The sequence below is a fragment of the Cronobacter turicensis genome, from assembly GCF_041222865.1.
Lineage (GTDB): Bacteria > Pseudomonadota > Gammaproteobacteria > Enterobacterales > Enterobacteriaceae > Cronobacter > Cronobacter turicensis.
This window is the reverse complement of record NZ_CP165997.1, coordinates 2,921,585-2,977,848: the sequence shown is the minus strand read 5'-3', so window position 1 is coordinate 2,977,848 and position 56,264 is coordinate 2,921,585. Positions and strand designations below refer to the sequence as shown.

Genomic DNA, 56,264 nt, shown 5'->3' with positions numbered 1-56,264 from the left:
AGCCGGTCTGGATGGCGCAGGCTGAACAAACCGCCTGCTATTTTTACTGATTCATACCACACCCTGAAAAACCGCTCACGCCGAGCGGTTTTTTTATGCCTGCGAATACGGCGCGCCGCTGCGTTTTTCGCTGTCATCAGGCTGGTGTTAACAGGCCGCCTCTGGCTACACTGAGAGTGTATAAAAATGAGGATGGCCGAATGACTATAAAAATCCCTGTTGGCATTAGCGCCTGTCTTTTAGGGGAAAACGTGCGTTTCGACGGCGGCCATAAACGGCTCGCCTTTGCGGTGGAGGAGCTGGCGCCCTGGGTGAAGTATGAGCCCGTCTGCCCGGAAATGGCCGTCGGCCTGCCGGTGCCGCGCCCGGCGTTGCGTCTGGTGAAAACCGATGAAGGCCTGGCGCTGCGTTTTAGCGATAAGCGCGAGGGCGATTTAACCGGCGAGATGGAAACCTTTTCGCGCGAGCGCGTCAGCCGTCTGGATCACCTGTGCGGCTATATCGTCTGCGCTAAATCGCCAAGCTGCGGCATGGAGCGCGTGCGCGTCTACGATGCGGACGGCAAAAACAACCGTAAAGCCGGTCGCGGCATCTTCACCGAGATCCTGATGAACGCGCTGCCGTGGCTGCCGGTGGAAGAGGACGGACGTTTGTATGATCCGGGCATTCGCGAAAACTTCGTCGAGCGCATCTATACCCTACATGAGCTCCACGCGCTGCGCGCCGAAGGGCTGACGCGCGGCAATCTGATCGCCTTTCACAGCCGCTATAAGCTTCTGCTGCTGGCGCACTCGCAGCCGCTCTACCGTGAGCTGGGGCGCTTCGTGGCGGCTATCGACCAGTGGGACTCGCTGGAGGCGTATTTTGAAGAGTATCGCCTGCGTCTGATGGCGCTGCTTTCCATTCAGGCGACCCGCCGTAACCACACCAACGTACTGATGCACGTGCAGGGCTATTTCCGCAACCAGCTCAACGGGCGTCAGCGTCAGGAGCTTTCCACGCTTATCGACCGTTACCGTCAGGGCACGCAACCGCTGCTGGCGCCGGTGACGCTGCTCAAGCACTACATGGCGGAATACCCTGACCCTTACCTTGATCAACAACGCTACTTCGAGCCCTACCCGGAAGCGCTGCGCCTGCGCTACGGTCGTTAAACAAGGAGTGTTATGACCACGCATCTGGTCTGGTTTCGCGCGGATTTGCGCGTTAACGACAACCTGGCGCTCGCCGCCGCCTGCCGGGACCCCGACGCGCGGGTTATCGGCCTGTTTATCGCCACCCCGCAGCAGTGGCGCGATCACACCCTCGCGCCGCGTCAGGCGGCATTTATTCACCAAAACCTGGAAGCGCTGCAACAGGCGCTGGCGACGCGGGGGATTGCGCTGTTTACGCGCGAGGCGCCCGATTTCGCCGCCGCCGTTGACGCGCTGGCCGCGTTTTGCGACGAGCAGCAGGTTGCGGCGCTCTTTTACAACTATCAGTATGAGCTGAACGAAGCGCGACGCGACGCCGCCGTGGCGCGCAGGCTGGAGGGCCGCGTCGCCTGTCAGGGCTTTGACGACAGCGTGATGCTGCCGCCCGGAAGCGCCGTGACCGGCAACGGCGAGATGTATAAAGTGTTCACCCCTTACAGCCGGGCGTTTATACGCCGTCTCGGCGAGGGGTTGCCGCCGTGCGTCAGCGCGCCGAAGCCACGCGCGGGCGGGGCGCTAACCGATGCGCCTGCGCTTGCGCCGTTTGATTATCCGTGTGAGACGCCGGACGGCATGCTCTTCCCGGCAGGTGAAGAGGCCGCGCTCAAACGCCTGCGCGACTTTTGCCGGCATGACGCAGGCGACTACCCGGAAAAACGCGATTTCCCGGCCATTCGCGGCACCAGTTTGCTGTCGCCCTATCTCGCCATTGGGGTGCTTTCCCCACGCCAGTGCCTGCATCGTCTGTTAACCGAACACCCGCGCGCGCTGGAAGGCGGCAGCGGGGCGGTATGGCTGAATGAGCTTATCTGGCGCGAATTCTACCGGCATTTGATCGTCGCCTGGCCGCACCTGTGCCGCCATCAGCCGTTTATCGACTGGACGGCGCGGGTGGCGTGGCAGCGCAACGACGCGCATTTTCAGGCATGGTGCGAAGGCAACACGGGGTATCCGATTGTCGACGCCGCGATGCGCCAGATGAACGCCACCGGCTGGATGCACAACCGGCTGCGGATGATCACTGCGAGCTTTCTGGTCAAAGACTTACTGGTCGACTGGCGGCGCGGCGAACGCTATTTTATGTCGCAACTGATTGATGGCGACTTTGCCGCCAATAACGGCGGCTGGCAGTGGGCCGCGTCTACCGGCACCGACGCCGCGCCCTATTTCCGCATCTTTAACCCCACGACACAGGGGCAGCGGTTTGACGCCGAGGGCGAGTTTATCCGCCGCTGGGTGCCGGAGCTTAGCCATATTCCCGGCAAGGCCGTGCATGAGCCGCATGTCTGGGCGAAGAAAAACGGTAAGGCGCTGCGTTACCCGCAGCCCATCGTCGACCATAAACAGGCGCGCGTTGCGACGCTCGCGGCGTATGAAGCGGCCCGCAAAGAATAAGAGAGAAACCATGAAAAACAGCGAACTGGAACAACTGATTAACGACAAACTCAACAGCGCCACGTTCAGCGACTACGCCCCGAACGGCTTACAGGTTGAGGGCCGCGACGAGGTGCGCAGAATCGTCACCGGCGTCACCGCAAGCCAGGCGCTGCTGGATGAAGCGGTGCGCCTGGAAGCGGACGCGGTGATTGTGCATCACGGTTATTTCTGGAAAGGGGAATCGCCGGTCGTACGCGGCATGAAGCGCAACCGCCTGAAAACGCTGCTGACTAACGACATAAACCTCTACGGCTGGCATCTGCCGCTCGATGCGCACCCGCAGCTTGGCAATAACGTCCAGCTGGCGCAGTTGCTCGGCATTGAAGTGAAGGGCGAGATCGAGCCGCTGGTGCCGTGGGGCGAGCTGGCGATGGCGGTGTCAGGCCCGGAGTTCGCCTCCTGGCTTGAAGCGCGTCTCGGCCGTCGTCCGCTGTGGTGCGGCGATACCGGGCCGGATCTGATTAAGCGCGTCGCCTGGTGTACCGGCGGCGGACAGAGCTTTATCGACAGCGCGGCGCGTTTCGGCGTCGACGCTTTTATCACTGGCGAAGTCTCCGAACAGACCATCCACTCGGCGCGCGAGCAGTCGCTGCATTTCTACGCGGCAGGCCACCACGCCACCGAGCGCGGCGGCATTCGCGCGCTCAGCGAATGGCTGAACGAAACCACCGATCTGGACGTGACCTTTATCGACATCCCGAATCCGGCTTAATCAATACAAGAGAGGAAAACGTGCAGCGAGCCCGTTGTTATCTGTTAGGCGAAAGCGCCGTGGTACTGGAGCTGGAGCCGCCCGTAACACTTGCCAGCCAGCAGCGCATCTGGGGGCTGGTGCAGCGCCTCGCAGAGGTCCCCGCCGTGGTGGAAGTCATTCCCGGCATGAATAACATTACCGTGATGCTGCGCGAGCCGGAAACGATGGCGCTGGACGCTATCGAGCGGCTGCAACGCTGGTGGGAGGAGAGCGAAGCCATCATCCCCGACGCGCGGCGCATCGAGATTCCGGTGGTGTACGGCAAAGACGCCGGGCCGGATTTGGCGGTTGTGGCGAACCACGCCGGGCTCAGTGAAAAGCAGGTGGTCGAGATGCACGCGCAGGTCGATTACGTGGTCTATTTTATCGGCTTTCAACCGGGCTTCCCGTATCTCGGCGGGCTGGCGCCGGCGCTTGCCACGCCGCGTCGCGCCGAGCCGCGTCTTCAGGTGCCCGCAGGCTCGGTCGGCATCGGCGGCAGCCAGACCGGCATCTATCCGCTGCCCACGCCTGGCGGCTGGCAGATTATTGGCCATACGCCGCTTGCGCTGTTTAACCCGCACAATAACCCGCCGGGCCTGCTCGCGCCGGGCGATACCGTGCGCTTCGTGCCGCAAAAGGAGGGCGTATGCTGAAGATTATTCGCGCGGGCATCCACGCCACTCTTCAGGACAGCGGTCGTTTCGGGCTGCGCCAGTATGGCGTGAGCCAGTGCGGCGCGCTGGATGGCCCGTCGCTGCAAATCGCCAATCTGCTGGTAGGCAACGATCCGCACGCGGCGGCGCTGGAGATAACGCTCGGTCAGTGCGTGGTGGAGTTCACCGAAGATACCTGGTTTGCGCTTACCGGCGCGGGCTGCGACGCGACGCTTGACGAACGCGCCGTCTGGACCGGCTGGCGGCTGCTCGCCCGCGCGGGCCAGCGCCTGAGCCTGAAGCTGCCGCGCCGCGGCATGCGCAGCTATCTGGCCCTGGCGGGCGGTTTCGACGTGCCGGAAGTCATGGGCTCGCGCAGTACCGATGTGAAAGCGGGCGTCGGCGGTTTTGAAGGGCGGCTCCTGTGCGACGGTGATGAACTGCCCGTCAATCCGCCGACGCGTCATTTCCGCGAGGCGCGCGGCGTGAAGCAACTGCTGTGGGGCAACCGCATTCGCGCGCTGCCGGGGCCGGAGTATCACGAATTCAGCCACGAGGCGAAAGAAGCCTTCTGGCGCACGCCGTGGCAGTTAAGCCCGCAGAGTAACCGCATGGGTTACCGGCTGCACGGTCATGTGCTGGAGCGCACCACCGAACGCGACCTGGTGTCTCACGGCCTGCTGCCGGGCGTGGTGCAGGTGCCGCACGGCGGGCAGCCCATCGTGCTGATGAACGACGCCCAGACTACTGGCGGCTATCCGCGCATCGCGTGCGTGATCGACGCCGATCGCTATAACCTGGCGCAACTGCGCCTGGGCGAGCCGATTCACTTCGTGCAGTGCTCCATCGAAGAGGCGCTACAGGCGCGCAGCGACCGGGCGCGTTACCTTGAACAACTGGCATGGCGGCTTAACGATGAAGATTGATCTTAACGCCGATCTCGGCGAAGGCTGCGGCAACGATGCGCTGCTGATGCCGTTGATTAGCTCCGCCAACATCGCCTGCGGCTTCCACGCGGGCGATGCGCAGACGATGCGCGAGAGCGTGCGGCTGGCGCTGGCGCACGGCGTGGCGATTGGCGCGCATCCGGGGTTTGCGGATCGTGAAAACTTCGGCCGCACGGCGATGCAGCTGCCGCCGGAGACGATTTACGCCGAGACGCTCTATCAGGTCGGCGCGCTCGCCGCCATCGCTCGCGCCGAGGGCGGCAGGCTGGCGCACGTGAAACCGCACGGGATGCTCTATAACCAGGCGGCGAAAGACGCAGCGCTTGCCGACGCCATCGCGCAGGCGGTGAAGGATGTTGATGCGACGCTGATTCTGGTGGGGCTGGCGGGCAGTGAGCTGATTCGCGCAGGCGCGCGTTATCAGCTCGCCACGCGCGAAGAAGTCTTCGCCGATCGCGGTTATCTGGCCGACGGCGCGCTGGTGCCGCGCAGCGAGCCGGGCGCGTTGATTGAGGATGACGACGAGGCGGTGTCGCGCACGCTGATGATGGTGCAGGAAGGGCGGGTGCGCAGCCGTGACGGCGCATGGGCGGCGGTGAATGCCCAGACGGTCTGCCTGCATGGCGACGGCGCGCACGCGCTGGCGTTCGCGCGCCGGTTACGCGAGGCGTTCGACGCGCGCCAGATTCAGGTCAGCGCGTGATTCACAGCGATGCCGCCGCCCGCGCGGCGGTGTCGTAAAGCGAGGCGATGGTGCGCAGCAGTTGCGCCGTTTCGCCAATCGCCGCGCCCGGTATCCCGCTCTCGACCTGAATCGCGATAAGACACGTTTCGCGCACGTCGCGGTATTTCATACACAGCGCTTTGCCTTCATCCGTCGTCGAGAAATAGAGCTCTTTACCCACCTTTTCACTGGTCACATAGCCCGCTTTCACCAGCTTTTTCAGCGCGTAGGTCACCACGTGCGTGTCTTCCACGTTGAGCACAAAGCAGATATCCGCGAGCTTTTTCTTGCGGTTGCGGTGGTTAACGTGATGCAACAGCGAGACGTCAAACGCGCCCATATCCGGCTCGCCCGCCGCCGTCATGCAGCGCACCATCCATTTGTTAAACGCGTTGCTGGTCATGATCAGCGCGTATTCCAGCTCCGATAACTCCGCGCAGCGCGCCGACACCAGGTGGCGGGACGAGACAATGCGCCCGTCAGTAATATCGTCGTTATCACTTGATACAACCGGTTTTTTACGGCTCATGGCGTCCCTTTCTCTCCTGTGGGTATTGGCAAAAACTATAAAACGACACCGACAAAATAAAAACATTTTATTGATAAATTGTTTACATACTATAACCGTTCAGATATAGATTTTTGGTCAGGTTCTGCACGTTCTCAGCACCTCTCGCACAACAACGTTCGCCGCAATGCCCACGCTTCGCCACCCCGGCGAAGGAGCAGAATAGCCTTCGGCGTGCAACGCTCACTTTGGAAAGGGTAACAATGTATGGACGGTTCCTCTCTGTTGCCGCTCATCGGTATTCCGGTGGTGGTTATCGGTTTCGCGCTGCGCTTTAACCCGCTGCTGGTGGTCGTCGTCGCCGGGCTGACGACCGGGCTCACGGTCGGCATGGATTTCGGCATGCTGCTGGAAACCTTCGGCGAAAAGTTTGTTAACAGCCGCTCGCTCGCGACCTTCATTCTGATCCTGCCGGTCATCGGCCTGCTGGAGTATTACGGCCTGAAAGAGCGCGCCCAGGCGTGGGTGGCGAAAATCGCCAGCGCCACCTCGGCGCGTATTCTGATGCTCTATTTCGTGGTGCGCGAAGGCACCGCGGCGCTGGGGCTGATGTCGCTTGGCGGCCACGCCCAGACCGTGCGCCCGCTGCTGGCGCCGATGGCTGAAGGCGCGGCGCTCAATGAATATGGCGAGTTGCCTCAGCATATCCGCGACAAAATCAAAGCCCACGCCGCCGCCTGCGACAATATCGCGGTGTTTTTTGGCGAAGATATTTTTATCGCCTTCGGCGCGGTGCTGCTGATTGACGCGTTCCTGAAAGAGAACGGCATTCCCGGCATTGAGCCGCTGCATATCGGCCTGTGGGCCATTCCGACCGCGATTGCGGCGCTGATTATCCATATGGCGCGTCTGCTGCGCCTTGACGCCAGCATTCGCCGCGAGGTTCTGGCCTGGCGCGCAGAGCAGGGCAACCAGGAGGCCGCGCAATGAGCACATTGCTGACTATCAACCGTGTCTACTACCTGATTGGCTTTATCGTCATGTTGCTGGTGGTGATGACGCTTCGCGATCGCGGTAATCCTAAGCGCTTTACCACCGCGCTGTTCTGGTTCCTGTTCGGCGGGATTTTTCTCTTCGGCGATCTGCTGGTGCAGGAGCTGGGCCGCTCGCTGGCCTACCGTATTATCGGCGGCGCGGTGATTGTCATCGCGCTGCTGGCGGGCTTCGGGCTGGTCGGGAAGGGGCACTATAAAATGTCCACCGAGGAGGAGCGCGAGGCGTCCTCTCAGCGTCTGCGCAACTGGTTGTTTCTGCCTGCGCTGCTGATCCCGGTGGTGACGGTGACAGGCACGCTGTTTATGAAAGGCGTCTCGGTGGGCGGCGTGTTCCTGCTGGATCAAAAACAGCTGACGCTCGCGGCGCTGTGCGTGGCGTGTATTGCGGCGCTGTTGGTCGGCTGGTGGCTGACGCGCGGCACGCCGCTGCATGCTATCCGTCAGTCGCGCCGCCTGGTGGATACCATCGGCTGGGCGGTGATTTTGCCGCAGATGCTGGCGATGCTCGGCGGGGTGTTTGTGGCCGCCGATACCGGCACCGCCGTGCAGCGCGTGGTGAGTCTGTTTGTCGACCCGGAAAACCGTTTCATGCTGGTGGTTATTTACTGTATCGGCATGGCGCTCTTTACGATGATTATGGGCAACGCGTTTGCGGCGTTTCCGGTGCTGAGCGCGGGCATCGCGCTGCCGCTGCTGATTAATCATCACCATGGCGACCCGGCGCCGCTTTTAGCTATCGGCATGTATGCGGGTTACTGCGGCACGCTGATGACGCCGATGGCGGCGAATTTCAATATCGTTCCCGCCGCGCTGCTGGAGCTGAAAGACAAATATCAGGTGATAAAAATTCAGATCCCGACGGCGCTGACGCTGCTGGTGGTGAACGTTTTCCTGATGTATTTCATCGTATTTCGCTAAGGCCCTTTAAGGAGCTGTTATGACGCTGACACAACCCCAGGCCGACGCCTTTGCCCGGATGCCCCTGACCTATCTGCGCCAGGAGTACCCGAACCACATTATGCATCTGCTGAATGATGACGCCGACGCGCTGCCGCCCCGCGAGTTGCACCCGATCTTCTACGGTTGCTTTGACTGGCATTCGGCGGTACACGGCTACTGGCTGCTGCTGCGCTGTTTGCGTCTCTACCCGACGCTGTCGTGCCGCGAAGAGATTATCGCCCTGTTTGATGAACACATCACGCCTGCGAATGTAGCGCGTGAAGTGGACTACTTTACCGCGCCGTTTCGCGCCTCGTTCGAGCGCCCATATGGCTACGGCTGGCTGCTGGCGCTCGCTCAGGAGCTGAAAGCGTCCGACCTGCCGCAGGCCGCGCGCTGGCACGAGACGCTGGCGCCGCTGACCCAGGATATCCGCGCGCGTCTTATCGATTACCTCAGCAAGCTGACGTACCCGATTCGCGTCGGCACCCATTACAACACGGCGTTTGCGCTCGCGCTCGGCCTGGATTACGCCCGCGCGCTGGGTGACGGCGCGCTTGAGCGCGCCATCACTGACGCAACGACGCGCTTTTATCAGGCCGACACCGACTACCCGGCGCACTACGAGCCGGGCGGCGATGAATATCTCTCCGGCGCGATGACCGAAGCGCTGCTGATGAGTAAAACGGCGGAGAATTTCCCGGCATGGTTTGACGCGTATCTGCCGGATATCGGCAACGTGGCGGCGCTGATGCACCCGGCGGTGGTAAGCGATCGCGCCGACCCGAAAATCGCCCATCTCGACGGGCTTAACTTAAGCCGCGCCTGGTGTATGAAGCATATCGCCGCGGCGCTCCCCAAAAATCACCGCGCGCAGACAGCGCTGCACGAGGCGGCGCAACGCCATCTGGCGGCAAGCGTCGAGCATGTAGTCGGCAGCCACTATAGCGGCGGGCACTGGCTGGCAAGCTTCGCGCTGCTGGCGCTGGAGTAACCTGTTAACCGCCGCTTTTTTGCGGCGGTTGTCTTTTTCTCCCGGCGCGCGCTGCTACAGTTTATCCTTACGTTTTAACGCGTACGTCATCTGAAAAGGATAAACGATGCCGGAAGGACCGGAGATCCGCCGCGCGGCGGACAAGCTTGAAGCGGCGGTGGCGGATAAACCGCTGACCCATGTCTGGTTTGCCTTTCCTGAATTAAAAGCGTTTGAGGCGCCGCTGACCGGCGCGCGGGTGGAGCGATTCGAAACCCGCGGCAAAGCGCTGCTGACGCATTTTTCGTGTGGGCTGACGCTCTACAGCCATAACCAGCTGTATGGCGTCTGGCGCGTGGTAAAAGCGGGCGAAACGCCGCAAACGACGCGAAGCCTGCGCGTGCGGCTTGAAACCGAAGACGCCGCGGTGCTGCTTTACAGCGCCTCGGAAATTGAGATGCTGGACGCCGACGGCGTGGCGGCGCACGCGTTTTTGCAGCGCGTCGGGCCGGATGTGCTGGATATGTCGCTGACGGTGGAGCAGGTGAAGGAGCGGCTGTTAAGCCCGCGTTTTCACCGCCGTCAGTTCAGCGGGCTGCTGCTGGATCAGGCGTTTCTCGCGGGGCTTGGTAATTATCTGCGTGTCGAGATCCTCTGGCAGGCGCAGCTTGCGCCGCGTCATAAAGCAATAGAGTTGAATAACATGCAGCTTGATGCGCTGGCCCGCGCGTGTCTTGAGATCCCGCGGCTTTCCTACCAGACGCGCGGCACGGTGGATGAGAATAAGCACCACGGCGCGCTGTTTCGCTTCGAGGTGTTTCACCGCGCCGGGAAAAAATGCCGCCGCTGCGGGGGGATTATCGAGAAAACGACGCTGTCGTCGCGGCCGTTTTACTGGTGTCCGGGGTGCCAGGCGTAGTTTTAGGGTGAATGGCGGGTGCGCGTTGCTTACCTTTGTGAAAACCCGGTGGGTGCGCTTCGCTTACCCACCCTACGGAAAAGACAAAAACGGGTGGTCGGTGTAGGGCGGGTAAGCGCAGCGCACCCGCCGCGGCGCAAAACGCCCATAAAAAAACGCGCCCGGAGGCGCGTTTTTCAGATTAACCGCAGCGTGGAATTAGCGCTTCGTCAGGTCAGACTGGAAATCACGCTGCTCGTAGCCGGTATACAGCTGACGCGGACGCGCGATCTTCATACCTTCGCTGTGCATCTCGTTCCAGTGTGCAATCCAGCCCACGGTACGCGCCATCGCGAAGATAACGGTAAACATGGACGACGGAATGCCCATCGCTTTCAGGATGATGCCGGAGTAGAAATCCACGTTCGGGTAGAGTTTCTTCTCGATGAAGTACGGGTCGTTCAGCGCGATGTTTTCCAGCTCCATCGCCACTTCCAGCAGATCGTCTTTGGTGCCCAGCTCTTTCAGCACTTCGTGGCAGGTTTCACGCATCACGGTGGCGCGCGGGTCATAGTTTTTATAAACACGATGACCGAAGCCCATCAGGCGGAAAGAGTCGTTTTTATCTTTCGCGCGACGCACGAATTCCGGAATGTGCTCAACGGAGCTGATCTCTTCCAGCATCTTGAGCGCCGCTTCGTTGGCGCCGCCGTGCGCCGGTCCCCACAGGGAGGCGATGCCCGCGGCGATACACGCGAACGGGTTCGCGCCGGAGGAGCCGGCGGTACGCACGGTAGACGTCGAGGCGTTCTGCTCATGATCCGCGTGCAGGATCAGAATGCGATCCATCGCGCGCTCAAGCACCGGGTTCACCTCGTAAGGCTCGCACGGCGTCGAGAACATCATATTCAGGAAGTTACCGGAGTAGGAGAGGTCGTTACGCGGATACACAAACGGCTGGCCGATCGAATATTTGTAACACATCGCCGCCACAGTCGGCATTTTGGAGAGCAGGCGGAAGGCCGCAATCTCACGGTGGCGCGGGTTATTGACGTCCAGCGAATCGTGGTAGAACGCCGCTAGCGCGCCGGTCACGCCGCACAGCACCGCCATCGGGTGTGAGTCGCGACGAAAACCGTGGAACAGACGCGTGATCTGCTCATGGATCATGGTGTGGCGGGTGACGGTGGTTCTGAATTCGTCATACTGCTCCTGGGTCGGCTTTTCGCCGTAGAGCAGGATGTAACATACTTCGAGATAGTTGGACTCAGTGGCTAACTGATCAATAGGGAAACCGCGGTGCAGCAGGATACCTTCGTCACCATCAATAAAGGTGATTTTGGACTCGCAGGATGCGGTAGAAGTAAAGCCGGGGTCAAACGTGAAAACACCTTTAGAACCAAGACTACGGATATCGATTACATCCTGACCGAGCGTGCCTTTTAGCACATCCAGTTCAATAGCACCATCACCGTTGTAGGTTAGGTTTGCTTTTATATCAGCCATTTACGGTCTCCTTAGCGCCTGTTGCTTGCGACGGTTAACCGCCGATTTACCTCCAGCCAGCAGGGGACAGTTGCCAGTTTGTTGTGTGGCGCGCAGCTCTGTTTCAGAGGGGAAACCAGGGTACAGAGCGATGGGCGGCTTGCAGGCAACCATTCAAACCTGGGTGAAACAACAGTAAATCAGGGTGTTAGCCGTCAGTATTTGTCAAACCTGTTTATCACTAATACCTGGCTAAATTACTGCGGTCAATACTGGCACACTGTTACATAACTTATTCTCAGGTGAAAGCATGACCCCATAACTTTTGCGAATTATATGCGTTTTCGGGTGATGTTTGTAACTAATTTGTTTAACATTTGTCAAATCAGATGATTAAAAATTAAAATAATGTTGTTATCGTGATCCTGGTCACTGTTCCGACCAAAAGCGGCCAAAGAATTTGTAGGTTAATTGTAATGATATTGTGAACATCCTATACTGCCGCCAGGTCTCCGGAACACCTTGCAACCGCGAGCCACCCAGCGTAGTAACGCGTTATGCAGCCTTTGGAAGCGGTGATTTTGCATGACGCGGAGTTATAGAAAGATGACGCTGCTTGACCCGCCTGCAGACCGGAGGAAGGACACAATAAGAACAGCATGTGGGCGCATTCATGATAAAAAAGGTGAATAAACAACGACCTGTCAACCTGGATCTGACAACGATCCGGTTTCCTGTCACCGCGATTGCTTCTATCCTCCACCGTGTTTCCGGCGTGATTACCTTTGTCGCCGTCGGCATTCTGCTGTGGTTGTTAGGGCTGTCCCTCTCGTCTCAAGAAGGCTTTCTGACTGCGTCCGACATCATGGACAGCTTCTTCGTTAAATTCATCATGTGGGGCATTCTGACGGCGCTGGCCTACCACGTTGTTGGCGGCATTCGCCACATGTTGATGGATTTTGGCTATCTTGAAGAAACCTTCGCAGCAGGCCAACGCTCCGCTAAGTTCGCTTTTATTATTACTGTCGTGCTTTCAATTCTCGCAGGAGTCCTCGTATGGTAAGCAACGCCTCCGCATTAGGACGCAACGGCGTACATGACTTCATCCTGGTTCGCGCCACCTCTATCGTAATGACGCTGTATATCATCTATATGATTGGCTTCTTCGCGATGAATGGCGACCTGACATATGAAGTCTGGACTGGTTTCTTCTCATCCACCTTCACCAAAGTATTCACCCTGCTGACCCTGGTTTCGATTCTCGTCCATACCTGGATTGGGATGTGGCAGGTGCTGACCGACTATGTAAAACATCTGGCGCTGCGCCTCTTTTTGCAGCTGGCGATTGTCGTCGCTCTGGTGGTTTACGTGATTTATGGCTTTGTTGTGGTGTGGGGTGTGTAAATGAATTTGCCAGTCAGAGAATTTGATGCCGTCGTTATTGGCGCAGGCGGCGCAGGTATGCGCGCGGCCCTGCAGATTTCCCAGAGCGGCCAGACCTGCGCGCTGCTCTCCAAGGTGTTCCCGACCCGTTCTCACACCGTCTCCGCCCAGGGCGGTATCACCGTTGCGCTTGGCAATTCCCATGAAGATAACTGGGAATGGCACATGTATGACACGGTAAAAGGTTCCGACTATATCGGCGACCAGGACGCGATTGAATATATGTGTAAAACCGGCCCGGAAGCGATTCTGGAGCTTGAGCACATGGGGCTGCCGTTCTCCCGTCTTGATGACGGCCGTATTTATCAGCGCCCGTTCGGCGGCCAGTCGAAAAACTTCGGCGGCGAGCAGGCGGCGCGCACCGCGGCAGCGGCGGACCGCACCGGTCACGCGCTGCTGCATACGCTGTATCAGCAGAACCTGAAAAACCACACCACTATTTTTTCTGAGTGGTATGCGCTGGATCTGGTGAAAAACCAGGATGGCGCGGTCGTGGGTTGCACCGCGCTGTGCATCGAAACCGGCGAAGTGGTCTACTTCAAAGCCCGCGCGACCGTGCTGGCGACCGGCGGCGCAGGCCGTATTTATCAGTCAACCACCAACGCCCACATTAATACCGGCGACGGTGTCGGCATGGCGCTGCGCGCTGGCGTGCCGGTACAGGACATGGAAATGTGGCAGTTCCACCCGACCGGCATCGCCGGCGCGGGCGTACTGGTCACCGAAGGGTGCCGCGGCGAAGGCGGTTACCTGCTGAACAAACACGGCGAGCGCTTTATGGAGCGTTACGCGCCGAATGCTAAAGATTTGGCGGGCCGCGACGTCGTTGCGCGCTCTATCATGATCGAAATCCGCGAAGGCCGCGGCTGCGACGGTCCGTGGGGCCCGCATGCCAAGCTGAAGCTCGACCATCTGGGTAAAGACGTCCTGGAATCCCGTCTGCCGGGCATTCTGGAGCTCTCCCGCACCTTTGCTCACGTCGACCCGGTAAAAGAGCCGATCCCGGTTATCCCGACCTGCCACTACATGATGGGCGGTATTCCGACCAAAGTGACCGGCCAGGCGCTGACCGTGAACGCGCAGGGCGAAGATGTCGTCATTCCAGGTCTGTTTGCGGTGGGCGAAATCGCCTGCGTATCCGTACACGGCGCCAACCGTCTGGGCGGCAACTCGCTGCTTGACCTGGTGGTATTTGGCCGCGCGGCGGGTCTGCATTTGCAGGAATCCATCGCCGAGCAGGGTCAGCTCCGCGACGCCAGCGACTCCGACGTGGAGCTCTCGCTGGAGCGCCTCAACCGCTGGAACAACAACCGCGACGGCGAAGATCCGGTCGAAATCCGCAAAGCGCTGCAGGAATGTATGCAGCATAACTTCTCGGTATTCCGCGAAGGCGACGCGATGGCCAAAGGTCTTGAGCAGCTGAAAGCGATCCGCGAGCGCCTGAAAAACGCCCGTCTGGACGACACGTCCAGCGAGTTCAACACCCAGCGCGTTGAGTGTCTGGAGCTGGATAACCTGATGGAAACCGCTTACGCCACCGCCGTATCGGCGAACTTCCGTACCGAGAGCCGTGGCGCGCACAGCCGCTTCGACTACCCGGACCGCGACGACGAAAACTGGCTGTGCCACAGCCTTTATTTGCCGCAAACCGAGAGCATGACGCGTCGCGAAGTGAATATGCAGCCTAAGCTGCGCCCGGCTTTCCCGCCGAAAGTGCGTACTTATTAAGAGCGGAGCAATGTGATGAAACTCGAGTTTTCCATTTATCGCTATAACCCGGATGTCGACGACGCGCCGCGCATGCAGGATTACACCCTGGAGCAGGAAGAAGGGCGCGACATGATGCTGCTCGACGCCCTGATGCTGCTGAAAGAGAAGGACCCGAGCCTCTCTTTCCGCCGCTCCTGCCGCGAAGGCGTGTGTGGCTCCGACGGTCTGAACATGAACGGTAAGAACGGCCTGGCGTGTATTACGCCGGTTTCTAACTTAGGCGCCGGTAAGCAGAAAATCGTTATCCGTCCGTTGCCTGGTCTGCCGGTTATCCGCGACCTCGTAGTGGACATGGGGCAGTTCTACGCCCAATATGAGAAGATTAAACCTTACTTGTTGAATAATGGGCACAATCCGCCGGCACGCGAACATTTGCAGATGCCGGAGCAGCGCGAGAAGCTCGACGGGCTGTATGAGTGCATTCTGTGCGCCTGCTGCTCCACGTCGTGCCCGTCGTTCTGGTGGAACCCGGACAAGTTCATCGGCCCGGCAGGCCTGCTGGCGGCGTACCGTTTCCTTATCGACAGCCGCGATACCGAAACCAACGAGCGCCTGGATGGCCTGAGCGATGCGTTCAGCGTGTTCCGCTGCCATAGCATCATGAACTGCGTGAGCGTTTGTCCGAAAGGGTTAAACCCGACGCGCGCCATCGGCCATATTAAGTCGATGTTGTTGCAGCGCAGCGCGTAAGTAAGCGTTGTAGTAGTGGCGGGCTTACCCGCCCTACAAAGACATGTCCCTCTCCCTGAGGGGAGAGGGAAAAGCAGGAAACCTTTAAAAACCGCTACAGAGTAGTACCAGTAATCGAGGCGTTCAGTGCGAGACAAGGCGGCAACTGAGCGCATCCCCAGGAGCATAGTGTCCTATGTGACTGGGGTAAGCGAAGGCAGCCAACGATGTCGCAGCCTGAACGAAGAAGATTAATGGCAGTTTTTAAAGGTTCCTTCGCGGGCCCCACTAAGAAGAGCTCGCAAGTGAACCCTGGTACGTGCGCGTAGCTGCGTACGTTGTAGTTATCCACGGCGAAATAAGCAGACATGCTTAAGGGATCACGATGCAGAACGGCGCAATGAAAGCCTGGCTGGACTCTTCTTACCTCTCTGGCTCTAACCAGACCTGGATAGAACAGCTCTATGAAGACTTCTTAACCGATCCTGATTCAGTGGACGCCCACTGGCGCTCTATGTTCCAGCAACTGCCTGGCACCGGCGCGAAACCGGATCAATTCCATTCAACAACGCGTGATTATTTCCGTCGTCTGGCGAAGGATGCCTCACGTTACTCTTCCTCGATTTCCGACCCTGACACGAATGCGAAGCAGGTTAAAGTCCTGCAGCTTATTAACGCCTATCGCTTCCGTGGCCACCAGCATGCGAATCTCGATCCGCTGGGCCTGTGGCAACAGGAGCACGTCGCGGATCTGGATCCTGCGTTCCACGATCTGACCGAAGCCGACTTCCAGGAAACCTTTAACGTAGGCTCTTTTGCGCTTGGCAAAGAGACCATGAAGCTCGGCGATCTCATCGAGGCGCTTAAGCAGACTTACTGCGGCTCCATCGGTGCGGAATACATGCATATCACCTCGACGGAAGAGAAACGCTGGATCCAGCAGCGTATCGAATCGGTCGCGGGCCACGCGGGCTTTAGCGTGGACGAGAAAAAACGCTTCTTAAGCGAGCTGACCGCCGCTGAAGGCCTGGAGCGTTATCTGGGCGCGAAATTCCCGGGCGCGAAACGCTTCTCGCTGGAAGGCGGCGATGCGTTAATCCCGATGCTCAAAGAGATGATCCGCCATGCCGGTAAGAGCGGCACGCGTGAAGTGGTGCTGGGTATGGCGCACCGCGGTCGTCTGAACGTTCTCATCAACGTGCTGGGTAAAAAACCGCAGGATCTGTTTGACGAATTCGCCGGCAAACATAAAGAACACCTCGGCACCGGCGACGTGAAATATCACATGGGCTTCTCTTCGGATATCGAAACCGAAGGCGGCCTGGTCCACCTGGCGCTGGCGTTTAACCCGTCGCACCTGGAGATTGTCAGCCCGGTGGTGATGGGCTCGGTGCGCGCGCGCCTCGACCGTCTGGACGAGCCGAGCAGCAACAAAGTGCTGCCGATCACCATTCATGGCGACGCGGCTGTCGCAGGGCAGGGCGTGGTTCAGGAAACCCTGAACATGTCCAAAGCGCGCGGTTACGAAGTGGGCGGTACGGTCCGTATCGTTATCAACAACCAGGTAGGCTTCACCACCTCCAACCCGCTTGATGCCCGTTCTACCCCGTACTGCACCGACATCGGCAAAATGGTGATGGCGCCGATTTTCCACGTCAATGCGGACGACCCGGAAGCGGTCGCGTTCGTGACCCGCCTGGCGCTTGATTTCCGTAATACGTTTAAACGCGACGTGTTCATCGACCTGGTGTGCTACCGCCGTCACGGCCATAACGAAGCCGACGAGCCGAGCGCGACCCAGCCGCTGATGTACCAGAAAATCAAAAAACATCCGACCCCGCGCAAACTCTACGCTGACAAGCTGGAGCAGGAAGGCGTGGCGAAGCTTGAAGACGCGACCGAAATGGTCAATCTCTACCGCGACGCGCTGGATGCCGGCGAGTGCGTGGTGAAAGAGTGGCGTCCGATGAATATGCACTCCTTTACCTGGTCGCCGTACCTCAACCACGAATGGGACGAAAGCTACCCCAATAAAGTGGAGATGAAGCGTCTGCAGGAGCTGGCGAAGCGCATCAGCAATGTGCCGGACGGCATCGAGATGCAGTCGCGCGTGGCGAAAATCTACGGCGACCGTCAGTTGATGGCGAACGGCGAGAAACCGTTCGACTGGGGCGGCGCGGAAACGCTGGCCTACGCAACGCTTGTCGATGAAGGCATTCCGGTGCGCCTGTCCGGCGAAGACTCCGGCCGTGGCACCTTCTTCCACCGTCACGCCGTAGTGCATAACCAGGCTAACGGTTCTACCTGGGTGCCGCTGCAACACATTCATAACGGTCAGGGCCCGTTCAAAGTCTGGGACTCCGTGCTTTCTGAAGAAGCGGTGCTGGCGTTCGAATATGGCTATGCGACCGCCGAGCCGCGCACGCTGACCATCTGGGAAGCGCAGTTCGGCGACTTCGCCAACGGCGCGCAGGTGGTTATCGACCAGTTCATCAGCTCCGGCGAGCAGAAATGGGGCCGTATGTGCGGTCTGGTGATGCTGCTGCCGCACGGCTACGAAGGCCAGGGCCCGGAGCACTCCTCCGCGCGTCTGGAGCGTTATCTGCAACTCTGCGCTGAGCAGAACATGCAGGTCTGCGTGCCGTCAACGCCTGCGCAGGTTTACCATATGCTGCGTCGTCAGGCGCTGCGCGGTATGCGCCGTCCGCTGGTGGTCATGTCGCCGAAATCGCTGCTGCGTCATCCGCTGGCGGTGTCTACGCTTGATGAACTGGCTAACGGCGCCTTCCAGCCTGCTATCGGCGAAGTCGATGAACTCGATCCGCAGGGCGTGAAACGCGTCGTGCTCTGTGCTGGCAAGGTGTATTACGACCTGCTGGAACAGCGTCGCAAGAATGATCAGAAGGATGTGGCGATTGTCCGTATCGAACAGCTCTACCCGTTCCCGCACCACGCGGTGCAGGAAGCGCTGAAGCCGTTCGCGCACGTGCATGATTTCGTCTGGTGCCAGGAAGAGCCGCTCAACCAGGGCGCCTGGTATTGCAGCCAGCACCACCTTCGTGAAGTGATTCCGTTTGGTTCTGCATTACGTTATGCAGGCCGCCCGGCCTCCGCCTCGCCGGCGGTAGGGTATATGTCCGTTCACCAGAAACAGCAACAAGATCTGGTTAATGACGCGCTGAACGTCAATTAATTAAAGGATAAATAATGAGTAGCGTAGATATTCTTGTTCCCGACCTGCCTGAATCCGTTGCTGACGCAACCGTCGCCACCTGGCGCAAAAAGCCGGGCGACGCGGTGAAACGTGATGAAGTGCTGGTAGAAATCGAAACTGACAAAGTGGTACTGGAAGTACCGGCGTCGGCTGACGGCGTGCTGGATGCGGTACTGGAAGACGAAGGCAGCACCGTAACGTCTCGCCAGATCCTGGGCCGTCTGCGCGAAGGCAACAGCGCGGGCAAAGAGAGCAGCGCCAAACCGGAAGCGAAAGAATCGACCCCGGCGCAGCGCCAGCAGGCGTCTCTGGAAGAACAAAATAACGACGCGCTGAGCCCGGCAATCCGCCGTCTGCTCGCCGAACACAACCTGGATGCGGCCGCCATCAAAGGCACCGGCGTCGGCGGTCGTCTGACCCGTGAAGATGTCGAAAAACATCTGGCGAAAGCGAACGGCAGCGAATCTGCCAAAGCCCCGGAACAAGCCGCCGCGCCGCAGCCGCAACTCGGCGCTCGCAGCGAAAAACGCGTGCCGATGACCCGCCTGCGCAAACGCGTGGCCGAGCGTCTGCTGGAAGCGAAAAACTCCACCGCGATGCTGACCACGTTCAACGAAGTGAACATGAAGCCGATCATGGATCTGCGTAAGCAGTACGGCGACGCCTTCGAAAAACGTCACGGCATCCGTCTGGGCTTTATGTCCTTCTACGTGAAAGCGGTCGTTGAAGCGCTCAAACGCTTCCCGGAAGTGAACGCGTCCATCGATGGCGATGACGTGGTTTATCACAACTATTTCGACGTCAGCATGGCGGTCTCCACGCCGCGCGGCCTGGTGACCCCGGTTCTGCGCGATGTCGACGTGCTTGGCATGGCGGATATCGAGAAGAAAATTAAAGAGCTGGCCGTGAAAGGCCGTGACGGCAAACTGACCGTTGAAGACCTGACCGGCGGTAACTTCACCATTACCAACGGCGGCGTTTTCGGCTCGCTGATGTCCACGCCTATCATCAACCCGCCGCAGAGCGCGATCCTTGGCATGCACGCCATTAAAGATCGCCCGATGGCGGTGGACGGCAAGGTTGAGATCCTGCCGATGATGTACCTGGCGCTCTCTTACGATCACCGTCTGATCGATGGCCGTGAATCGGTAGGTTTCCTGGTGACCATTAAAGAGTTGCTGGAAGATCCGACTCGTCTGCTGCTGGACGTGTAGTTTCACAAGGGCGGCCCGTCCGCCCTCAGGTAGTGTTTATGGTCGCGCCGCGAGGCGCGGCAATTTCGAACTCCGAGCGTGAATGCGCTTTTTCTTGATGGACTGAAGAGATGAACTTACACGAATATCAGGCGAAACAGCTGTTTGCCAGATCAGGCCTGCCGACGCCGGTAGGTTATGCCTGCTCGACTCCGCGTGAAGCAGAAGAAGCCGCCTCTAAAATCGGCTCCGGCCCGTGGGTGGTGAAATGCCAGGTGCACGCAGGCGGCCGCGGTAAAGCGGGCGGTGTAAAAGTCGTTAAGAGCAAAGAAGAGATTCGCGCCTTTGCCGAGCACTGGCTGGGCAAACGCCTGGTGACCTATCAAACGGACGCGAACGGCCAGCCGGTTAACCAGATTCTGGTAGAAGCCGCGACCGATATCGCCAAAGAACTCTACCTCGGCGCGGTCGTTGACCGCGGCTCCCGTCGCGTGGTGTTTATGGCCTCCACCGAAGGCGGCGTGGAAATCGAAAAAGTGGCGGAAGAAACCCCGCACCTGATCCACAAAGTCGCCATCGATCCGCTAACCGGCCCAATGCCGTATCAGGGACGCGAGCTGGCCTTTAAACTGGGCCTCGAAGGGAAACTGGTTCAGCAGTTCACCAAAGTCTTTATGGGGCTGGCCACTATTTTCCTGGAGCGCGACCTGGCGCTTATCGAAATCAACCCGCTGGTGATCACCTCTCAGGGCGACCTGATCTGCCTCGACGGTAAACTGGGCGCTGACGGCAACGCGCTGTTCCGCCAGCCGGATCTGCGTGAAATGCGCGACCAGTCTCAGGAAGACCCGCGCGAAGCGCAAGCGGCGCAGTGGGAACTGAACTACGTGGCGCTGGACGGCAACATCGGTTGCATGGTGAACGGCGCGGGCCTCGCGATGGGCACGATGGATATCGTGAAGCTGCACGGCGGCGAACCGGCGAACTTCCTGGACGTGGGCGGCGGCGCGACCAAAGAGCGCGTGACCGAAGCGTTCAAAATCATTCTGTCTGACGACAAAGTGAAAGCCGTACTGGTTAACATCTTCGGCGGCATCGTGCGCTGCGACCTGATTGCCGACGGCATCATCGGCGCGGTGGCGGAAGTCGGCGTGAACGTCCCGGTTGTCGTGCGTCTGGAAGGCAACAACGCCGAGCTGGGCGCGAAGAAACTGGCCGACAGCGGCCTGAATATTATTGCAGCGAAAAGTCTGACGGATGCAGCTCAGCAGGTTGTTGCTGCTGTGGAGGGGAAATAATGTCCATTCTGATCGATAAAAACACCAAAGTTATCTGCCAGGGCTTTACCGGCAGCCAGGGGACATTCCACTCCGAACAGGCAATCGCCTACGGCACCCAGATGGTTGGCGGCGTAACGCCAGGCAAAGGCGGCACCACGCACCTGGGCCTGCCGGTGTTTAACACCGTGCGCGAAGCGGTAGACGCGACTGGCGCGACCGCCTCGGTTATCTACGTTCCGGCGCCGTTCTGCAAAGACTCCATTCTGGAAGCGATCGATGCCGGCATTAAGCTCATCATCACCATTACCGAAGGCATCCCGACGCTGGATATGCTGACGGTGAAAGTGAAGCTGGATGAAGCGGGCGTGCGCATGATTGGTCCGAACTGCCCGGGCGTTATCACCCCAGGCGAGTGTAAAATCGGCATCATGCCGGGCCATATCCACCAGCCTGGTCGCGTGGGCATCGTTTCCCGCTCCGGCACCCTGACCTACGAAGCGGTTAAACAGACCACCGATTACGGTTTCGGTCAGTCGACCTGCGTGGGTATCGGCGGCGACCCGATCCCGGGTTCTAACTTCATCGATATCCTGAAACTGTTCCAGGAAGATCCGCAGACCGAAGCGATCGTCATGATCGGCGAGATCGGCGGCAGCGCGGAAGAAGAAGCGGCGGCGTATATTAAAGATCACGTCACCAAACCCGTCGTGGGCTACATCGCAGGCGTGACCGCGCCGAAAGGCAAGCGTATGGGCCACGCGGGCGCGATCATCGCAGGCGGCAAAGGCACGGCGGATGAGAAATTCGCGGCGCTGGAAGCGGCAGGCGTGAAAACCGTACGCAGCCTGGCTGACATCGGCGACGCGCTGAAAACCATTCTGAAGTAAACGTCTCGCCTCGTGGGTGTGAGGTAAAACCACCCGATAATAAGATTCGACATGGTTGGCTACCCGCGAGGGTAGCCTTTTTTATTGCCTGCGGCGCGCCACCAGCGTGAACTGATAGTCGTCGCTTTTAAAGACGTTGCGGCTGTATTCAAACACCTGGCCGTCGCGCAGATAACCTAATGAGCGCTTCTCAAGCGTCGGTTGCGCCGGGTCGAGACCGAGCGCCTGCACCACTTCAGCATCGGGCATGACCGGCAGGATCTCCTGTTCGCTGCGATCGATGACGCGTTTTTTCACCTGCTCGATATAGTGATATTTCGACTGTTCCATCACCTCCCAGGTGAGATCGGCAAAAAGCCGCACCGGCATCCAGGTTTCCTCCAGAATCACCGGCTTTTGCTTAATAAAGCGCACCCGTTTGACATGCCACACTTTATCGGCCGTGGAGAGCTGCAGCCGCGCGGCCAGCGCTTCGTCGGGCCTGATAACCTCAAACAGCAGCACTTCGCTTCGGGTTTCCACCTGTCTGTCCGCGAGCTTTTCCTGAAAGCCGGTGAGCTGATAGATGTCGTAGCGCACGCGTTCTTCTCTTACATAGGTGCCGCTGCCCTGAACGCTCTCCACGATCTGCTCGCCGGTGAGTTGTTTTAACGCCTGGCGCACCGTCACGCGGCTGACGCCGAACTGCGCCTGTAAAGCGGATTCCGTCGGCAGCGCGTCGCCGGGTTTCAGCACGCCTTCGCTAATTTGCTGGCGCAGGGTATCGGCTATCTGGCGGTATTTGGGTTTGGCGGCCACAACGTCTCCTGGGTTCACGGTCCTGGTGTTTTCTGATTATGCCCGTAATGTATTATCTGTAAATAAAACAAATTTAGTACAAATTATTGAGGATATGAAAATGATCTCATAAAAGTGTGGTTATCGCTGGCAGGATCCTGAGTCTCGCTGGCGGAGGCTGGCGTCATTTCATGGAGGTAATGATGAATCTCAGGACATTAACCGATCCGGCGCTGATCCAAATCCATGCGCCGTTTACCAGCCGCGATGAGGCGATCGCCGTACTCGCCGGGCGGCTGGAGGCGCAGGGCCAGCTTTATGACAAAAGCGCCTTTATTGACGAAGTACTGCGTCGCGACGCGCTGGGGCCGACGGCGCTCGGCGAAGGCCTGGCGGTGCCGCACGGCAAATGCGCGGCGGTCAGGGAGGCGGCGTTTGCCGTGGCGACGCTGCGTGAGCCTATTGCCTGGCAGGGTGTGGAGGGCGATGAGCCGGTACGGCTGATTTTCCTGTTGGCGATCCCGGCGGCGCAATCGGGCACGACGCATATTCAGCTGCTGACGGAGCTGACCACGCTGCTGGTGGACGACGCGGTGCGCGAAGCGGCGATAAACGCGGCATCGCCAGAAGCGCTACTGGCCATTCTCGAACAACGCCCGATGCCGCACCCGGCTGCGCCTGCGTCTGGCGATCAGCCCGTTGTGGTCTGTGTGACCGCGTGTCCGGCGGGGATCGCGCACACTTATATGGCGGCGGAGTATCTGGAGCGCGCAGGGCTACGGCTTGGCATCACCGTCTGTGTAGAAAAGCAGGGCGCGAACGGAATCGAAGGGCGGCTGACTGCGGCGCAAATCGCCGCGGCGCAGGGTGTGATTTTCGCGGCCGATGTCGCGGTGAAAGAGGCGGAGCGTTTCGCCGGGCTGCCGGTGCTCAGCGTGCCCGTCGCGACCCCCATTAAACAGGCGGAAAGCCTGCTGCGTCAGGCGCTGGCGCAACAATCCTCCGGCAACCCGCAAACCCTTGCGGCGGGCATCGGTACGCGGTGGAAAACCGCGATTAAGCAGGCGCTGCTGAACGGTATTTCGTTTGCGGTGCCGCTGATTGTCGCGGGCGGCACGTTGCTCGCGGTCGCGGTACTGCTGGCGCAACTACTGGATCTCCAGCCGCTGTTTGAACAGGAGAATTCCTGGCTGTGGCTGTGGCGCAAACTTGGCGGCGGGCTGCTCGGCACGCTGATGTTGCCGGTGCTGGCGGCGTACACCGCCTTTTCCCTTGCCGATAAACCCGCGCTGGCGCCGGGGTTCGCCGCGGGGCTTGCCGCCAATATGATTGGCGCCGGGTTTATCGGCGCAGTCGCAGGCGGTCTGCTCGCCGGTGGACTGATGCGCCTGATGAAAACGTATCTGCGGCTTAACAGCCGGTTTAACGGCTTTCTCACGTTTTACCTCTACCCGGTGCTGGGCACGCTTGCGACGGGCAGCCTGATGCTGTTTGTCATCGGCGAGCCGGTCGCCTGGGTTAACAACGCGCTGACCGCCTGGCTGAATGGCCTTTCCGGCTCTAACGCGCTGCTGCTCGGCGCCGTCATCGGCTTTATGTGTTCATTCGATTTGGGCGGCCCGGTGAACAAAGCCGCGTATGCGTTTTGTCTGGGCGCGATGGCGAACGGCGTGCTCGCGCCTTATGCGGTTTTCGCCTCGGTGAAGATGGTGTCCGCCTTTACCGTAACGGCATCCACGCTGCTGGCGCCTGGCCTCTTTAAAACCTTTGAGAAAGATCTCGGCAAATCCACCTGGCTGCTGGGCCTGGCGGGCATTACCGAAGGCGCTATCCCGATGGCGATTGAAGATCCGCTGCGGGTTATCGGCGCGTTTGTCACCGGTTCAGTGGTGACGGGCGCTATCGTCGGTAGCCTGCATATCGGGCTTGCCACGCCGGGCGCGGGAATTTTCTCGCTGTTTCTGCTTAGCGATGGCGGGCTGGGGCGCTTTATCGCCGCGGGCGGCTGGTTCGGCGCGGCGCTTATCGGTAGCGCCATCTCAACGCTCGTTTTGATCTTCTGGCGTCGCCACGCCATTAAGGCAGGCCGCTATGTTCCCGATGTCACCTTGCCGTAAGTATTCACTTCTCAGGACGCCATCATGAAAGCTGTATCACGAGTTCACATCACGCCCCATATGCACTGGGACCGCGAGTGGTATTTCACCACGGAAGCCTCACGGATTTTGCTGGTCAACAATATGGAAGAGATCCTGACGCGCCTTGAGCAGGACGCGGACTATCTCTGTTACGTCCTCGACGGCCAGACGGCGGTGCTGGAGGATTATTTCGCCGTGAAGCCGCAGCACCGCGAGCGCGTTCGGGCGCTGGTGGAGGCAGGCAAATTGATTATCGGCCCCTGGTATACCCAGACCGACACCACGATTGTGGCGGGGGAGTCGATTGCCCGCAATCTGCTTTACGGGCTGCGCGACTGTCGCCCGTTCGGCGAGCCGATGAAAATCGGCTATCTGCCTGATTCGTTCGGCATGTCGGGCCAGTTGCCGCACATCTATAACCAGTTTGGCATTACGCGCGCCATGTTCTGGCGCGGCTGCTCGGCGCGCCACGGCAGCGATAAAACAGAGTTCCTCTGGCAGAGCGCGGACGGCAGTAGCGTGACGGCGCAAGTGCTGCCGCTGGGCTACGCGATTGGTAAGTACTTACCTGAAGAGGAAGCGGCGCTGCGTAAGCGGCTCGACCCCTGTTTTGCGGCGCTCGAAAAGGCCTCGCTTACCCGCGAGATCCTGCTGCCGAATGGACACGACCAGATGCCGCTCCAGCAGAACATTTTCGCCGTGATGGAAAAACTGCGGGAAATCTACCCGCAGCGCGAATTTGTCATGAGCCGTTTTGAAACGGTTTTCGCGCATATCGAGGCCATGCGCGAGACGTTGCCGACGCTGAAAGGGGAGTTTATCGACGGCAGGTCGATGCGTGTGCACCGCACCATTGGCTCCACGCGTATGGACATTAAAATCGCCCATGCGCACATCGAAAATAAGATGGTTAACCTGCTTGAGCCGCTCGCCGCCATCGCCTGGTCGCTCGGTTTTGAGTATCACCACGGGCTGTTTGAAAAGATGTGGAAGGAGATCCTGAAAAACCACGCGCATGACAGCATCGGCTGTTGCTGTAGCGACGCGGTACACCGTGAAATAGCGAACCGCTTCAGCCTTGCCCATGATATGGCCGATAACCTCCTCACGTTTTATATGCGCAAAATCGTGGACAGCATGCCCGCCTGCGACGGCGATAAACTGACGCTGTTTAACCTGATGCCTTGTCCGCGTAATGAGGTGATTAACACGACCGTGCGGTTGCGCGGCCAGCGTTTTGCGCTGTGGGACGAACAGGGCGCGCCGGTGGCGTATTTCATCCGCGCGGCTCGTGCGCTCGATCCAGGGCTGGTGGACCGGCAACTGGTGCATTACGGCCATGACGAGCCGTTTATGGAGTATGACATTCAGCTCTTTCAACCGCTGCCCGCGATGGGTTACGCCACGCTGCGCCTTGAGCCTGGCGTGACGGGGAAACAATGCCAGGCGCCAGAGCAGGATGCGCCACGGCTGGAAAACCGCTTCTGGCGCATTACGGTTAACGCGAATGGCACGGTACGGCTGGAAGATAAGCAGAGCGGCCTGACGTATGACCAGGTGTTTGAGCTTGAGGAGAGTTCCGATGACGGCGACGAGTATGACTATTCGCCCGCCCGCGCGGAATGGGTGCTGCGCTCCGGTACGCAGACGGCGGAGCATCAGATAATCCACGAGGCCTGGCAGAGTCACGCCACGATACGTCTGGCGATGAATGTGCCGGTTAACCTGGCGGCGCGCGCCGCCCGACAGTGTAACGGATATCTGGAGGCGCAGCTGCGCGTTACGCTTTCGCATAACAGCCCGCGGATTGATGTGGCGGTGACGCTGAATAATCAGGCGGACGACCATCGTGTACGGCTGCGCATCCCGACGCCGTTCGCCTGCGAACAGGTGCTTACCGACACGCAGTTCGGCAGCGTGTATCGTCCGGTGGAAGATGACGCCATGGCCCGCTGGGAAGAAGAAGGGTGGGAGGAGGCGCCCGTGCCGGTATGGAATTTCCTGAACTATGCCGCGCTTGAGCAGCAGGGGCAGGGGATAGCGCTTTTTACCGAGGGACTGCGCGAAGTGGAGATTGTCGGCGAGCGGCACGACACCTTCGCGCTGACGCTGCTGCGTGGCGTGGGGGCGCTCGGCAAAGGCGGTCTTGCGCTGCGCCCCGGCCGTCCTTCCGGCATTCACCTGCCGACGCCGGACTCGCAAATGCGCGGCGAATTATCCTGCCGTCTGAGCCTGTGGCCGTATCAGGGGAATGCGCTCACGGCGGGCGTGGCGCAGCAGGCGCGCACCTGGCAGACGCCCGTGCAGTGCTATAACAAAATTGCCTGGGATGCGATGAAGCTCAATCCGTCAGGGATAACCACGCCACCATGCTACAGCCTGCTCCAGATGACTTCTGATGGGGCTCAACTGAGCGCGCTGAAAAAAGCCGAAGATCGCGAGGCGCTGATTGTGCGCGTTTATAACCCGTCCTGTGAAACCACGAGCGAGTCGCAGATAACATTCAGCGAGCCGCTTAAGGCGTGGCAACAAACGGGAATGGATGAAACGCCGCAAATGAGGAGTATTTCCCCTGACGGGCATACCGGCGAGCTAAAACCCTGCCAGTCCCGGACCTTCAGCGCTACGCTCTGTCGCCGCGTTTAAGGCTTTTCTGTCTGCCGTCGCCAGCGCAACGCCGGGCGACGGCTTTTTTATTTTCAGAAAACAGTGCCGGTTTTTTCACTTTGCGGCCGCCTGGTAAATTATTTGTGAAATAAATTTGTCATTCCTGATCTAATGAATTCTTTTCCTTTGCCGATATTAACAAGAAAGTGTGATAAATATCTCGAATAAGAATGAACTAAAATAACGTAGGTTTATTATTCGTATCCCTTTCATAACCATCGTTGCGTTAAAAAAACACTTATCTTTAACATTATTTTCACTTAACTCGTTAGGGGTGAAACATAATTAACAATGGGTATCAAAACTGATTTTAATCAAAGTTTTTAGCTTGAAAAAAAGCGTGAGAAAGCGCTAAATTGCGGTCGATCAATCTGGTGTCTGGGCGATGATTTGGGCATAAATTGATCGCCGTCGTAAAACGTAAATAAAGGGATATGTAAATCTATTTATTATCCCTGGATTGCAGCGTAAAATATTCGTCGAATCAATTTGGAATTCTTTTAACTTATTTGTAACCTTTCGCCATTACTTTTTCACAAATACACGCAGTGATTGAAGCAAGGCTGACGGGAGCAAATGTCATTGGTATTGGGGCATGCGTTGTGGCGCCTTAAAAAGGGCCACGCTCGAAGTCTTCATGCGAGGAGCAAGGAGTCAAGATGTTAGATATAGTCGAACTGTCGCGCTTACAGTTTGCCTTGACCGCGATGTACCACTTCCTTTTTGTGCCGCTGACGCTCGGTATGGCGTTCCTGCTGGCCATTATGGAAACGGTCTACGTCCTCTCTGGTAAACAAATCTATAAAGACATGACCAAGTTCTGGGGCAAGTTGTTTGGTATCAACTTCGCACTGGGCGTGGCGACCGGCTTGACCATGGAGTTCCAGTTCGGGACTAACTGGTCTTACTATTCACACTATGTAGGCGATATCTTTGGTGCCCCGCTGGCTATTGAAGGCCTGATGGCGTTCTTCCTTGAATCGACCTTCGTCGGTCTGTTCTTCTTCGGCTGGGATCGTCTGAGCAAAGTGCAGCACATGGCCGTCACCTGGCTGGTGGCGCTGGGCTCCAACCTCTCCGCATTGTGGATCCTGGTGGCGAACGGCTGGATGCAGAACCCGATCGCGTCTGATTTCAACTTCGAAACCATGCGTATGGAGATGGTGAGCTTCTCCGAACTGGTGCTGAACCCGGTCGCGCAGGTGAAATTCGTTCACACCGTGGCTGCTGGCTACTGCACCGGCGCGATGTTCATTCTGGGCATCAGCGCGTGGTATATGCTCAAAGGCCGTGACTTCGCTTTCGCTAAACGTTCTTTTGCTATCGCGGCGAGCTTCGGCATGGCGGCGGTGCTTTCCGTTATCGTGCTGGGCGATGAGTCCGGTTATGAAATGGGCGACGTACAGAAAACCAAACTGGCCGCTATCGAAGCCGAGTGGGAAACCCAGCCGGCACCGGCCGCGTTTACGCTGTTTGGTATTCCGGATCAGAAAACCCAGGAAAACCGCTTCGCCATTCAGATCCCTTACGCGCTTGGCATTATCGCCACCCGCTCTGTGGATACGCCGGTGATTGGTCTTAAAGATCTGCTGGTCCAGCACGAAGCGCGCATCCGTAACGGGATGAAAGCGTACGCGCTGCTGGAGCAATTGCGTTCTGGCTCGAACGATCAGGCGTTACGCGATGAGTTCAACAGCGTGAAGAAAGACCTCGGCTACGGCCTGCTGCTGAAGCGTTATACCGACAACGTTGCGGATGCGACCGAAGCGCAGATCCAGAAAGCGACGCAGGATTCTATTCCGAGCGTGGCGCCGCTGTACTTCTCCTTCCGTATCATGGTGCTGTGCGGCATCCTGATGCTGCTGATTATCGGCGCGTCGTTCTGGTCGGTGATTCGTAACCGTATCGGCGATAAAAAATGGCTCCTGCGCGCGGCGTTTTACGGCATTCCGCTGCCGTGGATCGCGGTGGAATCGGGCTGGTTTGTGGCGGAATATGGCCGTCAGCCGTGGGCTATCGGTGAAGTGCTGCCGACCGCGGTCGCGCACTCTAACCTGTCTGCAGGCGACATCCTCTTCTCTATGGTGCTGATCTGCGGCCTGTATACGCTCTTCCTGGTGGCGGAACTGTTCCTGATGTTCAAATTCGCCCGCCTGGGGCCGAGCAGCCTGAAAACGGGTCGCTACCACTTCGAGCAGTCCACTGTGGCTTCTCAGCCGGCACGCTAAGCGAGGAGACGTAAAATGATCGATTATGAAGTACTGCGTTTGATCTGGTGGCTGCTGGTCGGCATTCTGCTGATTGGTTTTGCGGTTACCGATGGCTTTGATATGGGGGTCGGCATGCTGACCCGCATCCTGGGACGTACCGATACAGAACGCCGCGTGATGATTAACTCCATCGCGCCGCACTGGGACGGCAACCAGGTATGGCTTATCACCGCAGGCGGCGCGCTGTTCGCTGCCTGGCCGCTGGTGTACGCCGCCGCGTTCTCCGGTTTTTATGTGGCGATGATCCTGGTGCTCGCCTCGCTGTTCTTCCGTCCGGTCGGTTTTGACTACCGCTCGAAGATTGAAGATATGCGCTGGCGTAACATGTGGGACTGGGGCGTGTTCGCGGGTAGCTTCGTGCCGCCGCTGGTGATTGGCGTGGCGTTCGGCAACCTGCTGCAGGGCGTGCCGTTCCACTTCGATAAATATCAGGGCATGTTCTACACCGGCAACTTCTTCCAGCTGCTGAACCCGTTTGGCCTGCTGGCAGGCGTAGTGAGCGTGGCGATGATCCTGACGCAGGGCGCAACCTATCTGCAAATGCGTACCACCGGCGAACTGCATCTGCGCTCCCGTGCCACCGCGCAGATTTCCGCGCTGGTGATGATGGTCTGCTTCGTTCTGGCGGGCGTCTGGGTAATGTACGGCATTGACGGTTATGTGGTGACCTCCGCCATCGATCCGCGTGCGGCCTCCAACCCGATGAACAAAGAAGTGGTTCGTCAGGCGGGCGCCTGGTTCGCTAACTTTGATAAGATGCCGGCGCTGTGGGCGATCCCTGCGCTGGGCGTGGTGCTGCCGCTGCTGACCGTGCTGGCGTCGCGTCTGGAGAAAGGCGCCTGGGCGTTTGTGTTCTCTTCACTGACGCTGGCCTGCGTTATCCTGACTGCCGGTATCGCGATGTTCCCGTTCATCATGCCGTCCAGCACCATGCTGAACGCCAGCCTGACGATGTGGGACGCGACCTCCAGCCAGCTGACGCTGACCGTGATGACCTATGTCGCTGCGGTGTTTGTACCGATTATTTTGCTCTACACCACCTGGTGTTACTGGAAAATGTTTGGTCGCATCACCAAAGAACATATCGAAAGCAACACGCATTCTCTGTACTAATAAGGAGCTGACTATGTGGTATTTCGCCTGGATTCTCGGAACGCTTCTTGCCTGTGCTTTCGGGATCATTACCGCGCTGGCGCTGGAGCACGTTGAAGCGACCAAAGCCGGTAAAGTCGAGTCGTGATGAAACGCCTCATCACCGCGCTTTACGCGCTGATGGATAAGAGCCCGTTAAGGGCTCTTTCCTTAATCATGGCGCTGGTGCTGGCGGGTTGCATGTTCTGGGACCCGTCGCGCTTCGCGGCGAAGACCAGCGGCCTTGAAATCTGGCAGGGCTTGTTCCTGATGTGGGCCGTCTGCGCGGGTGTAATTCACGGCGTGGGTTTTCGTCTTCGCGCCGTACACTGGCAGGGAATTTTCTGCCCATTGATTGCCTTTCTGGTGATGTTGGCCGGGCTGCTTTTTTTCTTCGCCTGAACGCGGCGACACCTGTGATTCTGTGGGCTTTCCGGAGCCCATAAATATTTACTCTCCGTTTACTTCTCCCCATTCCCAACCCACATTCACTTGCGTATAGTAGCAGCGTTTATTTGCATTACCGGGATGTAGAGTGAGCACAACGCTGTTTCGATGGCCGGTTCGTGTCTATTACGAAGACACCGACGCCGGTGGTGTGGTTTACCACGCCAGTTACGTCGCCTTTTATGAAAGAGCACGCACAGAGATGCTGCGCCACCACCACTTTAGTCAGCAAGATTTACTGGCGGAGCGAGTAGCCTTTGTGGTTCGCAGGATGTCGCTTGAGTATCTTGCGCCTGCCCGACTCGACGATATGCTCGAAGTCCAGACCGAAATTACAACGCTGCGTGGCACCTCCATGGTGTTCAGGCAACGGATTGTTAACGCGGAAAACCAGCTCCTCAATGAAGCCGAGGTGCTGATTGTCTGCGTTGATCCACTCTTAATGAAGCCTCGTGCGCTTCCCAAGTCTATTGTCGCGGAGTTCAAGCAGTGACTGACATGAATATCCTTGATTTGTTCCTGAAGGCAAGTCTTCTGGTTAAACTTATCATGTTGATTTTGATTGGTTTTTCAATCGCATCCTGGGCCATCATCATTCAGCGAACGCGCATTCTCAACGCTGCGTCGCGCGAAGCGGAAGCCTTTGAAGATAAATTCTGGTCAGGTATCGAGCTTTCCCGCCTGTATCAGGAGAGCCAGGGACGCCGTGAAAACCTCTCCGGCTCCGAGCAGATCTTCTACGCCGGATTTAAAGAGTTCGCCCGTCTGCATCGCGCCAACAGCCATGCGCCGGAAGCGATTGTCGAAGGGGCGTCGCGCGCGATGCGTATTTCGATGAATCGCGAACTTGAAACCCTCGAAACGCATATTCCTTTCCTCGGCACCGTAGGCTCCATCAGTCCGTATATCGGCCTGTTCGGCACCGTGTGGGGGATCATGCACGCCTTTATCGCGCTGGGTGCTGTGAAGCAGGCGACGCTGCAGATGGTTGCGCCGGGTATCGCGGAAGCGCTTATCGCGACGGCGATCGGTCTGTTCGCGGCAATCCCGGCGGTTATGGCTTACAACCGTCTGAACCAACGCGTGAACAAGCTGGAGCTGAATTACGACAACTTTATGGAAGAGTTCACGGCTATCCTGCATCGCCAGGCTTTTACTAGCACCAGCGAAAGCAACAAGGGGTAAGTCATGGCCAGAACACGTGGACGTGGTCGTCGTGAGCTGAAGTCTGAAATCAATATCGTCCCGCTGCTGGACGTGCTGCTGGTGCTGCTGCTGATATTTATGGCGACGGCACCCATCATCACCCAGAGCGTGGAAGTGGACTTGCCGGACGCCACGGATTCCCAGACCGTCAGCAGCAATGACAACCCGCCGGTGATTATTGAAGTCTCCGGCGTGGGCCAGTACAGCGTGGTGGTGGAAAAAGACCGTATGGATCAGTTGCCTGCTGAGCAGATTGTTGCCGAGGCGCAGCGTCGTCTGCAGGAGAATCCGAAGACGGTCTTTTTAATCGGTGGCGCCAAAGAGGTTCCTTACGACGAGATTATTAAAGCGCTGAACCTGTTGCATCAGGCGGGCGTGAAATCTGTCGGCTTAATGACGCAGCCTATCTGATCCACCGCCTGACAGGGCTACAAGTTTTGGAAACCGAGAGTGGCAAAGGCAACCGAACAAAACGATAAGCTGAAACGCGCGATCATCATTTCCGTAGCGCTGCACGTGTTGCTGATTGGACTACTGATCTGGAGCTCGTTCGATGAGCATATCAGTGAAGACGCAGCGGGCGGCGGCGGCGGATCGGCTATTGACGCCGTGATGGTCGACCCAGGCGCGGTGGTGCAGCAGTACAACCGCCAGCAGCAACAGCAGGCAAGCGCTAAACAAGCCGCCGAGCAGCGCGAGAAACAGGCGCAGCAGCAGGCGGAAGAACTGCGCGAGAAACAGGCCGCCGAACAGGAACGCCTGAAAAAGCTTGAGCAGGAACGCCTTGAAGCGCAGGAGAAAGCGCAGCAGCAGGCGGAACAGCAGAAACAGGCTGAAGAAGCCGCGAAGCGCGCGCAGGAGCAGCAGAAACAGGCGGAAGAGGCGGCAGCCAAAGCCGCAGCAGATGCGAAAGCAAAAGCTGACGCTCAGGCGAAAGCCGCTGAAGAAGCCGCGAAGAAAGCCGCTGCCGACGCGCAGAAAAAAGTGCAGGAAGAGGCCGCGAAAGCCGCTGCTGCTGCGAAGAAAGCGCAGGAAGAGGCAGAGAAAAAAGCGGCTGCCGATGCGGCGAAAAAAGCGCAGCAGGACGCCGAGAAGAAAGCGGCGGCTGAGGCTGCGAAGAAAGCCGCGGCAGAGAAAGCCGCCGCCGAAAAAGCCGCTGCGGCAGAAAAAGCGGCTGCCGAGAAGAAAGCCGCCGCAGCTGAAAAAGCGGCCGCGGAAAAAGCTGCGGCAGCCGAGAAAGCCGCAGCCGATAAAAAAGCGGCGGCAGAAAAAGCCGCTGCGAAGAAAGCTGCCGCTGCGAAAGCGGCTGCAGAAAAAGCAGCGAATGCGGAAGGCGTGGACGATCTTCTTGGCGATCTCAGCTCAGGTAAGAATGCGCCGAAAACCGGCGGCGGAGCGAAAGGCAGTAATGCAGCGCCAGCAGGGAGCGGTAATAGTAAGAACAACGGTGCCAGCGGCGCTGAAATCAATGGCTACGCCTCGCAGATAAAGTCCGCCATTGAAAGCAAGTTCTATGATGCGTCGTCGTATTCAGGTAAAACCTGTACGCTGCGTATTAAGCTTGCACCGGACGGCTTACTACTGGATATCCAGTCGGAAGGCGGCGATCCTGCGCTTTGTCAGGCAGCCATTTCCGCCGCCCGACAGGCTAAGATTCCTAAACCGCCAAGCCAGGCTGTTTATGAAGTCTTTAAAAACGCGCCGTTGCTTTTCAAACCACAGTGATTTCCGGTAAAACCGGGCTTCACTGTCCGGTTTAAGCCGGCGTGCGATGTGGTTGTCTATCTTTGAGTTTGTTAACATTCTGCTAAATTATCGTGGGCTTTGACGTCCAGATAAGGGAGATATGATGAAGCAGGCATTACGTGTAGCATTTAGTTTTCTGATGCTGTGGGCAGCCGTGCTGCACGCAGAAGTACGTATCGAGATAACCCAGGGGGTTGACTCGGCGCGTCCGATTGGTGTGGTGCCGTTCAAGTGGGCAGGCCCGGGCGCCGCGCCTGAAGATATCGGCGGCATCGTGGCGGCGGATCTGCGCAACAGCGGTAAATTCAACCCGCTCGATCGCTCCCGTCTGCCGCAGCAGCCGTCTTCCGCACAGGAAGTACAACCGGCGGCATGGTCTGCACTCGGTATTGACGCGGTCGTGGTAGGGCAGGTGACGCCGAATGGCGACGGCAGCTATACCGTGGCGTATCAGCTGGTTGATACCGGCGGCGCGCCGGGCACCGTGCTCGCGCAGAACTCTTACAAAGTGAACAAACAGTGGCTGCGTTATGCAGGCCATACCGCCAGCGACGAAGTGTTTGAGAAGCTGACCGGTATTAAAGGCGCTTTCCGCACCCGTATCGCTTATGTAGTGCAGACCAACGGCGGCCAGTTCCCGTATGAGCTGCGTGTTTCTGACTACGACGGCTACAACCAGTTTGTGGTTCACCGCTCACCGCAGCCGCTGATGTCTCCGGCATGGTCGCCGGATGGCAGCAAGGTCGCTTACGTGACCTTTGAAAGCGGTCGTTCTGCGCTGGTTATCCAGACGCTGTCTAACGGCGCTGTGCGTCAGGTGGCTTCGTTCCCGCGTCACAACGGCGCGCCGGCTTTCTCGCCGGACGGCAGCAAACTGGCTTTCGCGCTCTCTAAAACCGGCAGCCTGAACCTGTACGTGATGGATATCGGCTCCGGCCAGATTCGTCAGGTAACTGACGGTCGCAGCAATAACACCGAGCCGACCTGGTATCCGGACAGCCAGACGCTGGCCTATACCTCTGACCAGGCCGGTCGTCCACAGGTTTATAAAGTCAACATCAACGGCGGCGCGCCGCAGCGCGTGACCTGGGAAGGCTCTCAGAACCAGGATGCTGACGTAAGCTCTGACGGTAAATTTATGGTGATGGTGAGCTCCAATGGCGGCGCTCAGAACATCGCTAAACTGGATCTGGTAACGGGTGGCGTGCAGACTCTGTCGTCAACGTTCCTGGATGAAACGCCAAGTCTGGCACCTAACGGCACTATGGTTATCTACAGCTCTTCTCAGGGGATGGGATCCGTGCTGAACCTGGTTTCTACAGATGGGCGTTTCAAAGCGCGTCTTCCGGCAACTGATGGACAGGTTAAATTCCCTGCCTGGTCGCCGTATCTGTAATAATAATTAATTGATTACTAAAGGAATCAAAGAAATGCAACTGAACAAAGTGCTGAAAGGGCTGATGATCGCTCTGCCTGTTATGGCAATCGCGGCGTGTTCTTCTAACAAGAACGCCAGCAATGACCAGAGCGGCGAAGGCATGCTGGGTGCCGGCACTGGTATGAACGGCAACGGCGGCAACATGTCTTCTGAAGAGCAGGCGCGTCTGCAGATGCAGCAGCTGCAGCAGAACAACATCGTTTACTTCGATCTGGACAAGTACGACATCCGTTCTGACTTCGCTGCAATGCTGGATGCGCACGCTAACTTCCTGCGTAGCAACCCGTCTTACAAAGTGACCGTTGAAGGTCATGCGGATGAGCGCGGTACCCCGGAGTACAACATCTCCCTGGGCGAGCGTCGCGCTAACGCTGTTAAGATGTACCTGCAGGGTAAAGGCGTTTCTGCTGACCAGATCTCCATCGTTTCTTACGGTAAAGAAAAACCTGCAGTACTGGGTCACGACGAAGCGGCATATGCCAAAAACCGTCGCGCCGTACTGGTTTACTAAGAGAATTGCATGATCAGTAACTTCAGACATCACCTGTTGGGTCTGTCGTTACTGGTTGGCGTAGCGGCCCCCTGGGCCGCTAATGCCCAGGCGCCAATCAGTGATGTCGGCTCAGGCTCGGTCGAAGACCGTGTCGTTCAACTCGAGCGTATTTCCAACGCTCACAGTCAGCTTTTAACCCAGCTTCAGCAGCAGCTCTCCGATAACCAGTCCGATATTGATTCCCTGCGCGGTCAGATTCAGGAAAATCAGTATCAGCTTAACCAGATTGTGGAACGTCAAAAGCAGATTTTGCTGCAGATGGACAGTCTGAGTAATAGCAACGGTGGAGCGGCCGCGGCGCAGGGCGGCGATCAGGCGCAAAACGGCGCGGCGCAAGCCACACCGGACGCTGGCGCATCTGCGCCCGCAGCCAGCGCACCGACGCAAAGCGGGGATGCCAATACCGATTACAACGCAGCGATCGCGCTGGTGCAGGATAAGTCCCGTCAGGATGAAGCCATCACCGCGTTTTCCAATTTCATTAAGCAATACCCGGATTCCACTTACCAGCCGAATGCCCATTACTGGCTCGGCCAGCTGAATTACAACAAAGGTAAGAAGGATGACGCGGCGTATTACTTCGCTTCGGTGGTGAAGAACTACCCCAAATCACCGAAAGCGGCGGATGCGATGTATAAGGTTGGCGTCATCATGCAGGATAAAGGCGATACCGCGAAAGCGAAGGCCGTTTATCAGCAGGTTATCTCCAAATACCCTGGCACCGAAGGCGCAAAGCAGGCGCAAAAACGTCTGAATGCGATGTAATGCATGCGGCTTGACCAGATCCCGTATTATTTCTGGTCTCGCCGCATGAAACGTAAGCAGTTAAGTGATCTGCCTCGAAATTTTTGTTGCGTCAGAATCTTAAATCAGTAATATATGCCGCCGTTGCCACGGGATACGAAACAAACCCGCGGTGGCGAAAATGTGGGTCGTTAGCTCAGTTGGTAGAGCAGTTGACTTTTAATCAATTGGTCGCAGGTTCGAATCCTGCACGACCCACCACTCGCTCAGGTGGTTTAAAGGAGCGATATCGTGAAGGCAACGTTGCACGCATCGTTAAGATAAATTCCCTCCACGACTGACCACACGCAGTAAACCAGCGTAGTATCGGGTGATTAGCTCAGCTGGGAGAGCACCTCCCTTACAAGGAGGGGGTCGGCGGTTCGATCCCGTCATCACCCACCACTCGGGTCGTTAGCTCAGTTGGTAGAGCAGTTGACTTTTAATCAATTGGTCGCAGGTTCGAATCCTGCACGACCCACCATCGTTTCTGTGAAAACATGAGCGATATCGTGAAGGATAACGTTGCAAAGCAACGGCCCGAAGGGCAAGGCGAAGCCGAGTCATCCTGCACGACCACCAACACTTTTGTTGGTATAAGCAGTAAATCTTTCAGATAACACCCGAACGGGTCGTTAGCTCAGTTGGTAGAGCAGTTGACTTTTAATCAATTGGTCGCAGGTTCGAATCCTGCACGACCCACCACTGAAAGCGTGGGTGTTAACAGAAGGTGTGAAGGATAACGTTGCAAGACAGCATTTATCTTCCACGACCTCCCTCTGAAAGAAAGCAGTTCCCGAGCGGGTCGTTAGCTCAGTTGGTAGAGCAGTTGACTTTTAATCAATTGGTCGCAGGTTCGAATCCTGCACGACCCACCATAGCCTGATGTGAAAACAGAGGCGATATGTGAAGGATAACGTTGCGAAGAAATGGCCCGATGGGCGAGCGAAGCGAGTCATCCTGCACGACCCACCAGTGTAAAAAGGCGCCCTAAAGGCGCCTTTTTGCTATGCGCGCACTTAAAAGATTCGAGCCTGCAGCAGGTTTGCTTATCTGTACGTCCCGCCGTTATCTGCCAATATGCGCTTTGTCTTTGTTACTTATTCCCAACATGCATCCCGGCCCGACGCTCAACCTTTTCCTGTGACTTTTCCCCTTCAATCCGCTATCTTGTTTAGCATATAAAACAAATGAAGCTGCCAGGTGGCTTTCAAAGGCTCGGTAACGCGGCTTTAGTTAAGTGCAAAAAACGAGATGGTGCAAATGAGTGTAATGTTCGATCCCGAAGCCGCAATTTATCCTTTCCCGCCAAAGCCTGCGCCGCTGAACGCAGACGAGAAGGCTGTTTACCGCGACAAAATTAAGCGTCTCCTTAAGGAACGCAATGCGGTCATGGTCGCTCACTACTATACCGACCCGGAGATCCAGGCGCTGGCCGAAGAGACGGGCGGCTGTATTTCTGATTCGCTTGAGATGGCGCGTTTTGGCGCGAATCATCCTGCCACCACGTTGCTGGTCGCGGGCGTGCGTTTTATGGGCGAAACCGCCAAAATCCTAAGCCCTGAAAAAACCATCCTGATGCCGACGCTACAGGCGGAATGCTCGCTTGATCTCGGCTGCCCGGAAGAAGAATTCGCCGCGTTTTGCGACAGCCATCCGGATCGCACCGTGGTGGTTTACGCCAATACCTCGGCGGCGGTAAAAGCCCGTGCCGACTGGGTGGTGACATCCAGCATCGCCGTTGAGCTGATTGAACATCTCGATAGCCTCGGCGAGAAAATCATCTGGGCGCCAGACCGCCACCTGGGCCGCTATGTGCAAAAGCAAACCGGCGCAGATGTGCTCTGCTGGCAGGGCGCGTGCATCGTGCATGATGAGTTTAAAACGCAGGCGCTGGCGCGCATGAAAGCCCTGTACCCGGATGCCGCCGTGCTGGTGCACCCCGAGTCGCCGCAGGCGGTTGTCGATATGGCCGACGCCGTCGGCTCCACCAGCCAGCTCATTAACGCCGCGAAAACGCTGCCGCACCAGACGCTCATCGTGGCGACCGATCGCGGCATCTTCTACAAAATGCAGCAGGCCTGCCCGGAAAAAACGCTGCTTGAGGCGCCGACCGCAGGCGAGGGCGCAACCTGCCGTAGCTGTGCGCACTGTCCATGGATGGCGATGAATGGCCTTCAGGCCATCGCAGAGGCACTAGAGCATGGCGGAGCGCCCCATGAGGTTCACGTTGACGCCAGCCTGCGAGAAGCCGCGTTAACGCCGCTTAACCGCATGCTGGATTTTGCGGCTACACTTCGTCTTTCGGTTAAAGGAAACGCGTAAGGACATTACGCTTCGGGGATAATATGGATTTTTTTAGCGTACAAAACATTCTGGTGCATATTCCGCTTGGCGAGGGCGGATACTCATTATCATGGATTGAAGCGGTCGGCACGCTCGCGGGGCTGCTGTGTATCTGGCTGGCGAGCCTTGAGAAAATCGTTAACTACGCATTTGGTTTAATTAACGTCACGCTGTTTGCGATTATTTTCTTCCAGATCCAGCTCTATGCGAGCCTGCTGCTGCAAGTGTTTTTCTTTGTGGCGAATATTTACGGCTGGTACGCATGGTCGCGCCAGAGCAGCGACAACCAGGCGGCGCTGCACATCCGCTGGCTGCCGCGCCCGAAAGCCTTCGGCTGGCTGGCGGTCTGCGTGGTGGCGATTGGATTAATGACGCTGTGGATCGATCCGGTCTTCGCCTTCCTGACCCGCATTGCGGTGCAGGTTATGCAGGCGGTCGGGCTTAACGTGACGGCGCCTCAGCTTCAGCCAGACGCCTTCCCGTTCTGGGATTCCTGCATGACGGTCTTGTCCGTGGTGGCGATGATCCTGATGACCCGTAAATATGTCGAAAACTGGCTGCTCTGGGTGATTATTAACGTCATCAGCGTGGTGATTTTCGCCCGTCAGGGCGTTTATGCGATGTCGCTGGAGTACCTGATCCTGACGTTTATCGCGCTCAACGGCAGCCGGATGTGGATCAAAGCGGCGCACGAGCGGGGCTCGCGCGCGCTGTCTTACTAATGTGAATGGCCGTGGGCGTGCGGTTTGGCGTCCCTGGCATTCAAATCACAGTCTTTAACGCTGCATGACTGGTACTCAAGCTGTACCGTCGCGTGGGCTATCTGGTAGTGATGCCGCAGATAATCATGAATGCTTGCCATCAGGGCGTCATGATCGTGCGGCGGGATCACTTGCACATGCAGCGTCATCACCGGTTTTTCGCCGACCAGCCACAGATGCACATGATGCACATCGCGCGCTTCCGGGATTTCGCGCACCAGCCTGCGGCGCAGCTGCTCCACATCCACCGCGCGTGGCGCGCCTTCCAGCAGTTCATTCATGCTCTCCTGGAGTAGTCGCCAGGCGCTGCGCAGCACCAGGCATGAGACCAGAATCGAGAGAATCGGGTCGATAGGCGTCCAGCCGGTCCAGAGAATAATCACCGCAGCGACAATTGCGCCAACAGAGCCCAGCAGATCGCCAAGCACATGCAGCGCGGCGGCGCGCACGTTCATGTTTTTCTCATCACTGCCGCGGTGCAAAATCCAGAATGACAGCAGGTTCGCCACCAGACCCGCAATGGCGATACCCAGCATCGGTCCACCCGCGACAGGTTCGGGCGTAATAAAGCGCGCGATGGCCTCCCAGACGATAATCGCGGTAATCACCAGCAGCGCCAGCGCATTGACGAAAGCGGCAAGCGTGGTTAAACGCAGTAGCCCAAAGGTATGCCTCGCGTTCGGGCTGCGGCGCGCGAAACGCACAGCCATCAGCGCCACCAGCAGCGCGGCGGCATCGGTAAACATATGGCCTGCGTCGGCCAGCAGCGCCAGCGAGCCGGAAAGCAGGCCGCCGGCAATCTCCAGCACCATAAAAATGGCGGTGATCAGAAAGGCGATTAGCAGGCGTTTGCTGTTGGAGTTATGAGAATGCTCGTGGGGATCGTGTGTATGAGAATGGGCCATAGCGTGTGTCGCTCAACATTTTTGTTGTGGTTATCAATATCAGTCAGTTGCGCGGCAATCGCGCGTTACCACAATAGCAAAAATAAAGGAGAGCCGAAGCTCTCCTTTTGTATTCAGGCGTTAATGCGCTTACTGGGAGGTGCTGCCAGAAGTGCTCGGGCAGGCGTCGCCAGTACACTGTACGCTACCGGTAGACCCGGAAGTGCTGCTGCCGGTGGCGCCCATGTCGCCGCTGGTGCTGTGCGCGGTGCCGGAAGACGTACCGGTTGACGTGCCGGTGCCGGTGTTCACGCCGCTGTTGGCGGAATTGGTGCCGGAGGTATTGATGTTGCTGTTATCAACGCCGTTCGGAGCGACATTTTGTTTAGCGTCAGGCGCTACCTGGCCTGCGCTGGCGGCTGCGTTTGCAGAGCCCGTATCGCTACCCCCGGTTGAAGAACCGGAATCGGCGGCAAGCGCCGCGCCGCTGGCCAGAGTCAGAGTGGCGGTCAGAAAGAGTGAAGTCAGTTTATTCAGTTTCATAATCATGCTCCTGTTCTGGTCGTTATTGCTGGATAACTTCTTCCAACAGTGCACTGCGAAAAAGTTGCTCAGCGTGTGTGTTGCGGTCGAAAAAACCACACCATCGCCGAAAGGCAGTAGGTGATTCGGTAAAATGTATAAAACAGAGTGCTAACAATTAAAAAGTGTAGACTGGTTCTCCCTTTACGCTACTTTCTGGCGTTTTTAAGTTAACTTCCAGGAATTTTCCGTGCGAAGTGTAAATGCGTGTTTACACTACTGGCGCGACAAGTTAGATTGAAAGCATTGCTTTCCCACAAAACTGCAGGGCCTCCTGGAACCATCATGACTTATCAGAACGACGATCTCCGCATTAACGGCATCAACGAGTTACTCCCGCCTGTCGCACTCCTGGAAAAATTTCCCGCTACCGAAAAAGCCGCTGAAACCGTGTCTGCGGCGCGCCAGGCGATTCATCAGATCCTGCATGGCGATGACGATCGCCTGCTGGTGGTCATCGGCCCGTGTTCTATTCATGATCCGATGGCGGCAAAAGAGTATGCCTCGCGTCTGCTGCCGCTGCGTAAGGCGTTAAAGAACGAGCTGGAAATCGTTATGCGCGTCTATTTTGAAAAGCCGCGCACAACGGTGGGCTGGAAAGGGCTTATCAACGATCCGCACATGGATAACAGTTTCCAGATTAACGATGGCCTGCGGATTGCGCGTAAATTGCTGCTGGATATCAACGACACCGGCCTGCCGGCGGCGGGTGAGTTCCTGGATATGATTACGCCGCAATATCTGGCGGATTTAATGAGCTGGGGCGCTATCGGCGCGCGTACCACGGAATCGCAGGTGCATCGCGAACTGGCGTCCGGGCTGTCCTGTCCTGTCGGTTTTAAAAATGGCACCGACGGCACCATTAAAGTGGCGATTGACGCGATTAACGCCGCCAGCGCGCCGCACTGTTTCCTGTCGGTCACCAAATGGGGCCACTCGGCTATCGTCAACACCAGCGGCAACAGCGACTGCCATATTATTCTGCGCGGCGGTAAAGCGCCGAATTACAGCGCGGCGCACGTCGCTGAGGTGAAAACCGGTCTTGAGAAAGCGGGCCTGAAACCGCAGGTGATGATCGATTTCAGCCATGCCAACTCCAGCAAGCAGTTTAAAAAGCAGATGGATGTCGGCGTTGATGTCTGCGCGCAAATCGCCGGCGGCGAAAGCGCCATTATGGGTGTGATGATCGAAAGCCATCTGGTGGAAGGCAACCAGAGCCTTGAGAGCGGTGAGCCGCTGGTGTATGGCAAGAGCGTGACCGACGCCTGCATCGGCTGGGAAGATACCGACGCTATCCTGCGTCAGCTCGCCGAAGCGGTCAAAGCACGTCGCGGTTAAACGCTCCCTGTAGTGGGTGCGCTAACGCTTACCCACCCTACATACCTCTCGCACCGTAGTAGGGCGGGTAAGCGCAGCGCGCCCGCCGTATCTACCCAGCGCACCCGCCCAATAAAAAAGGCGTGGTTTTCACCACGCCTTTTGCACTTCTTACGGTTGCGAATTACTTCGCTTTACCCTGGTTCGCGACAGCGGCCGCTTTCGCTGCGATCTCGTCAGCGTTGCCCAGATAGTAGTGTTTAATCGGCTTGAAGTTTTCGTCGAACTCATACACCAGCGGCACGCCGGTTGGGATGTTCAGCTCAAGGATCTCTTCTTCGCTCATGTTATCCAGGTATTTCACCAGCGCGCGCAGGGAGTTGCCGTGGGCGGCGATAATCACGCGCTCACCGCTTTTCAGGCGCGGCAGAATGGTTTCATTCCAGTAAGGGATAACGCGATCGATGGTCAGCGCCAGGCTCTCGGTCAGCGGCAGCTCCTGCTCGCTCAGTTTCGCGTAACGCGGATCGTGGCCCGGGAAACGCTCGTCATCTTTGGTCAGCGCCGGCGGGGTCACCGCGAAGCCGCGACGCCACTGTTTTACCTGCTCGTCACCGTATTTTTCAGCGGTTTCAGCTTTGTTCAGACCCTGCAGGGCGCCGTAGTGACGCTCGTTCAGTTTCCAGGATTTTTCAACCGGCAGCCAGGCCTGATCCAGCCCGTCCAGGATGTTCCACAGCGTGTGGATGGCACGTTTCAGCACGGAGGTATAAGCAAAATCAAAGCTGTAGCCTTCGTCTTTCAGCAGCTTGCCTGCGGCTTTCGCTTCGCTGACGCCTTTTTCAGACAGGTCAACGTCGTACCAACCGGTAAAGCGGTTTTCGTTGTTCCACTGGCTTTCGCCGTGACGAACCAGAACCAGCTTAGTAACAGCCATAGTATTACTCCTTCATAAGCCTGATTGAATGATAACAGTTATCATTATATTGCCGCGTTGGAGTTAGCGGCAACGTAAACCTTTAACATAGCGAAAATAGCGGTGTAGTGTAAGGCGCATGTGAATCGGCGGTGATGTTTTTGTCAGTAACTGGCGGTAATAACAGCAAAATGGCGAAAAAAAAGCCCTCTTCGCAAAGAGGGCTGAAAAGTTACTGAGGAATAAAGTGATACTGCGTAATGCTCTGGTATTCCTGGTCCGGGCGCAGAATGCAGTTCGGCTGCGGCCATTCCGGGTGGTTGGGGCTGTCTGGCAGGAATTCGCTCTCCAGCGCCAGCCCTTGCCAGGCGCTGTAAGTGCCCTGCTCGCGGGCGGGCGTACCTTCCAGATAGTTGCCTGAGTAGAACTGCAACGCAGGCGCGGTGGTATAGACCGTCATTTTGAGCTTTTCATCGCTCGACCAGACATGCGCCGCAGGCTGCGCCAGATCGCCTTTCGCGTCCAGCAACCAGGCGTGGTCATAACCTTTCACGCGCTGCTGGCCTTCGTCTTTCAGGAAATCCTGTGCGATTTTTTTCGGCTCGCGGAAATCAAAACCGGTTCCCGCGACGTCCGCCAGCCCTTCTCGCGGAATGCCCTGCGCATCAACCGGCAGATAGCGCTCTGCGAAAAGCTGCAGGCGGTGGCCGCGCACGTCGTTCTGCTCGCCGTCCAGGTTGAAATAGGCGTGGTTCGTCAGGTTAACCGGGCAGGGCTTGTCCACGCGGGCGCGGTATTCAATGCTGATGCGGTTATCGTCGGTCAGGCGGAAATGCGCGGTGGCGCGCAGCTCGCCAGGGTAACCCTGATCGCCGTCCTGCGAATCCAGCGTATAGAGCACTTCCTGCCCGTTCTGGCGAACAATGCGCCAGCGGCGTTTGTCGAACCCTTCCGGGCCGCCATGCAGCTGGTTTTCGCCCTGGCTTGGCGTCAGTGAATACGTCTCGCCATCCAGCGTAAAGCGCGACTGCGCGATGCGGTTGGCGTAACGGCCCACCGACGCGCCGAGAAACGCGGTCTGCTCAAGCCAGACTTCCGGGCTCGGACAGCCCAGCAGCGTTTCGCGCACGCTGGCGTCTTTCATCGGAACGCGGGCCGACAGCAGCGTCGCGCCCCAGTCCATGACGGTAACGACCATCCCTGCGGCGTTGCGCAGGGTGGAGATACGATACGGCTGGCCATCCGGGGCCAGTTGTGGCGTCTCTTTTAGCACAGACCTGCTCCTTCTGAAGGTTTGCACACGTAAAACGTTTCTTTAATACCGGTGCGCGCTTCGTACTGCGCTTCCACGGCAGCCTGCACCTCCGGCACGATAGCTTCCGGCACCAGCGCCACGACGCAGCCGCCGAAGCCGCCGCCCGTCATGCGCACGCCGCCTTTGTCACCGATAACCGATTTCACAATCTCCACCAGAGTATCGATCTGCGGAACGGTAATTTCAAAGTCGTCGCGCATCGAGGCGTGGGATTGCGCCATCAGCTCGCCCATCCGCGTCAGATCGCCTTTCGCCAGCGCGTCAGCCGCTTCCACGGTGCGGGCGTTTTCAGTCAGGACATGGCGCACGCGTTTAGCCACGATCGGGTCAAGCTCATGCGCCACCGCGTTAAACTGATCCAGACTTACGTCGCGCAGCGCTTTTTGCGTGAAGAAACGCGCGCCGGTTTCGCACTGTTCGCGGCGGGTGTTGTACTCGCTGCCGACCAGGGTGCGTTTAAAGTTGCTGTTGATGATAACGACCGCGACGCCCTGCGGCATCGGCACGGCTTTGGTGCCAAGGCTGCGACAATCGATGAGCAGCGCATGGTCTTTTTTGCCCAGCGCGGAAATCAGCTGATCCATGATGCCGCAGTTGCAGCCGACGAACTGGTTTTCCGCTTCCTGGCCGTTCAGGGCAATCTGCGCGCCGTCGAGCGACAGGCGATAGAGGTGGCGGAACACGGTGCCGACCGCCACTTCCAGCGATGCGGAAGAGCTTAAGCCCGCGCCCTGCGGCACGTTGCCGCTGATCACCAGATCGGCGCCGCCGAAGCCGGGATCGCGCTGTTGCAGATGTTTCACCACGCCGCGCACATAGTTGGACCACTGCTGGCTGTCGTGCGTCAGAATCGGCTCATCGAGTGAGAACTCATCGGTTTCGTTATCGTAATCGGCGGCAATGACGCGCACGCGGCGGTCGTCGCGCTTCGCGCAGCTAATCACCGTCTGGTAATCGATAGCGCACGGCAGCACGAAACCATCGTTATAGTCGGTGTGTTCACCGATAAGGTTAACGCGGCCCGGCGCCTGAATATGGGTGGTGGCAGGGTAGCCGAAATTTTCGGCAAACAGGGCATGTGTCTTTTCTTTCAGGCTCATTGTTATTCTCCGGATTCGCGAAAATGGACGTCGCTGACGGCGCGCAGGCGCTCTGCCGCCTGTTCGGCGGTTAAATCACGCTGGGTTTCCGCCAGCATTTCATACCCCACCATAAATTTACGTACCGTGGCGCTGCGCAGCAGCGGCGGGTAGAAGTGGGCATGCAACTGCCAGTGCGTGTTCTCTTCGCCATTGAACGGTGCGCCGTGCCAGCCCATCGAGTAGGGGAACGAGGTCTGGAACAGGTTGTCGTAACGGCTGGTGAGTTTTTTCAGCGCCAGCGCAAGGCAGCTGCGCTGCGCGTCAGTCAGATCGGTCATGCGCAGAATGTGCGTCTTCGGCAGCAGCAGCGTTTCAAACGGCCACGCCGCCCAGTACGGCACCACCGCCAGCCAGTGTTCGGTTTCCACCACGGTGCGGCTGCCGTCGGCCAGCTCGCGCTGGGCGTAATCCACCAGCATCGGCGAGCCCTGCTGTTCGAAATATTCACGCTGAAGCCTGTCTTCACGTTCGGCTTCATTCGGCAGGAAGCTGTTGGCCCAAATCTGGCCATGCGGATGCGGGTTGGAGCAGCCCATCGCCGCGCCTTTATTTTCAAACACCTGCACCCACGGGTAGGTTTTCCCAAGCTCAGCCGTTTGCGTCTGCCAGGTCGTCACCACGTCTTCCAGCGCAGGCAGCGTCAGTTCCGGCAGCGTTTTGCTGTGATCCGGCGAGAAGCAAATCACGCGGCTGGTGCCACGGGCGCTCTCAAGACGCATCAGCGGATCGGCGCTTTGCGGCGCGTCCGGCGTGTCAGTCATCAGCGCGGCGAAATCGTTGGTGAAAACATAGGTGCCGGTGTAATGCGGGTTTTTATCCCCGGTCACACGGGTGTTGCCGGGGCAGAGAAAACAATCGGGATCGTGCTGCGGCAGCGTCTGTTTCGCCGGCGTTTCCTGCGCCCCCTGCCAGGGGCGCTTGGCGCGATGCGGCGAAACCAGGATCCATTGTCCGGTCAGCGGGTTATAACGACGGTGCGGATGATCCACGGGGTTAAACTGTTCCATCTGACTTCCTTTAATCGGGATAACCTTGGGGATGACGTGACTGCCAGCGCCAGGTGTCGTCCGCCATTTCCTGTAATGAACGCGTCACGCGCCAGTTCAGATCCTGGTCTGCTTTGGTGGCATCCGCCCAGTACGCGGGCAGGTCGCCATCACGGCGCGGCGCAAAGTGATAATTGATCGGTTTGCCGCAGGCCTGGCTGAAGGCGTTCACGACATCCAGCACGCTGCTGCCGACGCCCGCGCCGAGGTTATAGATATGCACGCCCGGCTTATCGGCCAGTTGCTGCATCGCGGCGACATGACCGTCGGCGAGGTCCATCACGTGGATATAGTCGCGCACGCCGGTGCCGTCTTTGGTCGGGTAATCATTGCCGAAGACCGCCAGCGATTCGCGACGGCCCACCGCCACCTGCGCGATATACGGCATCAGGTTGTTAGGAATGCCCTGCGGATCTTCGCCCATATCGCCCGACGGATGCGCGCCGACCGGGTTGAAATAACGCAGCAGCGCGATGCTCCACGCCGGACAGGCCTTTTGCAGGTCGGTCAGGATCTGTTCGACCATCAGCTTGCTTTTGCCATACGGGCTTTGCGGCGTGCCGGTCGGGAAGCTTTCGACATAAGGGATTTTCGGCTGGTCGCCGTAGACGGTGGCGGAGGAACTGAAGATAAAGTTGGTGACGCCTGCGGCGCGCATGGCGGAGATCAGGCGCAGCGTACCGTTTACGTTATTGTCGTAATATTCCAGCGGTTTCGCGACGGATTCGCCGACCGCTTTCAGACCGGCGAAATGGATTACCGTATCAATGGAATAATCGTGGAAGATCTCGCGCAGCAGCGCTTCATCGCGGATATCGCCATCGATAAACGTCGCGGCTTTACCGCCCAGACGCTCAATCACCGGCAGTACGCTGCGCTTGCTGTTGCACAGATTATCAAGGATGACCACATCATGATTATTTTGCAGCAGCTGTACACAGGTATGACTTCCGATGTAACCGCTACCACCCGTTACCAGAACTCGCATATTTGGCTCCATTACGCTTATGGTATGTATTAACCATAGCATAACAGAGAGCCCAAAAGTGTGACATGGGATAAATTAGTGGAATCGTTTACACTGATTTTCACTCATCTGGCTGACAACGCTAAGCCATTGTAAAACAAAACGCGACGCGCGCATTTGCAGCTAATCTGAAAGTGAAAAGGGAGGCGGGCAGGGAAGCGCCCGGCCCGCGTCGCTGCGCTGAGTGTTAACGCAGCGTATCGAACTGATAACGGTAGCTGTCGCCGTCAGGTATGAAGGTTAAACGGTGGGTCATGCACTGCGGCGCGTCTTCGGCGTGGTGCGAGACAAACAGCAGTTGCGTTTCGCCTTCGCTAATCAACACATCCACAAAGCGGCGCACCAGCTGGCGGTTCAGCGGGTCCAGCCCCTGCAACGGCTCATCGAGGATCAGCAGTGTCGGGTGTTTCACCAGCGCGCGCACAATCAGCGCCAGCCGCTGCTGGCCCCAGGAGAGGCTCTGAAACGGCGCGTCGGCGGTGGCGTCGTCCATGCCGAGAATATCGAGCCACTCGCGCGTCAACTGCTGCTGGCGGTCCGACACCGCCTGATAAATCCCGATGGAATCGAAATAACCGGAAAGGATCACGCTGCGCACCGAGGCGCTGACGCGGTAATCAAGATGCAAACTGCTGCTCACGTAACCGATATGTTTTTTGATATCCCAGATGGTTTCGCCGCTGCCGCGACGACGCCCGAAAAGCGTCAGGTCATTGCTGTAACCCTGGGGATGATCGCCCGTCACGAGGCTTAACAGCGTCGATTTCCCCGCGCCGTTGGGGCCGACGATTTGCCAGTGCTCGCCGGGGCGTACCGTCCAGCTCAGATTGTTCAGGATTGGGCGATCGTTATACGAGACCACCCCGTTGCGCAGCACGATGCGCGGCTCGGCGGCATTGAGCGTATGGCGCGCCGCGGGCTCGTCCGCCTCCGGTAGCCGCACGCCAGACAGTTTTTCGCTGTGGGCCAGCTGCGCCACCAGCGCCTGGTTCAGGAGCGTGGCTTTATCGCCCGTCTCGACCAGCGCGCAGTCGGCGACTACGCCCGCGTGCTGCATAAAATCAGGTATTTCATCAAAGCGGTTCAGGATCAAGACCAGCGTCAGGCCCTGCGCGCTCAGCTCGCCAAGCAGCCGCGCGAGTTGCTCGCGCGAGGCGACGTCGAGGCCGTCAAACGGCTCGTCGAGGATCAGTAAATCGGGCTGTGACATCAGCGCCTGGCAGAGCAGCGTTTTGCGGGTTTCGCCGGTGGAGAGATATTTAAAGCGCCGCTCCAGCAACGCATCGATGCCGAATTGCGCCGCCAGCGCCGCGCAGCGGGCCGGATCGTGCACCTCATCCTGAATAATCTGCGCGGAGGTGCGCCCGGTATCGTCTTCGTCCGGGCTCAGCATATCGGTGTTATTGCGCTGCCACTCGGCGCTGACCAGCTTTTGCAACTGTTCAAACGAGAGCAGGGCGATGCGGGAGAACTGACTGGCGCGCTCGCCTTTTTCTGGGGGGAGCTCGCCCGCCAGCGCCCGTGCGAGGGACGATTTTCCGCTGCCGTTAGCGCCGACAAACGCCCAGCTCTCGCCCGCGCGGACAGCCAGGTTCTCAATATGAAGCGCGCGCGTATCGCCAATGCGAAACGTGCCTTGCATAATTTGCAACGTCGTCATCTCGTATCCCATTTTCTGCAGCACAAAACCACAGGGATACGTTTTTCACGGCGCGATGTCAACGATCGCGCGTTAACAGAGCGTCGCCACGATCACGCTGTCGGCGTTAAACCAGGCGGTCACCGCCAGGCCTTGTTGTGGGTTTAATGCCTGCGCCGCCTCCGGCGTCAGCGTGGCGCAGAGCGTCTGGCCGTCATGCAGCGTGAGGAGAATTTCGCAGTGCTGCGCGGTACGGGCAATATGACTGATGGTGCCGGCGAGTTGATTATCGGCGTGAGCGGCTTCCTGCGGATCGCGGGTCAGATGCACCCACGGCGCTTTGACGAGCGCCAGCACCTCTTTGCCCGGCGAAAGCGCCAGCCGTTCGGCGCTCTGGTTGGTGACCGCCGCGTTGATCCGCGTGCCGCTTCCGGCAAGCGCAATTTCGATAGTCTCCTGAACCGGGCAGGCGTCGCGGCTGACCACTTCGCCGAACCACTGATTGCGGGCGCTGGTTTGCAGCGAGAAGCGGGCGATGGCGGCCAGCAGGCTGTCGAGCGGCAGCGCGTCATCGGAGAGCGCGTCAAACGCCTTTTGCTGGATTTGCCCCAGCAGGTCATAGAGCGCGATAAGCCGCTCGCCGTAAGGCGTTACCTGCGCGCCGCCGCCGCCTTTGCCGCCGGTGGCGCGTTCTACCAGCAGTTTATCGCCGAGCTGGTTCATTTCGTTAATGGCGTCCCACGCGCTTTTGTAGCTGATGCCCGCGAGTTTCGCGCCCTGGCTGATCGAGCCCGTCAGCGCCACCTGTTTCAGCAGGTTGATGCGCCGCGGGTCGGCAAAAATTTTGTCGTGCAGTTTAAGCGTAAGGAGAATATCGGCCTGCATGGTGGCCTCCTGCGGAGCAAAAGGCTATTGTGAAGGAAAGCGGCGGGTTGGCGCAAATGGCACAAAAGGGCAGGATGTTTCGTGCGGATGCCGCTAGAATAACGGTTTACTGTTTTCAGGAGGCAACCATGTTCGAGTTGTTGAAAAGTCTGGCATTTGCCGTGATTATGGTGCCGGTAGTAATGGCCGTGATCCTGGGGTTAATCTGGGGCCTCGGCGAGGTCTTCAATATCTTCTCCGGCATCGGTCATAAAGACCAGTCTAAACAGCACCGTTAATTCCCCCCGCGCCCGGCTTTGCCGGGCGTTTTCCTTTCCGTACCCTCAAGCCGCCGCTTTTTTTGCCGATAGAGAATTGCTGGGAAAACCCTGCCTGCAGCGTTATATTGTCTTATATATAACGAAACGGTAAGGAGTCTGTCATGGCAACATTATGGGTAAAACTGGCGCTGGGCGTCACTTTGAGCGCGGGCGCTGTCGGTGCCGCGCTTGCGCAGGACAACACGGTCACCGTGTTTGCCGCCGCGTCGCTGACTAACGCGATGCAGGATATCGCCAAAGATTATGCCAAAGGAAATACGGTGAAAGTGGTGTCGTCGTTCGCGTCCTCTTCGACGCTGGCGCGGCAGATTGAAGCGGGGGCGCCTGCGGATATTTTTATCTCCGCCGACCAGAAGTGGATGGATTACGCCGCCGATAAAAAAGCGATCGATGCGTCAAGCCGGAAAACGCTGCTCGGCAACAGCCTGGTGGTGGTGGCGCCTGCCAAAAGCGCGCAGGGCGATATCGTGATTAACCGCACCACCGACTGGAAAAGCCTGCTGAAAGGCGGCCGTCTGGCGGTGGGCGATCCGGCCCATGTGCCTGCGGGGATTTACGCGAAAGAGGCATTGCAAAAACTCGGCGCGTGGGAGACGCTCTCCTCACAGCTCGCACCGGCGGAAGATGTCCGCGGCGCGCTGGCGCTGGTTGAGCGCGACGAAGCCCCGCTGGGCATCGTTTATGGTTCTGACGCCGTGGCGAGCCATGGCGTAAAAGTGGTTGGCACCTTCCCGGAGGATTCCCATCAGAAAGTGGAATATCCGCTGGCGATCATCGACGGGCATAACAACCCGACGGTCAGCGCGTTTTACCGCTATCTGCAGGGCCCGGAAGCTGCCGCAGTGTTTAAACGATATGGATTTACGACCAGCCAATGATGTTGACGGAACCTGAATGGCAAGCGGTACTGCTTAGCCTTAAAGTCTCTACAATTGCGGTACTTATCAGTTTGCCCTTCGGGGTCCTTCTCGCCTGGGTGCTGGTGCGCTGCACTTTCCCGGGCAAAACGCTGCTGGATGGCGTGATTCATCTGCCGCTGGTGCTGCCGCCCGTGGTGGTCGGTTATCTGCTGCTGGTGGTGTTTGGCCGCCGGGGGCTGATAGGCGAATGGCTCTACGATCTCTTTGGTATTACGCTCGCTTTTAGCTGGCGCGGGGCGGTGCTCGCCTCGGCGGTAATGGCGTTTCCGTTAATGGTGCGCGCCATTCGCCTGGCGCTGGAGGCGGTTGATATTCGTCTTGAGGCGGCGGCCCGTACGCTCGGCGCCAGCCGCTGGCGCGTCTTTTTCACCATCACGCTGCCGCTAACGCTGCCGGGGATTATCGTCGGCACCGTGCTGGCCTTTGCCCGCTCGCTTGGCGAGTTCGGCGCCACCATCACGTTTGTCTCCAATATTCCGGGCGAAACCCGCACGCTGCCGTCGGCAATGTATACGCTTATCCAGACGCCGGGCGGCGAGAGCGCCGCCGCGCGCCTGTGCGTTATCGCCATTGTGCTGGCGCTCTGCTCGCTGATGTTTTCTGAATGGCTGGCGCGCCAGAGCCGCCGCCGTCTGGGAGCGTCCTGATGCTGGAGCTGAATTTCACCCAGGTGCTCGGCAAGCATCGTCTGACGGTCAACGAAACCCTGCCGGGGAGCGGCATCACCGCCGTGTTTGGCGTGTCGGGCGCCGGCAAAACCTCGCTGATTAATGCCATTAGCGGGCTGACCCGCCCGCAGCACGGGCGCATTGCGTTAAACGATCGCGTGCTGAGCGACACCGAAACCGACACTTTTCTGCCGCCGGAAAAGCGCCGCATCGGCTATGTCTTTCAGGATGCGCGCCTCTTCCCGCACTACAAAGTGCGCGGCAACCTGAAATATGGCATGGCCAAAGAGATGGCGGCGCAGTTCGACAAACTGGTGACGCTGCTCGGCATCGAGCCGCTGCTGGACCGTTTGCCGGGCACGCTGTCGGGCGGTGAAAAACAGCGCGTGGCGATTGGTCGCGCGCTGCTGACGGCGCCGGAGCTGCTGCTGCTCGACGAGCCGCTCGCCTCGCTCGACGTGCCGCGCAAGCGCGAACTGCTGCCGTACCTGCAACGGCTGGCGCGCGAAATCAATATCCCGATGCTTTACGTCAGCCATTCGCTGGAGGAGATCCTGCATCTGGCCGATAAAGTATTAGTGCTGGAGCAGGGCGAGGTGAAAGCGTTCGGCAGCCTGGAAGATATCTGGGGCAGCAGCGTGATGCACCCGTGGCTGCCGCCCGAGCAGCAGAGCAGCGTGCTGAAAGTCACGGTGCTGGAGCACCATCCGCACTATGCGATGACGGCGCTGGCGCTCGGCGATCAACACCTGTGGGTTAATCGTATCGAAAAGCCGCTTCAGACGGCGCTGCGCATTCGCATTCAGGCGTCTGACGTGTCGCTGGTGCTACAGCCGCCGCTGCAAAGCAGCATCCGTAACATTCTGCGCGCCCGCGTCGCGCAATGTTACGACGACAACGGGCAGGTGGAAGTGCAACTGGAGGTGGGCTCGCGCACCCTCTGGGCGCGCATCAGCCCGTGGGCGCGCGACGAGCTGGCCATCAAGCCCGGCCTGTGGCTCTACGCCCAGATAAAAAGCGTGTCGATAACGACTTAAAGCACCCACTGACGCAGCGCGTCGGCAATGCTGGCCTCGGTATTGGGGCCGATCACTTTGTCGGCGTGCGATTTCACGACATCATCAGCGTTGCCCATGGCGATGCCAAGCCCGGCGCGCTCCAGCATGGAGATGTCGTTATGGTTATCCCCAAACGCCACGACCTGCTCCATCGATAATCCCTGCGATTCCACCCACTGCGCCAGGCGTTTGCCCTTGCTGTTGCCAGGTGCTGCCACATCCACCTGATCGTGCCATGACCATTCGCAGGCGAGGCCCAGCTCGCGCTCAATGGTCAGCGCGAGACTTTGCAGACGCGGAATGTCTTCCCCGGTCAGCGCGAATTTCCAGATATTATCCACCGAGCGTGCCGCCTCGCGCAGCGAATCGACCTGGCGGAACACCGGGCGCTGGGCTTCAGGCAGGCGCAGCGCCCAGTTCCGGGTGCGCTCGATATGGCCGCAGGTCTGTTCATACAGCATCGCGTCATCCATATACATCAGGGCCGGAATACCGGCGTCACTGAGCAACGCCAGCAGCCCTTCAGCCTGTTGCGGGCTCATCGGATCGGCTGTTATCACCTTTCCCGTTTGATAATCATACAAATAGGTGCCATTACAACAAATGGCAGGTGTATCGAGCGCCAGTGCCTGATAAAAAGGATGGATGGCATTATGGTGGCGTCCGGTGACGATCACCGGTTTCAGCCCGGCCGCTTTCGCTTGCGCCAGCGCGTCGAGGGATTCCGGGAGGATGGTTTTTTGAGCGGTTAACAGCGTGCCGTCTAAGTCGAGAGCGATTACGCGAAAAGTCATGCGGGTTTCCAGAGTCGTCATTCAAAATATCCGGTTGATGGTACACCGCGACAGGCGACGCGCGAAACCCGCAAGGCTTCCGTCGGCACAGGAAGATAAAACACGCTACCCTTGAAACAGTCTTTCAAGCTCAGTGAAGCAAGGAGTATTCATGAAACAAACCGTTTATACCGCAAGCCCGGAGAGCCAGCAGATCCACGTCTGGCGTCTGGAGCCGCAGGGCACGCTGACGCTGTTGCAGGTGGTGGATGCGCCAGGGCAGGTTCAGCCGATGGTCATCAGCCCTGATAAGCGTTTCCTGTACGTCGGCGTGCGTCCGGAATTTCGCGTTATCGCGTATCGCATCGCCGCGCATGACGGCACGCTCAGCGAAGCGGGCGAAGCGCCGCTGCCGGGCAGTCCGACGCACATTTCGACCGATCATACCGGCCGTTTCCTCTTCAGCGGCTCCTATAATGCGGGCAGCGTAAGCGTGGTGCGTCTGAACGACGGCTTGCCGGGCGAGACCGTCACCGTGGTGGAAGGGCTGGAAGGCTGCCACTCCGCGAATATCTCTCCGGATAACCGCACCCTGTGGGTGCCTGCGCTGAAGCAGGATCGCATCTGCCTGTTTACTTTAACCGACGACGGCAAGCTTGAGCCGCAAACGCCAGCGGAAGTGACCACCGTCGCAGGCGCCGGGCCGCGCCATATGGTCTTCCACCCCAGCAAACCGTTCGCTTACTGCGTGAATGAGCTGAACAGCTCGGTGGATGTCTGGGCGCTGAGCGATGCTCACGGCAACATCGAATGCATCCAGACGCTGGATATGATGCCGGCCGATTTCTCCGATACCCGCTGGGCGGCGGATATCCACATTACGCCGGATGGCCGTCATCTCTACGCGTGCGATCGTACCGCCAGCGTGATTACGGTCTTTACCGTCTCCGAAGATGGCAGCGTCCTGGCCGTGCAGGGGCACCAGCCCACCGAAACCCAGCCGCGCGGCTTCAACATCGACAATAGCGGTCAGTATCTGATTGCCGCGGGCCAGAAATCGCATCACATTGCGGTCTACGGTATTGAGGGCGTGCAGGGGCTGCTGGCGGAAAAAGGCCGTTACGCGGTAGGCCAGGGGCCGATGTGGGTCGTTGTTAACGCCTTCGAGGCGTAATAATAAAAAACCTCGCCGCGGCGAGGTTTTTTTTCGGCGAGTGGTAGCTGCCTTGCACGTCTGTTGTTCTCAACGGCGTCATAGGACGCGTTGAGAACAGTGAGACGTTACTCTGCATCAAAAAAGCATAGAAAAAGGGGGATTTCTCCCCCTTTTGTCTGATACCTGTTACTGCGGTGCGATTACTTTTTCGGTTCGGCAACCACTTTGCTGCCCAGCCCGCGGTTGTTGTATTCCCACAGACGATTGGCGTTCGCATCGTTCAGATCGCGCTGGATATTGCCTTTGTCGTCCTGCGCGCCGGTGTTACCGGTGAACGGACGCTGTGAGC

General features: G+C 58.4%; 53 protein-coding genes, 5 tRNA genes and 1 pseudogene (2 of these 59 running past the window's edge). 45 read left to right on the top strand and 14 right to left on the bottom strand.

Annotated features, from left to right (window positions below):
* The 7 genes from AB8W27_RS14200 to pxpA all read left to right on the top strand — a co-directional run.
* Positions 1–50, top strand: the 3' end of a protein-coding gene (locus AB8W27_RS14200) for a YbfA family protein (protein WP_007768176.1). Its footprint begins 157 nt before the window's first position; only the last 50 of its 207 coding nucleotides appear in the window; its start codon lies beyond the left edge, outside the window; it ends in the stop codon at positions 48–50.
* A 150-nt stretch (positions 51–200) separates the two neighbouring features.
* Positions 201–1,154 carry a DUF523 and DUF1722 domain-containing protein gene (locus AB8W27_RS14195; protein WP_041923336.1) on the top strand — a complete coding sequence of 318 codons (954 nt, stop codon included), beginning with the start codon at positions 201–203 and terminating at the stop codon, positions 1,152–1,154.
* 12 nt (positions 1,155–1,166) lie between these two features.
* Positions 1,167–2,588 carry a deoxyribodipyrimidine photo-lyase gene (gene phrB / locus AB8W27_RS14190; protein WP_015740551.1) on the top strand — a complete coding sequence of 474 codons (1,422 nt, stop codon included), beginning with the start codon at positions 1,167–1,169 and terminating at the stop codon, positions 2,586–2,588.
* A gap of 10 nt (positions 2,589–2,598) precedes the next feature.
* Complete coding sequence (locus AB8W27_RS14185; protein ID WP_041923337.1) at positions 2,599–3,342, top strand: type 2 GTP cyclohydrolase I; 744 nt, start codon at positions 2,599–2,601, stop codon at positions 3,340–3,342.
* Positions 3,343–3,362: 20 nt separating this feature from the next.
* Positions 3,363–4,019 carry a 5-oxoprolinase subunit PxpB gene (gene pxpB / locus AB8W27_RS14180; protein ID WP_041923338.1) on the top strand — a complete coding sequence of 219 codons (657 nt, stop codon included), beginning with the start codon at positions 3,363–3,365 and terminating at the stop codon, positions 4,017–4,019.
* Positions 4,013–4,945 (top strand): 5-oxoprolinase subunit PxpC, encoded by a 933-nt coding sequence (gene pxpC, locus AB8W27_RS14175; RefSeq protein ID WP_015740554.1) that lies wholly within the window; start codon positions 4,013–4,015, stop codon positions 4,943–4,945. The genes pxpB and pxpC overlap by 7 nt, the downstream gene beginning before the upstream one ends.
* Positions 4,935–5,669, top strand: coding sequence for a 5-oxoprolinase subunit PxpA (gene pxpA / locus AB8W27_RS14170; RefSeq protein ID WP_041923339.1), 735 nt, complete (start codon positions 4,935–4,937; stop codon positions 5,667–5,669). Before pxpC ends, pxpA begins: the two co-directional genes overlap by 11 nt.
* 1 nt (position 5,670) lies before the next feature.
* On the opposite strand, the gene AB8W27_RS14165 is transcribed toward pxpA, so the two are convergent.
* A complete protein-coding gene (locus AB8W27_RS14165; RefSeq protein WP_041923340.1) occupies positions 5,671–6,219 on the bottom strand; it encodes a winged helix DNA-binding protein in 549 nt (182 codons plus the stop codon).
* A 246-nt stretch (positions 6,220–6,465) separates the two neighbouring features.
* Between AB8W27_RS14165 and AB8W27_RS14160 the strand changes: the two genes are divergently transcribed.
* The 4 genes from AB8W27_RS14160 to nei all read left to right on the top strand — a co-directional run bounded on the left by AB8W27_RS14160 (position 6,466) and on the right by nei (position 10,084).
* Entirely contained in the window at positions 6,466–7,188 is a 723-nt protein-coding gene (locus AB8W27_RS14160; protein ID WP_007768269.1) for a DUF969 domain-containing protein, read from the top strand.
* Complete coding sequence (locus AB8W27_RS14155; protein WP_041923341.1) at positions 7,185–8,171, top strand: DUF979 domain-containing protein; 987 nt, start codon at positions 7,185–7,187, stop codon at positions 8,169–8,171. Before AB8W27_RS14160 ends, AB8W27_RS14155 begins: the two co-directional genes overlap by 4 nt.
* Before the next feature lie 19 nt (positions 8,172–8,190).
* On the top strand, positions 8,191–9,186 hold the full coding sequence (locus tag AB8W27_RS14150) for a DUF2891 domain-containing protein (RefSeq protein ID WP_015740558.1): 996 nt from the start codon (positions 8,191–8,193) through the stop codon (positions 9,184–9,186).
* Positions 9,187–9,292: 106 nt separating this feature from the next.
* Entirely contained in the window at positions 9,293–10,084 is a 792-nt protein-coding gene (gene nei, locus AB8W27_RS14145) for an endonuclease VIII (RefSeq protein WP_015740559.1), read from the top strand.
* A gap of 198 nt (positions 10,085–10,282) precedes the next feature.
* On the opposite strand, the gene gltA is transcribed toward nei, so the two are convergent.
* Entirely contained in the window at positions 10,283–11,569 is a 1,287-nt protein-coding gene (gltA, locus tag AB8W27_RS14140) for a citrate synthase (RefSeq protein WP_007768279.1), read from the bottom strand.
* Between the two features lie 638 nt (positions 11,570–12,207).
* On the opposite strand from gltA, the pseudogene sdhC reads away from it, so the two are divergent.
* The 8 genes and pseudogenes from sdhC to sucD all read left to right on the top strand — a co-directional run bounded on the left by sdhC (position 12,208) and on the right by sucD (position 22,004).
* A pseudogene (gene sdhC, locus AB8W27_RS14135) lies at positions 12,208–12,611 on the top strand (succinate dehydrogenase cytochrome b556 subunit).
* Entirely contained in the window at positions 12,605–12,952 is a 348-nt protein-coding gene (sdhD, locus tag AB8W27_RS14130; RefSeq protein WP_007706826.1) for a succinate dehydrogenase membrane anchor subunit, read from the top strand. Before sdhC ends, sdhD begins: the two are co-directional and overlap by 7 nt.
* Positions 12,953–14,719, top strand: coding sequence for a succinate dehydrogenase flavoprotein subunit (gene sdhA / locus AB8W27_RS14125; protein ID WP_007768284.1), 1,767 nt, complete (start codon positions 12,953–12,955; stop codon positions 14,717–14,719).
* Between the two features lie 15 nt (positions 14,720–14,734).
* The gene (locus AB8W27_RS14120; RefSeq protein ID WP_007669742.1) at positions 14,735–15,451 is read left to right on the top strand and encodes a succinate dehydrogenase iron-sulfur subunit; all 717 of its coding nucleotides are present in this window, start codon (positions 14,735–14,737) and stop codon (positions 15,449–15,451) included.
* A 364-nt stretch (positions 15,452–15,815) separates the two neighbouring features.
* Positions 15,816–18,623: a 2-oxoglutarate dehydrogenase E1 component gene (sucA, locus tag AB8W27_RS14115; protein ID WP_015740560.1), complete on the top strand. Its 2,808-nt coding sequence runs from the start codon at positions 15,816–15,818 to the stop codon at positions 18,621–18,623.
* A 14-nt stretch (positions 18,624–18,637) separates the two neighbouring features.
* Positions 18,638–19,858: a 2-oxoglutarate dehydrogenase complex dihydrolipoyllysine-residue succinyltransferase gene (odhB, locus tag AB8W27_RS14110; protein ID WP_015740561.1), complete on the top strand. Its 1,221-nt coding sequence runs from the start codon at positions 18,638–18,640 to the stop codon at positions 19,856–19,858.
* 110 nt (positions 19,859–19,968) lie between these two features.
* Positions 19,969–21,135 carry an ADP-forming succinate--CoA ligase subunit beta gene (gene sucC, locus AB8W27_RS14105; RefSeq protein WP_007768293.1) on the top strand — a complete coding sequence of 389 codons (1,167 nt, stop codon included), beginning with the start codon at positions 19,969–19,971 and terminating at the stop codon, positions 21,133–21,135.
* Positions 21,135–22,004, top strand: coding sequence for a succinate--CoA ligase subunit alpha (gene sucD, locus AB8W27_RS14100; protein WP_007706855.1), 870 nt, complete (start codon positions 21,135–21,137; stop codon positions 22,002–22,004). Before sucC ends, sucD begins: the two co-directional genes overlap by 1 nt.
* Before the next feature lie 81 nt (positions 22,005–22,085).
* Here the strand turns inward: sucD and AB8W27_RS14095 are convergent, their stop codons facing one another.
* The gene (locus tag AB8W27_RS14095; protein WP_041923342.1) at positions 22,086–22,802 is read right to left on the bottom strand and encodes a GntR family transcriptional regulator; all 717 of its coding nucleotides are present in this window, start codon (positions 22,800–22,802) and stop codon (positions 22,086–22,088) included.
* A 182-nt stretch (positions 22,803–22,984) separates the two neighbouring features.
* Between AB8W27_RS14095 and mngA the strand changes: the two genes are divergently transcribed.
* The 20 genes from mngA (at position 22,985) to pnuC (ending at position 40,228) form a co-directional block, all read left to right on the top strand.
* Positions 22,985–24,898: a PTS 2-O-a-mannosyl-D-glycerate transporter subunit IIABC gene (gene mngA, locus AB8W27_RS14090; RefSeq protein WP_041924136.1), complete on the top strand. Its 1,914-nt coding sequence runs from the start codon at positions 22,985–22,987 to the stop codon at positions 24,896–24,898.
* Between the two features lie 24 nt (positions 24,899–24,922).
* Complete coding sequence (gene mngB, locus AB8W27_RS14085; protein ID WP_015740564.1) at positions 24,923–27,565, top strand: mannosylglycerate hydrolase; 2,643 nt, start codon at positions 24,923–24,925, stop codon at positions 27,563–27,565.
* Positions 27,566–28,245: 680 nt separating this feature from the next.
* Positions 28,246–29,814, top strand: coding sequence for a cytochrome ubiquinol oxidase subunit I (gene cydA / locus AB8W27_RS14080; RefSeq protein WP_015740565.1), 1,569 nt, complete (start codon positions 28,246–28,248; stop codon positions 29,812–29,814).
* Positions 29,815–29,829: 15 nt separating this feature from the next.
* Positions 29,830–30,969 carry a cytochrome d ubiquinol oxidase subunit II gene (gene cydB / locus AB8W27_RS14075; protein WP_015740566.1) on the top strand — a complete coding sequence of 380 codons (1,140 nt, stop codon included), beginning with the start codon at positions 29,830–29,832 and terminating at the stop codon, positions 30,967–30,969.
* Positions 30,970–30,982: 13 nt separating this feature from the next.
* Complete coding sequence (gene cydX / locus AB8W27_RS14070) at positions 30,983–31,096, top strand: cytochrome bd-I oxidase subunit CydX (protein WP_004387905.1); 114 nt, start codon at positions 30,983–30,985, stop codon at positions 31,094–31,096.
* Positions 31,096–31,389, top strand: coding sequence for a cyd operon protein YbgE (gene ybgE / locus AB8W27_RS14065; protein WP_015740567.1), 294 nt, complete (start codon positions 31,096–31,098; stop codon positions 31,387–31,389). Before cydX ends, ybgE begins: the two co-directional genes overlap by 1 nt.
* A gap of 133 nt (positions 31,390–31,522) precedes the next feature.
* Positions 31,523–31,927, top strand: a complete 405-nt coding sequence (gene ybgC, locus AB8W27_RS14060; RefSeq protein ID WP_004387903.1) for a tol-pal system-associated acyl-CoA thioesterase — start codon at positions 31,523–31,525, stop codon at positions 31,925–31,927.
* Positions 31,924–32,619: a Tol-Pal system protein TolQ gene (tolQ, locus tag AB8W27_RS14055; protein ID WP_015740568.1), complete on the top strand. Its 696-nt coding sequence runs from the start codon at positions 31,924–31,926 to the stop codon at positions 32,617–32,619. The genes ybgC and tolQ overlap by 4 nt, the downstream gene beginning before the upstream one ends.
* Positions 32,620–32,622: 3 nt before the next feature.
* A complete protein-coding gene (gene tolR, locus AB8W27_RS14050; RefSeq protein WP_007768318.1) occupies positions 32,623–33,051 on the top strand; it encodes a colicin uptake protein TolR in 429 nt (142 codons plus the stop codon).
* A 39-nt stretch (positions 33,052–33,090) separates the two neighbouring features.
* Positions 33,091–34,365: a cell envelope integrity protein TolA gene (gene tolA / locus AB8W27_RS14045; protein ID WP_015740569.1), complete on the top strand. Its 1,275-nt coding sequence runs from the start codon at positions 33,091–33,093 to the stop codon at positions 34,363–34,365.
* 124 nt (positions 34,366–34,489) lie between these two features.
* Positions 34,490–35,782, top strand: a complete 1,293-nt coding sequence (gene tolB, locus AB8W27_RS14040; protein ID WP_015740570.1) for a Tol-Pal system beta propeller repeat protein TolB — start codon at positions 34,490–34,492, stop codon at positions 35,780–35,782.
* A 34-nt stretch (positions 35,783–35,816) separates the two neighbouring features.
* Positions 35,817–36,335 (top strand): peptidoglycan-associated lipoprotein Pal, encoded by a 519-nt coding sequence (gene pal / locus AB8W27_RS14035; RefSeq protein ID WP_004386751.1) that lies wholly within the window; start codon positions 35,817–35,819, stop codon positions 36,333–36,335.
* Between the two features lie 9 nt (positions 36,336–36,344).
* On the top strand, positions 36,345–37,142 hold the full coding sequence (cpoB, locus tag AB8W27_RS14030) for a cell division protein CpoB (protein WP_041923344.1): 798 nt from the start codon (positions 36,345–36,347) through the stop codon (positions 37,140–37,142).
* Between the two features lie 164 nt (positions 37,143–37,306).
* Positions 37,307–37,382, top strand: a tRNA-Lys gene (locus tag AB8W27_RS14025).
* Between the two features lie 107 nt (positions 37,383–37,489).
* Positions 37,490–37,565 (top strand) — tRNA-Val (locus AB8W27_RS14020).
* Between the two features lie 3 nt (positions 37,566–37,568).
* Positions 37,569–37,644 (top strand) — tRNA-Lys (locus AB8W27_RS14015).
* A gap of 145 nt (positions 37,645–37,789) precedes the next feature.
* Positions 37,790–37,865, top strand: a tRNA-Lys gene (locus AB8W27_RS14010).
* 97 nt (positions 37,866–37,962) lie between these two features.
* A tRNA-Lys gene (locus tag AB8W27_RS14005) sits at positions 37,963–38,038 on the top strand.
* A 385-nt stretch (positions 38,039–38,423) separates the two neighbouring features.
* The gene (nadA, locus tag AB8W27_RS14000) at positions 38,424–39,485 is read left to right on the top strand and encodes a quinolinate synthase NadA (protein ID WP_015740572.1); all 1,062 of its coding nucleotides are present in this window, start codon (positions 38,424–38,426) and stop codon (positions 39,483–39,485) included.
* Positions 39,486–39,508: 23 nt separating this feature from the next.
* The gene (pnuC, locus tag AB8W27_RS13995; RefSeq protein WP_015740573.1) at positions 39,509–40,228 is read left to right on the top strand and encodes a nicotinamide riboside transporter PnuC; all 720 of its coding nucleotides are present in this window, start codon (positions 39,509–39,511) and stop codon (positions 40,226–40,228) included.
* Here the strand turns inward: pnuC and zitB are convergent.
* Both zitB and AB8W27_RS13985 read right to left on the bottom strand, forming a co-directional pair.
* The gene (zitB, locus tag AB8W27_RS13990; RefSeq protein WP_041923345.1) at positions 40,225–41,172 is read right to left on the bottom strand and encodes a CDF family zinc transporter ZitB; all 948 of its coding nucleotides are present in this window, start codon (positions 41,170–41,172) and stop codon (positions 40,225–40,227) included. The two genes, pnuC and zitB, sit on opposite strands and share 4 nt — an antisense overlap.
* A gap of 129 nt (positions 41,173–41,301) precedes the next feature.
* Complete coding sequence (locus tag AB8W27_RS13985) at positions 41,302–41,694, bottom strand: protein YbgS (RefSeq protein ID WP_015740575.1); 393 nt, start codon at positions 41,692–41,694, stop codon at positions 41,302–41,304.
* A 324-nt stretch (positions 41,695–42,018) separates the two neighbouring features.
* On the opposite strand from AB8W27_RS13985, the gene aroG reads away from it, so the two are divergent.
* A complete protein-coding gene (gene aroG, locus AB8W27_RS13980; RefSeq protein ID WP_015740576.1) occupies positions 42,019–43,071 on the top strand; it encodes a 3-deoxy-7-phosphoheptulonate synthase AroG in 1,053 nt (350 codons plus the stop codon).
* A gap of 163 nt (positions 43,072–43,234) precedes the next feature.
* On the opposite strand, the gene gpmA is transcribed toward aroG, so the two are convergent.
* The 7 genes from gpmA to modE all read right to left on the bottom strand — a co-directional run bounded on the left by gpmA (position 43,235) and on the right by modE (position 51,020).
* Complete coding sequence (gene gpmA / locus AB8W27_RS13975) at positions 43,235–43,987, bottom strand: 2,3-diphosphoglycerate-dependent phosphoglycerate mutase (protein ID WP_007706899.1); 753 nt, start codon at positions 43,985–43,987, stop codon at positions 43,235–43,237.
* Positions 43,988–44,198: 211 nt separating this feature from the next.
* Positions 44,199–45,239, bottom strand: coding sequence for a galactose-1-epimerase (gene galM / locus AB8W27_RS13970; RefSeq protein WP_041923346.1), 1,041 nt, complete (start codon positions 45,237–45,239; stop codon positions 44,199–44,201).
* A complete protein-coding gene (gene galK / locus AB8W27_RS13965) occupies positions 45,233–46,381 on the bottom strand; it encodes a galactokinase (RefSeq protein WP_041923347.1) in 1,149 nt (382 codons plus the stop codon). The genes galM and galK overlap by 7 nt, the downstream gene beginning before the upstream one ends.
* A gap of 2 nt (positions 46,382–46,383) precedes the next feature.
* Positions 46,384–47,430 (bottom strand): galactose-1-phosphate uridylyltransferase, encoded by a 1,047-nt coding sequence (gene galT / locus AB8W27_RS13960; protein ID WP_015740579.1) that lies wholly within the window; start codon positions 47,428–47,430, stop codon positions 46,384–46,386.
* Between the two features lie 10 nt (positions 47,431–47,440).
* Entirely contained in the window at positions 47,441–48,457 is a 1,017-nt protein-coding gene (galE, locus tag AB8W27_RS13955; protein WP_015740580.1) for a UDP-glucose 4-epimerase GalE, read from the bottom strand.
* Between the two features lie 226 nt (positions 48,458–48,683).
* Positions 48,684–50,156: a molybdate ABC transporter ATP-binding protein ModF gene (gene modF, locus AB8W27_RS13950; protein WP_041923348.1), complete on the bottom strand. Its 1,473-nt coding sequence runs from the start codon at positions 50,154–50,156 to the stop codon at positions 48,684–48,686.
* 72 nt (positions 50,157–50,228) lie between these two features.
* Positions 50,229–51,020, bottom strand: coding sequence for a molybdenum-dependent transcriptional regulator (modE, locus tag AB8W27_RS13945; RefSeq protein ID WP_015740582.1), 792 nt, complete (start codon positions 51,018–51,020; stop codon positions 50,229–50,231).
* 128 nt (positions 51,021–51,148) lie between these two features.
* Between modE and AB8W27_RS13940 the strand changes: the two genes are divergently transcribed.
* The 4 genes from AB8W27_RS13940 (at position 51,149) to modC (ending at position 53,965) form a co-directional block, all read left to right on the top strand.
* On the top strand, positions 51,149–51,298 hold the full coding sequence (locus tag AB8W27_RS13940; RefSeq protein ID WP_004386739.1) for an AcrZ family multidrug efflux pump-associated protein: 150 nt from the start codon (positions 51,149–51,151) through the stop codon (positions 51,296–51,298).
* 143 nt (positions 51,299–51,441) lie between these two features.
* Positions 51,442–52,218, top strand: coding sequence for a molybdate ABC transporter substrate-binding protein (gene modA, locus AB8W27_RS13935; RefSeq protein WP_015740583.1), 777 nt, complete (start codon positions 51,442–51,444; stop codon positions 52,216–52,218).
* The gene (gene modB / locus AB8W27_RS13930) at positions 52,215–52,907 is read left to right on the top strand and encodes a molybdate ABC transporter permease subunit (protein WP_041923349.1); all 693 of its coding nucleotides are present in this window, start codon (positions 52,215–52,217) and stop codon (positions 52,905–52,907) included. The genes modA and modB overlap by 4 nt, the downstream gene beginning before the upstream one ends.
* The gene (gene modC / locus AB8W27_RS13925) at positions 52,907–53,965 is read left to right on the top strand and encodes a molybdenum ABC transporter ATP-binding protein ModC (protein WP_041923350.1); all 1,059 of its coding nucleotides are present in this window, start codon (positions 52,907–52,909) and stop codon (positions 53,963–53,965) included. Before modB ends, modC begins: the two co-directional genes overlap by 1 nt.
* Here the strand turns inward: modC and AB8W27_RS13920 are convergent.
* On the bottom strand, positions 53,962–54,780 hold the full coding sequence (locus tag AB8W27_RS13920) for a pyridoxal phosphatase (protein ID WP_041924137.1): 819 nt from the start codon (positions 54,778–54,780) through the stop codon (positions 53,962–53,964). The two genes, modC and AB8W27_RS13920, sit on opposite strands and share 4 nt — an antisense overlap.
* Before the next feature lie 151 nt (positions 54,781–54,931).
* Between AB8W27_RS13920 and pgl the strand changes: the two genes are divergently transcribed.
* Positions 54,932–55,933 carry a 6-phosphogluconolactonase gene (gene pgl / locus AB8W27_RS13915; protein WP_041923351.1) on the top strand — a complete coding sequence of 334 codons (1,002 nt, stop codon included), beginning with the start codon at positions 54,932–54,934 and terminating at the stop codon, positions 55,931–55,933.
* Positions 55,934–56,115: 182 nt separating this feature from the next.
* Here pgl and AB8W27_RS13910 read toward each other — a convergent pair whose 3' ends face one another.
* On the bottom strand, positions 56,116–56,264 hold the end of the coding sequence (locus AB8W27_RS13910) for a putative acyl-CoA thioester hydrolase (RefSeq protein ID WP_041923352.1). Its footprint extends 1,162 nt past the window's final position; only the last 149 of its 1,311 coding nucleotides appear in the window; its start codon lies beyond the right edge, outside the window; its stop codon occupies positions 56,116–56,118.

Bases quoted from the DNA above. Each gene is read 5' to 3' on its own strand.
- AB8W27_RS14195 (WP_041923336.1), top strand. From the start codon at position 201: ATGACTATAAAAATCCCTGTTGGCATTAGCGCCTGTCTTTTAGGGGAA.
- phrB (WP_015740551.1), top strand. From the start codon at position 1,167: ATGACCACGCATCTGGTCTGGTTTCGCGCGGATTTGCGCGTTAACGAC.
- AB8W27_RS14185 (WP_041923337.1), top strand. From the start codon at position 2,599: ATGAAAAACAGCGAACTGGAACAACTGATTAACGACAAACTCAACAGC.
- pxpC (WP_015740554.1), top strand. From the start codon at position 4,013: ATGCTGAAGATTATTCGCGCGGGCATCCACGCCACTCTTCAGGACAGC.
- pxpA (WP_041923339.1), top strand. From the start codon at position 4,935: ATGAAGATTGATCTTAACGCCGATCTCGGCGAAGGCTGCGGCAACGAT.
- AB8W27_RS14165 (WP_041923340.1), bottom strand. From the start codon at position 6,219: ATGAGCCGTAAAAAACCGGTTGTATCAAGTGATAACGACGATATTACT.
- AB8W27_RS14160 (WP_007768269.1), top strand. From the start codon at position 6,466: ATGGACGGTTCCTCTCTGTTGCCGCTCATCGGTATTCCGGTGGTGGTT.
- AB8W27_RS14155 (WP_041923341.1), top strand. From the start codon at position 7,185: ATGAGCACATTGCTGACTATCAACCGTGTCTACTACCTGATTGGCTTT.
- AB8W27_RS14150 (WP_015740558.1), top strand. From the start codon at position 8,191: ATGACGCTGACACAACCCCAGGCCGACGCCTTTGCCCGGATGCCCCTG.
- nei (WP_015740559.1), top strand. From the start codon at position 9,293: ATGCCGGAAGGACCGGAGATCCGCCGCGCGGCGGACAAGCTTGAAGCG.
- gltA (WP_007768279.1), bottom strand. From the start codon at position 11,569: ATGGCTGATATAAAAGCAAACCTAACCTACAACGGTGATGGTGCTATT.
- sdhD (WP_007706826.1), top strand. From the start codon at position 12,605: ATGGTAAGCAACGCCTCCGCATTAGGACGCAACGGCGTACATGACTTC.
- sdhA (WP_007768284.1), top strand. From the start codon at position 12,953: ATGAATTTGCCAGTCAGAGAATTTGATGCCGTCGTTATTGGCGCAGGC.
- AB8W27_RS14120 (WP_007669742.1), top strand. From the start codon at position 14,735: ATGAAACTCGAGTTTTCCATTTATCGCTATAACCCGGATGTCGACGAC.
- sucA (WP_015740560.1), top strand. From the start codon at position 15,816: ATGCAGAACGGCGCAATGAAAGCCTGGCTGGACTCTTCTTACCTCTCT.
- odhB (WP_015740561.1), top strand. From the start codon at position 18,638: ATGAGTAGCGTAGATATTCTTGTTCCCGACCTGCCTGAATCCGTTGCT.
- sucC (WP_007768293.1), top strand. From the start codon at position 19,969: ATGAACTTACACGAATATCAGGCGAAACAGCTGTTTGCCAGATCAGGC.
- sucD (WP_007706855.1), top strand. From the start codon at position 21,135: ATGTCCATTCTGATCGATAAAAACACCAAAGTTATCTGCCAGGGCTTT.
- mngA (WP_041924136.1), top strand. From the start codon at position 22,985: ATGAATCTCAGGACATTAACCGATCCGGCGCTGATCCAAATCCATGCG.
- mngB (WP_015740564.1), top strand. From the start codon at position 24,923: ATGAAAGCTGTATCACGAGTTCACATCACGCCCCATATGCACTGGGAC.
- cydA (WP_015740565.1), top strand. From the start codon at position 28,246: ATGTTAGATATAGTCGAACTGTCGCGCTTACAGTTTGCCTTGACCGCG.
- cydB (WP_015740566.1), top strand. From the start codon at position 29,830: ATGATCGATTATGAAGTACTGCGTTTGATCTGGTGGCTGCTGGTCGGC.
- cydX (WP_004387905.1), top strand. From the start codon at position 30,983: ATGTGGTATTTCGCCTGGATTCTCGGAACGCTTCTTGCCTGTGCTTTC.
- ybgE (WP_015740567.1), top strand. From the start codon at position 31,096: ATGAAACGCCTCATCACCGCGCTTTACGCGCTGATGGATAAGAGCCCG.
- tolR (WP_007768318.1), top strand. From the start codon at position 32,623: ATGGCCAGAACACGTGGACGTGGTCGTCGTGAGCTGAAGTCTGAAATC.
- tolB (WP_015740570.1), top strand. From the start codon at position 34,490: ATGAAGCAGGCATTACGTGTAGCATTTAGTTTTCTGATGCTGTGGGCA.
- pal (WP_004386751.1), top strand. From the start codon at position 35,817: ATGCAACTGAACAAAGTGCTGAAAGGGCTGATGATCGCTCTGCCTGTT.
- cpoB (WP_041923344.1), top strand. From the start codon at position 36,345: ATGATCAGTAACTTCAGACATCACCTGTTGGGTCTGTCGTTACTGGTT.
- nadA (WP_015740572.1), top strand. From the start codon at position 38,424: ATGAGTGTAATGTTCGATCCCGAAGCCGCAATTTATCCTTTCCCGCCA.
- pnuC (WP_015740573.1), top strand. From the start codon at position 39,509: ATGGATTTTTTTAGCGTACAAAACATTCTGGTGCATATTCCGCTTGGC.
- zitB (WP_041923345.1), bottom strand. From the start codon at position 41,172: ATGGCCCATTCTCATACACACGATCCCCACGAGCATTCTCATAACTCC.
- AB8W27_RS13985 (WP_015740575.1), bottom strand. From the start codon at position 41,694: ATGAAACTGAATAAACTGACTTCACTCTTTCTGACCGCCACTCTGACT.
- aroG (WP_015740576.1), top strand. From the start codon at position 42,019: ATGACTTATCAGAACGACGATCTCCGCATTAACGGCATCAACGAGTTA.
- gpmA (WP_007706899.1), bottom strand. From the start codon at position 43,987: ATGGCTGTTACTAAGCTGGTTCTGGTTCGTCACGGCGAAAGCCAGTGG.
- galK (WP_041923347.1), bottom strand. From the start codon at position 46,381: ATGAGCCTGAAAGAAAAGACACATGCCCTGTTTGCCGAAAATTTCGGC.
- galT (WP_015740579.1), bottom strand. From the start codon at position 47,430: ATGGAACAGTTTAACCCCGTGGATCATCCGCACCGTCGTTATAACCCG.
- galE (WP_015740580.1), bottom strand. From the start codon at position 48,457: ATGCGAGTTCTGGTAACGGGTGGTAGCGGTTACATCGGAAGTCATACC.
- modF (WP_041923348.1), bottom strand. From the start codon at position 50,156: ATGACGACGTTGCAAATTATGCAAGGCACGTTTCGCATTGGCGATACG.
- modE (WP_015740582.1), bottom strand. From the start codon at position 51,020: ATGCAGGCCGATATTCTCCTTACGCTTAAACTGCACGACAAAATTTTT.
- AB8W27_RS13940 (WP_004386739.1), top strand. From the start codon at position 51,149: ATGTTCGAGTTGTTGAAAAGTCTGGCATTTGCCGTGATTATGGTGCCG.
- modA (WP_015740583.1), top strand. From the start codon at position 51,442: ATGGCAACATTATGGGTAAAACTGGCGCTGGGCGTCACTTTGAGCGCG.
- modB (WP_041923349.1), top strand. From the start codon at position 52,215: ATGATGTTGACGGAACCTGAATGGCAAGCGGTACTGCTTAGCCTTAAA.
- modC (WP_041923350.1), top strand. From the start codon at position 52,907: ATGCTGGAGCTGAATTTCACCCAGGTGCTCGGCAAGCATCGTCTGACG.
- AB8W27_RS13920 (WP_041924137.1), bottom strand. From the start codon at position 54,780: ATGACTTTTCGCGTAATCGCTCTCGACTTAGACGGCACGCTGTTAACC.
- pgl (WP_041923351.1), top strand. From the start codon at position 54,932: ATGAAACAAACCGTTTATACCGCAAGCCCGGAGAGCCAGCAGATCCAC.